A 55,782-nucleotide genomic window follows, 5' to 3' on the forward strand; every position below is an offset into this window, starting at 1 on the left:
AGCGGATCACGGTGAGCCGCCACCTGGCCACCCGGTTCTCGGACGACGACGTCGAACAGGTCCTGCTGCACGAGGTCGCGCACGCCCTCGCCGGTGCCCGGGCGGCACACGGACCGAAGTGGAAGCGCACGGCCGCGTCGATCGGGTACACCGGCTCCCGGTTGCACGACGGGCCGATCGCCAGCGAGCTCGCCCCCTGGATCGGCACCTGCCCCGCCGGCCACGAGCACTTCCGGTACCGCACGCCGACCCGTCCCCTGGCCTGCGCCCGCTGTTCCCGCCGGTTCGACGCCCGGAACGTCATCACCTGGCGGCGCCGGACCGCTGACGACGACGCGGCCACGATGGCGTCGACTACCGCATGAGGTCCCCGACGCACGGAGGCGCGCCGGTAACCCGTTAGCCTGGACGGATGCACACGGGGCAGCACATCCGCACGGACGCCGGTTCCTCCTGGTTCTTCGACGCCGGACGGATCGCGCTCGACTTCGCGCACACGGGTGGCTTCGCCGACGACCCCACCGGACGGCGTCCGCGCTCGCAGCTGGGGGAGTTGCTGGCGAGCCCGGCGGACCTGGACGAGTGGCTCAGTGAGCACACCGAGCCGATCGACGTCGGTGCGAGCGCCCGCGAGCTGCAGGACGCCCGTGCCCTGCGTGCCGCGATCGCCCGGCTCGCCGTGGCCGCCGCCCCTGCGCCGGCGAGCACCGCCGCGGAACGCACCGCCGTGGCAGCGGGCCTGCGTGCCGGAGCCGGCCGCACGCGCCCCGCGCCCGACGACATCGACACCGTCAACCTGTTCGCCGCCCTGCCGGACGTGCCCCCGAGCCTCCCGGGTGGCCGACGCCGTGCCGGAGCCAACCGGGTCCGCCTGGCGCAGGCCCTGTCGAGCGTCGCGCGCGACGCGGTCGCGCTCTTCACCGAGGTCGGCTTCGACGACGTCGAGGCCGACGGCCGACCGACGCGGCTGAGCCGGTGCTCGGCCGAGGACTGCGGCCTGGTGTTCTACGACTCGTCGCGTGGCGGGACCCGGCGCTGGTGCTCGATGCAGCGGTGCGGCAACCGGGCGAAGGTCCGGGCGCACCGCGCCCGCCGCGCCGCGGAGTGACCACGAGCTGAGCGCTGGGCGACCTCGGGCGGTCGCGACACCCCGCTCGCCTCCGCCGAGCGGTCACCAACCGTCGTCCGACGGCGTCGCAACCGTCAGGTTGCGACCACCCGACGCAACGCAAGCGACGAGTCGCGACCACCCGACCGCACAGGAGGCGCGTGGCGCCGCCGCCACGGGCCTCCCGTCCGCCATCCGCGAGCGGTCACGACACCCCGCGCACCTCCGCCGAGCGGTCACCAACCGTCTGCTGGCGGCCTCCCAGCCGACAGGTCGTGACCACCCGACACACGCACGCACGAGTGGCGATCGGCCAGCACTACAAACTGACGAAGAAAAAGATTCGGTTCGCCGAATCCTCTGGCAGGATCGGTGCATGACCGACACTGCCAGCCCCCGGCTCGACGAGCACCCATCCGGTGCCCCGCGTCGCCGCGCAGCCGGGCTCACCCTGCTCGGACCGGCCTTCGTCGCGGCCATCGCCTACGTCGACCCGGGCAACGTCGCCGCCAACCTGACCGCCGGCGCCGAGTACGGCTACCTGCTCCTCTGGGTGCTCGTGGCCGCGAACGCCAGTGCCGTGATGGTGCAGTACCTGTCCGCCAAGCTCGGGGTGGTGACCGGCAAGTCGCTGCCCGAGCACCTGGGCCTGCGGATGCGACGCACCCCGCGCCTGCTGTTCTGGGGCCAGGCCGAGATCGTCGCCGCCGCGACCGACATCGCCGAGGTCATCGGTGGCGCGCTGGCGCTCTACCTGCTCTTCGACCTGCCGCTCGTGGTCGGCGGGATCATCACCGGGCTCGTCTCGATGCTCCTGCTGACCCTGCACAGCCGCCGGGGCACGCGCCTGTTCGAGACCGTGGTCACGGCGATGCTCGCGATCCTGACGGTGGGCTTCTGCGCCGGGCTGCTGTTCGCCCGGGTCGCACCGACCGACCTGGTCGCCGGGCTCGTGCCGCGGTTCGAGGGCGCCGGGTCGGTGCTGCTCGCCGCCTCGATGCTCGGCGCGACGGTGATGCCGCACGCCGTGTACCTGCACTCGGCGCTCGCCCGGGACCGCCACGGGGACGTGCCCCCAGGTCCGGAGCGTCGCCGGGTGCTCGTCGCGACCCGGTGGGACGTCGGGCTCGCGCTGATCGTTGCGGGCGGGGTGAACATCGCGATGCTCGTCCTCGCGGCGGCGACCCTGCCCGGCGTCGAGGGCACCGACTCCATCCCCGGTGCGCAGCGCGCCATCGCCGAGAACGTCGGCCCGGTCGTCGGGGTGCTCTTCGCCGTGGGCCTGCTCGCGTCCGGCCTGGCCTCGACCTCGGTGGGCTGCATGGCCGGCGCGGAGATCATGCAGGGCCTGCTGCACGTCCGGATCCCGCTCGTGGCCCGGCGCGCGATCACCCTGGTGCCCGCGATCGTGCTGCTCGCACTGAACGCCGACGCGACGATGCTGCTCGTCGTCAGCCAGGTGGTGCTGAGCTTCGGGATCGCCTTCGCGATCGTGCCGCTGGTGGTCTACACCTCGCGTCGGAGCGTGATGGGGGCCGACGTGAACGCCGCGACCACCCGGGTGGTGGCGTGGGTGATCGCGGCGGTCATCGTGGCGCTCAACGTCGCACTGGTCGTGCTCACCCTGACCGGCTGAGGCGCAGCCGATCAGCGGACGGGCGGTCGTCAGTCGACGACCTGGACGTCCTTCCAGAACGCGACGTAGCCCGAGTAGTCCTTGCCGACGCGGTCGAACGACGACGGGATCGGCGTCGGGTACGACCACGCGCGGTCCTGCAGCGCCTGCCCGTCGACGTTCACCGTGAAGTACTGGGTGTCGCCCTTCCACGGGCAGTGGTACTGGGTGGGGCTCTCGGTGAAGAGCTCGGTCTTCACGCTCGACGGCGGGAAGTACCAGTTGCCCTCGATCTTGATGAGGTCCTCTTCGGGGGCCTCCGCGATCACCGTGTCGCCGACGACTGCCTTCATGGCGTTGCTCCTTCGCTCGCTGGTTCCGTGACGGGGCGAACGCTACGCGCGCTCCCCCGATTCCCGCAGGACGGTCAGGTCGGGGCCCGCGGCGAGCGCCGCGTGCACGTCGTCACGGCTCAGGACGGCGGCTCCCTCGGACGCGCTGACCAGGTGCCGCACTGCGCGGCGCAGCCCCGTGTACGCCGCGCAGGCCGCAGCGGCCTCGGGTGAGGTGTGGTCGATGCCGACCTCGGTGAGCGCGTCGACGACGGCTCCGGCGGCGAGCAGGTCCTCGACGGCGAAGTCGGGTGCGTCGGCGACGTCGACGGACTCGCCCGCCGCCTCGGCCGCGTCGTCGAGGGCTGCGGTGTGGTGCAGCCCGGCAGCCACGATCGCGACGACGCACCGGTCACCGCGTGCGGCCTGGAGGCCCGTCACGCGTTGCGCGATCGCCGCCGCGTTGCCGAGGTGGCCGAGCACGACGTCCGGACCCTCCGGCAGCTGGGCGGTCACGTTCCGCAGCGCGCCCCGCTGTGCTGCGGCGTCGGGGGTCGGCGGCAGGGCGTCGACCCAGACGAGCAGATGGGCGCCGTGGGCGATCCGAGCCGCACCTCCGGGACCCCACGCGAACCGGACCTGGTACTTCTCCTGGGTGCGTTCTGCCACGCCCGTCACGATAGCCGCCCCGGCGATGCTGTCCCTCTCCACAGGGTCGCCGTCCGACCGGTTTCCGCCAGGGTGGCGACCCTAGGATGCATGTCCATGGAGATCGCCCCCGTGCCCACCCTGACCGGCGACCGTGTGACCCTCGAGCCCCTCGGGCAGGAGCACGCGGAAGACCTGCGGGCGGCGGTCGCGGACGGCGACCTGTGGCGCACCTGGTACACCTCGGTGCCCGCCCCGGCACAGGTCGAGGCCGAGATCGACCGGCGGCTCGCCGAGCACGAGGCCGGCCGCATGGTGCCGTTCGCCGTGCGGGACCGTCCGACCGGCCGGGTGGTGGGTGCGACGACCTTCATGAACATCGACTCGGGCAACCGCCGTGTCGAGATCGGCAGCACGTTCCTGGCGAGGTCCGCCCAGCGATCGGGGATCAACACCGAGTCGAAGCTGCTCATGCTGTCGCACGCGTTCGAGGCGTGGCAGTGCATCGCGGTCGAGTTCCGCACCCACTGGCACAACCTGCAGTCCCGGGCGGCCATCGCGGGCCTCGGTGCGAAGCAGGACGGCGTGCTGCGGAACCACGCGATCGGCCGTGACGGCACGCTGCGCGACACCGTGGTGTTCTCGGTCATCGCGTCGGAGTGGCCGGCGGTCCGCCTCTCGCTGGCCGAGCGGCTCCGGCGGCACGACCGCGCCGAGGGGTCCCGCCGTCGGTCGGCCCGGCACGCCTGAGTCGTTGCGTTCGAGTCGGTGCCGTCGCCCACCGGGCCACGGCGCACCGTCCAGCCCGCGGGCGTAGCGTCACCGCCATGCACGTCGGCCTCCGGATCGTCCTCGATGCGCCGGTCGACGCCGTGCGCGATGCCCTGCTGTCCCCGTCCGTGATGGTGGCGGTGACGAAGCCGTTCCTGGCGTACCGCTCGCGCGACCCCCGGGGGTTCCCGGAGCGCTGGGAGCCCGGACACCCGCACCCGATCACCGCGGACGCCTTCGGGTTGGTGCCGAGCGGCGACACGCACGTCGACCTCGACCTGTACGAAGTACAGGGGGTCCCCGTGCAGCGCGACAACGGCGGCGGCACGTCCGGGTTGTTCGGGCGGATGACGATGTCGCACCGGATGGCCGTCGTCCCCGCACCGGGTGGCCGCACCCTGCTGCTCGACCGTCTGACCTACCGGATGCGACCGGCCGTCCTCGGGCTCGCCCTGTGGCCCGGCATGTGGGTCATCTGGCAGTGGCGGGCGTTCCGGATGCGCGCCCTCGCGCCCACCTGGCGGACCGACGGCGAGTGACGTGACGCGGGTCGGGCCTCCCGTCCACCGCGGAGCGGGCGTAGCCTCGACCACGTGAGCCAGACGCGCCCCCAGGAGCCGACGACCGACGACCGTGTGCGCAGCACACTGGCGACGACGGATTGGCGGCGGATGACGTTCGACCTGTACCGCCGCGTCCGCGCCACCCCGGACCCCCAGACGGCGCACGCGCTCTGGCGCGAGACCCGTGACGCGATGTTCGCGGAGCACCCGGCGTCGCCACTGCTCGACGAGGACGCACGCGACTTCGAGTCCCTGCCGGTGCCGGACTACGACCCGGCGTGGCGGTTCCAGGTCCGCATCGAGGCCACGGAGCACGCCGAGTTCGACTTCGAGACCGGCACCGACGGCGTCGTCCACTTCGACCGCCTCGGCCTCGTGCGGGTCCCCGGTGTCGGCACCCTCGACGTCTGGAAGCACGGCGGCTACGCGGGCGGGGTGTTCGTCCCCGTCAAGGACTCGAGCGCCGGCAAGGCCCGCGGCACGTACGGCGGCGGACGCTACCTGCTGGACACCATCAAGGGCTCGGACCTGGGCGGCGACGACCTCGGGTCGCTCGTGCTCGACTTCAACTTCGCCTACAACCCGTCGTGCGCGTACGACCCGGCGTGGGCGTGCCCGCTCGCGCCTCCGGGCAACACCGTGCCGGTCCCGATCCCCGTCGGCGAGCAGTACGACTTCTAGGGTGGAACACATGACAGGACTCGTCGCCCTCGATGCCGGCGGCCGTGTGCCGCCGTTCGAGCAGGTCCGATCGCAGATCGCCGCGCAGATCACCGCTGGGTACCTGGTGGACGGTGACCGGCTGCCGAGCGTCCGTGGGCTGGCGGACGAGCTCGGCCTCGCCGCCGGCACCGTCGCGAAGGCGTACCAACTGCTCGAGGAGGCCGGGCTCGTGCACACCGCGCGTGGCGCCGGCACCCGGGTGGTGCGGCCGGCGGACGTGCCGGACGCCGTGGCCGAGGCCGCTCGCGCCCTGGCTGCCGCAGCACGCTCGGCGGGGCTGTCGGCCGACCAGGCGGCGACCGCGTTGCGGGAGGCCTGGCCGGCGTAGCGGGCGCGGGGCCGGCGGCGCTCGCGGGGCGGGCGCTTCCGGGCGTACCTGGTCGTTCCGGGCGTACCTGGTCAGAAGTTCCGCCCGGGTACGCCCGATTCGACCAGGCATCGCAGGCGTTCTGGGAAGAACCGTTCCGAGCGCTCAGCAGTGCTCGTACACGTACGCGTCGTGCTTCGGGGTCACCAGGTCGCGGTCGCGCAGGATCGTCATCGCCGGACGGCTCCCCAGCCCGCACACCGAACCCCACGAGCGCTCGAGGGTGTCCGAGTACTCCACGTCGATGACCCGCCCGCCGTAGGCCTTCGTGTACGCGGCGCACTCCCGGTACTGCACGCACTCCTCGGCGACGACGAAGTCGAACCCGGTCTGCTTCCGGCCGGACGCCCCGAGCTGCGGCGTGTTCTTCTGCCCGACGGCCAGGCCGTGCCGGCGCCCCTTGGCGACGAGCGACTTCGCGAGCGCCAGGTTGCCGGCTCGGGTGAGCCGCTTGCCACTCCGGGTCCACGAGTCGAGGTTGTCGAACTCAACAGCGTCGAACCCGCGGTCACCGCAACGGGCGATGGTCTTCGCGAGCACCTTCGTGATCAGGGCACGCTTGGCCGCGGTCCGGGTGTCGAGGAGCATCTCGTCCGGCCACCCCGGGTCCGAGACCGGCTTGCCCGCACGGTCGCGGAGGATCGCCGACGGGTACGACTTCTTCCACGTCCGGGCGGCCTCAGGCTGCGTCTGGAACCCGTTGACGTAGCAGATGTTGTACTTGCCCTTCGCCGGGCGGTCGGTGCTGTCGCGCTCGACGATCGTCACGCCGGAGGGCGGGGTGTACCCGCCGCCGAGCTGGTAGTCCACCCGACCCGAGGTCGGCAGGTTGCGGTAGTTCGCGGCCGCGCCGGTCGTCGCGGCCTCGGCGCAGCCGGCCGTGCCGAGGACGGCCACCAGGGCCATCGCGGTGGTCAGCAGGATGGATCGGATGCGCACCCCGGAATCCTCGCACGCGCAGGGCGAACGACCCCGCCCTCGCCGTTCCGGGGATGTGCACGCTATGCTGGTCGTACTCGAGGCGCCGATCGCCTCGTGCGTCGTACGGACGCCCCGAACTCCCGACCGCCTGTCTCCAGACTCCGGTCGATGATCGAGCACCTCACGAAGGTGCCCAGGCTTCTCTGCTGCGGCGACTGCGCCAGCCACATCCGTTGGCGCGCATCCCGCCCGCGCGCTGCCTCGCAAGCGCGCCCACAGCCGGACTGCTCCGGCTCGAAAGGTCACCATGACCACCGAAGACATCCGTTTCTCCGACCTCGGCGTCCCCGCGCCGATGGTCTCCGTCCTCGCCGACCAGGGCAAGGACATGGCGTTCCCCATCCAGGCGGACACGCTCCCGGACTCCCTGCAGGGCAAGGACGTCCTCGGCCGCGGCCGCACCGGCTCCGGCAAGACCATCGCCTTCGCGATCCCGCTCGTCGCCCGCCTCGCCGCCAGCGGCCGCAAGCGCCGCGCCGGCCGCCCCCGCGCCCTGGTGCTCGCCCCGACCCGTGAGCTCGCGACGCAGATCGACGTCGCCCTCGCCCCGCTCGCCAAGGCCATGGGCCTGAACACCACGACCATCTTCGGTGGCGTCGGTCAGGGTCGTCAGGTCGACGCCCTGCGCGGCGGCGTCGACGTCGTGGTCGCCTGCCCGGGTCGCCTCGCCGACCTCATGCAGCAGGGCCACGTGAACCTCGGCGACATCGAGGTCACCGTCCTCGACGAGGCCGACCACATGGCCGACATGGGCTTCCTGCCCGGCGTCACAAAGATCATGCAGGCGACGCCCGAGAACGGGCAGCGACTGCTGTTCTCCGCGACGCTCGACAACGGCGTGGACAAGCTCGTCAAGAAGTTCCTGCACAACCCGGTGATGCACTCCGTCGACGAGGCGAACAGCCCCGTCGAGGCGATGACCCACCACCTGTTCGAGGTCGCCGACGCCGACGCGAAGAAGCACCTCGTGAGCGCTCTCGCCTCGGGCAACGGTCGTCGCATCCTCTTCATGCGCACGAAGCACCACGCCAAGCGCCTCGCCAAGCAGCTCAGCAGCCAGGGGATCCCGGCCGTCGACCTGCAGGGCAACCTGTCGCAGGGTGCCCGTGAGCGCAACCTCGCGAAGTTCTCCTCCGGCGAGGCTCTGGTGCTCGTCGCCACCGACGTCGCCGCCCGCGGAGTGCACGTCGACAACGTCGAGCTCGTCGTGCACGTCGACCCGCCCACCGAGCACAAGGCGTACCTGCACCGCTCGGGTCGCACCGCCCGTGCCGGTTCGTCCGGTGACGTCGTCACGGTGACGATGCCCGCCGAGCGTCGCGACGTCGCGCAGATGATGCGTGCAGCCGCGATCAAGGTCACCCCGCAGCACGTCACGGCGACCTCCCCGGCCGTCACCGCGCTCGTCGGCGAGGTCGCTCCGATCCGCCACGTGGCCGAGGAGCAGCCCACCCAGCAGCGTCAGCCCAAGCAGCGCTCGGCCGAGCCCGCCGGTGACGGCGGCGCTCGTCGCCGTGGTCGCGGCGGTCGTTCGGGAGGCGCGGCGCAGCCCGCGCGCTCCGGCGCGGCTGGCGAGTCCGCCGGTTCGACCGGGGGCCGTCAGGGTCAGGGCCGTCCGGCCCGTGGCGCACGTTCCGAAGGCGCCGGGCGCTCCGGTGCCGCGGCCGCCGGTTCGACCGGTGGTCGCCGCAGCGGCGGCAACCGTCGCTCGGGCAGCAGCGACGTCGTGCGCGGCGGCTCGTCGGCCGTCTGGTCGTCCGAGGGCGGCTACGCCGCGGGTCGGTCCGGCAACGAGTCGGGCGGCAACCGTCGCGGTGGCTCGCGCCGCGCCTCCCGGCCGGCTGGCGCTGCCGACCGCCACTGACCTGCGCGGCCTGACCCGCTCGACCTGAGCCCGTCGGCGCCCGTCGGTGCTCGTCGGTGCTCGCAAAACACCGGTGTTCACCTTTCGAACCCCCGCATCCCACAGCGTGTTCCGTGAACACCGGTGTTTTGCGTCGGGGCGCGGGTGAACCTTGACGGGGGCTGGGGGCGGGGCACTCCGTCGCGCGTACGGTCTGCTTCACCGGATGCCGCGCAAGCGGCTGACGGGGAACACGTCCGCTTCTGGAAGGAGTGCCTATGGCTGGCATCGATGACATCAAGAACGCCGCTGAGAAGGCGGCAGGCAAGGTCAAGGAAGCCACCGGCAACGCGTCCGGTAACGACCGGCTCAAGGCCGAAGGCCAGACCGACCAGGGCAAGGCCTCGGCGAAGCAGGGCGTCACCGACGTCAAGGACGCTGCGCACGGCGTCGCCGACAGCTTCAAGGACGACAAGCACTAAGCCGGTTCGCGACCGCGCTGCGAAGCCCCCGGATCCGATCGGACCCGGGGGCTTCGTCGTGCGCAGGGCTAGTGCAGGGCGCCGACCGAGGCCAGGCCGGCACGGAGCAGTGTGCCGCGCCCGCCTTCCATCTCGTCGGCGACGGCGTCGGACGCGGCTTCCATCGGGCTCATCCAGGTGAGCTCGAGGGCGTCCTGCCGGGGCTCGCACGTCCCCGTGACCGGGACGACGTACGCCAGCGAGATCGCGTGCTGCCGCTCGTCGGTGTACACCGAGGCGCCCGGCAGCGGGAAGTACTCGGCCACCGTGAACGGAGCCGGGCTCGACGGCAGCTGCGGGAACGCCATCGGCCCGAGGTCCTTCTCCAGGTGGCGGAACAGTGCGGTGCGGATCGACTCGCCGAACATCACGCGACCGGACACCAGGGTGCGGGCGATCGAACCGCTCGGGGAGACCCGCAACAGCACGCCGACCTCGGTCACGACGCCGAGGCCGTCGGTGCGGACGGGGACCGCCTCGACGTAGCAGATCGGCAGACGACGGCGGACGTTCGCGAGCTCCTCGTCGGACAGCCAGCCGGAGTCGGGGTCGGGGGTGCGCAGCGAGGACATGCACCGTGTCTACCAGGGACGGCGGCGAGTTCGGCGGAAGGCGCGGGAGTTGGGGATGGTTAGCGTTGTCCACATGATCGATGCGGACTTGGTGCAGTGGACTCGGAGTGCGTCAGACCGGACGGGCACACCGTTGCTCGTGGCGATGCACGGGGTGGGGTCGAACGAGCACGACCTGCTCGGACTCGCCCCCGCGCTGCCGCCCGCGTGGACCGTCGCGTCACTCCGAGCACCCACTCCGTGGGGGCCCGGCTTCAGCTGGTACCCGCTCGGCACACCCGGCTCCCCTGCGCCGGAGGCGGTCGACGCCGTGGCCGCCGAGGTGCTCGACTGGATCGACTCCGTCGCCGCCGACCACCCGCGGATCGGGCTGCTCGGGTTCTCGCAGGGCGGTTCGATGGCGCTCCAGCTCCTGCGCACTCGGCCCGCCGGCTTCGCGTTCGCGGTGTCACTGTCGGGGTTCGTGGTGCCGGGCGTGACCGACTCGCGCGACGACGCCGTGTCGGCGGTACGGCCGCGGGTGTTCCTCGGGCACGGCGACCTCGACCCGGTGATCCCGCCCGAGGCCACCGCCCGGACGCAGGCGTGGGCCGCAGCGCACACCGACGTCACCGACCGCACCTACGCGGGCCTGCCGCACGCCGTGTCGACGGCGGAACTGGCGGACGTGGCGGCGTTCGTCGAGGCGGGGTAGCGCTGCGGAGCGCGCTTCGTGAGCACGAATGGTCGGGTCCGACGTGCGGGCCCGACCATTGCTGCTCACGATGTGCGGGAGGGACGGGAGGCCCGGTGCCAGCTGGCACCGGGCCTCCTGTCCGTCAGTCGGCGAGGATCTGGAGCAGGTCCTTGCGGAGCTGGTCCACCTTGGCCGTGGCGGCCTTGGCCTGCTCCTCGGTCGCGGTGCTGCGGTACATGTGCAGGACGCCCATGGTCTTCCGGAGCGCCTCGAAGAACTCGCGCTGGGCGTCCGGGATGCCCGGTGCGCCGTCGAGTGCCGCGGCGATCTCGTCGGCCTTGGCCTCGGTCTCGGCCTTGCCGGCGTCGGTGAGTTCGAAGAGGGTCTTGCGGCCGTCGCCCGACGAAACCACGAGGTCTTCGTCGACGAGCTGCTGGAGCGTCGGGTAGACCGAGCCGGGGCTCGGCTTCCAGGCGCCCCCGGTGCGCTCGGCGATGGTCTTGATCACGGCGTACCCGTTCTGCGGACCCTCGGCCAGCAGGCCGAGGATCGCGAGACGGACGTCACCGCGGCGACGGCGTTCGCGGCCGAAGCCGGGCCCGCCGAAACCGGGGCCGAAGCCCGTGCCCGGGCCGAAGCCGGGGCCGAACCCGCGACCACCGAAGCCGCGGCCGTGGTCGTGGTCGCCGCGATCACGGCCGGGGAAGCCGGCGCCGTGGTGCTGCCGCGCGCCGCCGAAGCGGGGGCCGCGCGGGCCGAACCCGCGCTGGTCGCGGGGGGACGTGTTGCTGAGGTCGTCATACGAGGGGCGCATGAGGACTCCTTCCTGTGCTGAGTCGGCTCGCGACCGGTCTGACCTGATCGTCTTCGTCGTATCGCGATGTGTTCACGATAGATCGGTAACTATCGCTCTGTCAAGGGGTACGTGCGCTCGGCCTGCTGTCGGTGGTGGCGGGCAGGATGGGACGGACCATGACGGACGTCTTCGAGCGCTTCTCCCCCGCGACCACCGAGTGGTTCCGCGGCGCCTTCGACGCACCGACGCCGGCGCAGGCCGGGGCGTGGGACGCCATCTCGACCGGGCAGCACGCACTCGTGATCGCCCCGACCGGCTCCGGCAAGACCCTGGCGTCGTTCCTGTGGTCGATCGACCGGCTCATCAGCGCGACGGACCGCCCACCGGCCAAGCAGCGCACCCGGGTGCTCTACGTCTCGCCGCTCAAGGCCCTCGGGGTCGACGTCGAGCGCAACCTGCGGAGCCCGCTCGTCGGGATCACCCAGACCGCACGACGCCTCGGCACCGAACCGCCGGACGTCACGGTCGGTGTGCGGAGCGGTGACACCCCGTCGTCCGATCGGCAGAAGCTCCTGCGTCAGCCGCCGGACATCCTCATCACCACGCCCGAGTCGCTCTACCTGATGCTCACCTCGCAGGCGCGCGAGACCCTGGTGAACGTCGACACCGTCATCGTGGACGAGGTCCACGCGGTCGCCTCGACCAAGCGCGGCGCACACCTGGCCGTGTCCCTCGAGCGCCTCGACGACCTCCTCGACAAGCCCGTGCAGCGCATTGGGCTGTCCGCGACCGTCCGCCCACCGGAAGAGGTCGCGCGGTTCCTGGGCGGCCGTGCACCGGTGACGATCATCGCGCCGCCCGCGCAGAAGACCTTCGACCTGCGGGTCGTCGTGCCCGTCGACGACATGACCGAACTCGGGGCGCCGCCGGTCGGCGCGGACGCATCCGAGTCGCCGACGAACGGGTCGATCTGGCCGCACGTCGAAGAACGTGTCGTCGACCTGATCGAGGAACACCGCTCGACCATCGTGTTCGCGAACTCGCGACGACTGGCCGAACGACTGACGGCGCGGCTCAACGAGATCCACGAGGAACGCGTGCTCGCCGCCGCCGGCGACGGCGTGCTGGTGCCGGCGGGGGCGTCACCGGACGACGACGGCCTCCCCGTGCCGCGGGGCCGCCCGCAGTCACCGGCCCGCACCTCGGCGCACGCCGTCGCACCCCAGGGGGCCAAGCGCCCGCCGGCGCAGCTGATCGGCGGGTCCGGGCAGACGGATGGCGGGGGCTCGGACGCCTCGGTCCCGGTGCTCGCCCGCGCCCACCACGGCTCGGTGTCGAAGGACCAGCGCGCGGTCATCGAGGACGACCTGAAGTCCGGTCGACTGCGGTGCGTCGTCGCGACGAGCTCGCTCGAGCTCGGCATCGACATGGGCGAGGTCGACCTGGTCGTCCAGGTCGAGGCGCCGCCCTCGGTCGCGAGCGGCCTGCAGCGCGTCGGTCGTGCCGGCCACCAGGTGGGCGAGATCTCCCGCGGCGTGCTGTTCCCGAAGCACCGGGCCGACCTGGTCAACAGCGCGGTCACGGTCGAGCGGATGGTCACGGGTCAGATCGAGTCGATCTCGGTGCCGGCGAACCCGCTCGACGTCCTGGCGCAGCACACCGTGGCCGCCGGGGCGATCGACACCCTCGACGTCGAGCACTGGTTCGAGCTCGTGCGACGGAGCGCTCCGTTCAGCGGCCTGCCCCGATCGGCGTTCGAGGCGACGCTCGACCTGGTCACGGGCCGGTACCCGAGCGACGAGTTCGCCGAGCTCCGGCCACGGCTGGTCTGGGACCGCGTGCACGGCACCCTGACCGGGCGCCCGGGCGCGCAGCGACTCGCGGTGACGAGCGGCGGGACGATCCCCGACCGCGGCATGTTCGGCGTCTTCATGGTCGGCGAGAAGGCGTCCCGCGTCGGCGAACTCGACGAGGAGATGGTCTACGAGTCGCGCGTGGGCGACGTGTTCGCCCTCGGTGCGACGAGCTGGCGGATCGAGGAGATCACCCACGACCGCGTCGTCGTGAGCCCGGCGTTCGGGCAGCCCGGACGCGTGCCGTTCTGGAAGGGCGACGGCATCGGCCGGCCCGCCGAACTCGGCCGTGCCACCGGTGCGTTCGTGCGCGAGGTCGAGGGCGCGTCGGACGACGACGCACGCGCCCGCGTCGCCGCCGGTGGACTGGACGAGCGAGCGATCACCAACCTGCTGACCTTCCTGCGCGACCAGCGCGCGGCCACCGGTCACGTGCCGAACGACACCACGCTCGTCATCGAGCGGTTCCGCGACGAGCTCGGGGACTGGCGGCTCATCCTGCACTCGCCCTACGGCATGCAGGTGCACGCGCCGTGGGCCCTGGCCGTCGCCGCACGGCTGCGCGAACGGCACGGCATCGACGGCGACGCGATGGCCGCCGACGACGGCATCGTCGTCCGCATCCCGGAAACCGACGCCGAGCCGCCGGGTGCCGACCTGTTCGTGTTCGAGCGCGACGACCTCGAGGCACTGGTCACCGACGAGGTCGGCGGCTCGGCACTGTTCGCCGCGCGGTTCCGCGAGTGCGCGGCGCGCGCCTTGCTGCTGCCCCGACGGAACCCCGGGCAGCGGTCGCCACTCTGGCAGCAGCGGCAGCGGGCCTCGCAGCTGCTCGAGGTCGCGCAGAAGTACCCGACGTTCCCGATCGTGCTCGAGACCGTGCGCGAGGTACTGCAGGACGTCTACGACGTGCCGGCGCTGCTCGGGATCGCCGACGACATCGCCGGGCGCCGGATCCGCTTGGTCGAGACGGAGACCGAGCAGCCGTCACCGTTCGCCCGCTCCATCCTGTTCGGGTACGTCGCGGCCTTCATGTACGAAGGTGACACCCCGCTCGCCGAACGCCGGGCAGCGGCCCTGTCGCTCGACTCGACGCTGCTCGGCGAGCTGCTCGGTCGGGCCGAGCTCCGCGAACTGCTCGACCCGGCGGTCATCGCCTCGGTCGAACGCGACCTGCAGCGGCTCTCGCCGGATCGTCGCGCGCGTGACGCCGAGGGTCTCGTCGACGTCCTGCGGCTCGTCGGCGCACTCGACCTGGACGAAGCCGTCGACCGGAGCTGGCTCGCCGACACGACCGACCGCGCTGCTGCCACCGCCGAACTGCGCACCACCCTCGAGGTGCTCGAGCGGGACCGCCGGGTGCTCTCGTTCTCGCACGCCGGCGCGACGCGCTGGGCCGTGATCGAGGACGCCGCACGCCTGCGCGACGCCCTCGGCGTCCCGCTGCCGATCGGTGTGCCCACGGCCTTCGTCGAGCCCGTGGCGGACCCCCTCGGCGACCTGATCGGCCGCTACGCCCGGTCGCACGGGCCGTTCTCCGCGCAGGAGGCCGCCGGTCGCCTCGGACTGGGCATCGCCGTCGTGCAGGACACCCTGCGTCGACTCGTCGCCGATCGCCGTGTGGTCGAGGGTGAGTTCCGCCCGGACCGCCAGGGTGCCGAGTGGTGCGACGCCGAGGTCCTGCGGCGGATCCGCACGAAGTCCCTCGCAGCCCTGCGGCACGAGGTCGAACCGGTCTCGCCGGACACCCTCGCCCGGTTCCTGCCCGCGTGGCAGCACGTGCAGACCCCCGGTACCCGCGGTGGGCTGCGTGGCGTCGACGGGGTCCTGCAGGTCATCGACCAGCTCGCCGGGGTCGCCCTGCCCGCCAGCGCCTGGGAGACCCTGGTGCTGCCGTCGCGCGTCACCGACTACTCGACGAGCATGCTCGACGAACTGACCGCCACGGGAGAGGTCCTGTGGTCCGGCGGGGGAACCCTGCCCGGCAACGACGGCTGGGTGCGCCTGCACCTGGCCGACACCGCGGCGACGACGCTCGCCGAACCCTCGGGCGACGAGACGACCGAGCTGCAGCGTGACGTGCTCGGGGCCCTGGCCGGCGGCGGCGCGTACTTCTTCCGCCAGCTGGGCCAGGCCGTGGGCAGCAGTGACGACCAGGCGCTCACCACCGCACTGTGGGACCTCGTGTGGGCCGGGCAGATCACGAACGACACGTTCGCGCCGCTGCGGTCGATGCTCGGTGGCAAGGCGAAGAGTTCGAGTGCTCCGCGTGCCCGCGCCTACCGCGGCCGTCGGCGCCCGACGATGCCGACGCAGTCCGGGCCGCCGTCCGTCGGGGGGCGCTGGTCGCTCCTGCCGCTGGCCGAGTCGGACTCGACCGTCCGGGCTGCCGCGACCGCCGAACAGCTGCTCGAGCGGTACGGCGTGGTCACCCGCGGCGCCGTGCAGGTCGAGGGCGTCCGCGGCGGCTTCGCCGGGGTGTACCGGGTGCTCTCGCGGTTCGAGGAGTCCGGGCGGGCTCGTCGCGGGTACTTCGTCGAGGGGCTCGGTGCCGCCCAGTTCGCCACCGGCCCGACCGTCGACCGGCTGCGCACCTACGCCCGCGAACTCGGTGACGACGAGCGCGACGACCCGGACCGGAAGCGCGAGGCGCTCACGCTCGCTGCGACCGACCCGGCGAACCCGTTCGGAGCCTCGCTGCCGTGGCCGACGGGAGACGCCGATCCAGGCGTCGTGGCCGACGATGCCGCCGGAGCCGAGAGCACCCTCGGCAGCGGGACAGCGAGCGGCGCGAAGACCACTCGGGGCCACCGGCCGGGGCGCAAGGCGGGCGCCCTCGTGACGACCGTCGACGGCAAGCTCATCGTGTACGTCGAGCGCGGCGGCAAGTCGGTGCTCACCTTCACCGACGACGCCGCCGACCTCGCTGCCGCCGCCGCCTCCATCGCCGGCATCGTCCGGACCGGGCTGCGGAAGCTCTCGGTCGAGCGGGTCGACGGGGACTTCGTGCTCGAGACGCCGCTCGGCGGCGCACTCCGGGCCGCGGGGTTCACGGCGACCCCGCAGGGGCTGCGGCTCCGTGTGTGAGGCGAGCCGTGCCTCCCGGCAGTGCAGCGACCACGTGCCGGACGTGCCCCGTGCCGTCCGGACGGGGCGCGCGCACCCGTCGGAGGTGACCCGTGCCATCCGGACGGCACGCGCGCACCCGTCGGAGGTGACCCGTGCCTGAGGGCGACACCGTCTACCGGGCTGCCCGCCGCCTGCACGCCGCGCTCGCGGGCAAGGTCCTGACGAAGAGCGACTTCCGGGTCCCCGCGTTCGCGACGCTCGACCTGGTCGGCCGCACCGTCGACGAGGTCGTCCCCCGCGGCAAGCACCTGCTGCACCGCATCGGCGACCTGACCGTGCACTCGCACCTGAAGATGGAGGGTCGGTGGGACGTCTACGCGCCCGGTGACCGCTGGCGACGTCCGGCACACCAGGCACGGGCGATCCTGGACGCCGAAGGGGTCTCCACCGTCGGCTTCGCCCTCGGGGTGCTCGAGGTCGTGCCGCGCGACCAGGAGTCCGAGGTCGTCGGACACCTGGGGCCCGATCTGCTCGGCCCGGACTGGGACGCCGACCTGGCGCTCGCCAACCTGACCGAGGACCCCGAGCGCCCGGTCGGGCTGGCACTGCTCGACCAGCGGGTGCTCGCCGGGCTCGGCAACGTGTACCGGAACGAACTCTGCTTCCTGCGCGGCGTGCTGCCCACGCGTCCGGTCGGGCAGGTACCGGACCCGGCGCGGACGATCACGCTCGCCAGCCGATTGATCCTGGCGAACCGTGACCGCAGTGCCCGCGTCATCACCGGCGTCGACCGCCCGGGGCGACGCTTCTGGGTCTACGGTCGCGCCGGCAAGCCGTGCCTGCGGTGCGGAACGCCGATCCGCCACGGCGAACTCGGCGACTCGGAACTCACCCTGCGCGACACGTACTGGTGTCCGCGCTGTCAGACCTGACCCGCCCGGAGGACGTCAGCGGTCGCCGACCGGTGTCAGGCGGCGGCGCGGGTCGACGCCGGACGGCGACGGAGGGTGGCGTCGAGGACGGCCGGCGGGTTGTACTGCTGGTCGAGCCGACCGACGTCGGAGCCCGGCGGCACGATCTGGTCGATCCTGTCGAGCACCTCGTCCGAGAGCGCGACGTCGACGCCCGCGAGGAGGTCGTCGAGCTGCTCCATCGAACGGGGGCCGATCAGGGCGCTCGTCACACCGGGGTGGGCGATCGCGAACGCCAGGGCGAGGTGGGTCATCCGGACACCGGTCTCCTCGGACAGGGCGACGACCTGCTCCACCGCGTCGATGCGGCGCTCGTCCTGGTTGTGGCGGAACATGCCGACGCGGGCCAGGTCGCTGTCCTGCCCCTTCCGGAACCGGCCGGTGAGCAAGCCACCGGCGAGGGGACTCCAGACCAGGGCGCCCATGCCGTACCGCTGGACGACCGGCAGGACCTCGCGCTCGATGCCCCGGTTGAGGATCGAGTAGGTGGGCTGCTCCGTCCGGAAGCGTTCCAGACCCCGGCGTTCGGACGTCCACTGTGCCTCGACCTGCATCGACGCGGGGAAGTCCGAGCTGCCGATGGCCCGCACCTTGCCGCTGCGGACCAGGTCGGTGAGGGCCGAGAGCGTCTCCTCGAGGTCGACGGTGTCATCGGGACGGTGTGCCTGGTACAGGTCGATGTGGTCGGTCTGCAGGCGGCGGAGCGAGTCCTCGACGGCGGTCGTGATCCAGCGGCGGGAGTTGCCGCGGCGGTTCGGGTCGTCGCCCATCGGGCCGTTGAACTTGGTGGCGAGGACGACGTCGTCCCGACGGCCCTTGAGTGCCTTGCCGAGCAGGGTCTCGGACCCGCCCTGCGAGTAGCGGTCAGCGGTGTCGATGAGGTTGATGCCGGCGTCGAGGGCGCGGTGGACGATGCGGATCGAGTCCTGTTCGTCGCCGTTGCCGATGCTGCCGTCCGTGCCGAGCATCATGGCGCCGAGGGCGAGCGGGCTGACCTGGATGCCGGTCCGGCCGAGGGTGCGGTAGTGCATGGGAATGCCTCCTGTCGATGGCGTCCTGGTCCGCGATGTCGTATCGTGGTCCGAAGTGGAACGCTCTTCCGGAACTATACGGAACGCTTTTCCGTTTCCGCAACCCCAGATGTGCGGCAACGCCGTCCCGACCCTGGAGGCCCCGTGCGCGCCGACGCCCGACGCAACCTCGACGCCCTGACCGACGCCGCGAAGGCGGTCTTCGCCGACGACGGCGTCGACGCCCCCGCGAAGGTCATCGCCGACCGAGCCGGGGTCGGCGTCGGCACGCTGTACCGGCACTTCCCGCAGCGGTCCGACCTGGTGGTCGCGGTCTTCCGGAACGCTGTCGAGGCCTGCGCCGACGCCGCCGACGACCTCGCCGCCGCCCACGCCCCCGACGAGGCACTCGCGCGGTGGCTGCAGCGGTTCACCGAGTTCGTCGCGACGAAGCGGGGGCTGGCCGCGGCACTGCACTCCGGGGACCCGGCGTTCGAAGCACTGCCCGACTACTTCATCGGTCGGCTCGGCGACGCGCTCGGGGGACTGCTCGCCGCCGCTGCGGCAGCGGGCACGATCCGGCCCGACGTCGATGCCCCACAGCTCCTGCGTGCCGTCGCCGACCTGTGCCACGGAGCACCCACGGCGGAGCAGAGCCAGCTCATGGTCGGGCTGCTCGTCGACGGGTTGCGGTACCGGGCGACGGCCTGACCGGCCTGGCGGTCGACCGGCCGTGCGGTCGACCGGCCGTGCGGTCGCCCGGCGCGCCGCCGGCCTCTGGTGTTCAGGGCGCCGGGTGGAGCCGCTCCGCCGCGATCGCGCGCACGGCGTCGGTGACCCGCTCGAGCAGCGGTGAGGCGAGGTTCCACCGCTGCCACCAGAGCGCGACGTCCGCTCGCCGCCCCGGCGTGAGCTCGACGAGGGTGCCGTGTCCGAGCGCTCCGAGGCACTGCGCCTCCGGCAGCATGCCCCACCCGAAGCCGAGCGAGACCGCACGCGCGAAGTCGGCCGAGGTCGGGACGAAGTGCCGCGGACCGGACGGTGCGTGTCCCAGCACCCGGCGGAGGTAGCCCTGCTGCAGGTCGTCGGCGCGGTCGTAGTCCACGAGCGGGACCTCGTCGAGCCGCCGGAGCATCCTCCGCTCGGAGCCGGTGTCACCGAGGTACCGTGCGACGAACTCCGGCGACGCCACGGCCCGGTACCGGTCGATGCCGAGCGGCACCGACGAGCAGCCCTGCACCGGGTCCGCCTCGGCCGTCACCGCACCCATGACCGTGCCGGCGCGGAGCAGCTCGGCGGTGCGGTCCTGGTCTTCGCGGTGCAGGTCGAACACCACCTCGGTGTCGGCCCGGACGAGGGCCAGGGCATCGAGGAACCAGGTGCCGAGTGAGTCGGCGTTCACCGCGAGCGGGATCGACGGCACCACCGAGTCCCCACCGCCGAGCGCCCGGGAGGTCTCCTCGTCGAGCAGGCGGACCTGCCGTGCATGCCGGAGCACCACCTCGCCGTCGGCCGTCGGCCGCACCGGGGTGGTGCGCTGGAGCAGGACCCGGCCGACCTGTTGCTCCATCGACTTGATCCGCTGCGAGACCGCCGACGGGGTGATCGCCAGCGCACGCGCCGCGGCGTCGAGCGTGCCGTGGTCGACGGCTGCGACCAGGGTCTCGAGGTGCTCACGGTGGAACCGGGTCATGCAGCTGAGCTTACGGCGGTGCAGGAACGTGAGCTGTACTGCACCGGCTTCGGGCTCTAGCGTCGGACCGTGACCACGCTCCTCCCGCTGCTCTCCGGCCTCGGCACCGGACTCGCGCTGATCGTCGCGATCGGTGTGCAGAACACGTACCTGCTCCGCCTCGCCGTGAGCGCCGGACTCCGGGTGGTGGCCGCGGCGGTCGTGGTGTGCGCCGTCTCGGACGCGCTGCTCATCGTCGCCGGAGTGCTCGGGGTGGGGGCCGTGGTCGAGCGGTTCCCCGTGGCGCTCCTGGTGATCCGGTTCATCGGTGCCGCGTTCCTGCTCACCTACGGGGTACTCGCGGCGCGGCGTGCACTGCGGCCCTCCGGGGACGCGCTGCGGGTGACCGACGAGGCGGCCGACGACGGTGTGGTGGTCACCGGCGCGGACGCGGGGGTCGACGCGACCACCCGCACGACGGTGGCGGTGGGGCGGACGCGGACCGCGCCTCCCGGCCAGGTGGTGACCATGCGGACGGCCGTGCTGACCATGCTCGTCTTCACGTGGGCGAACCCGCACGTCTACCTGGACACGCTGGTGTTCCTCGGGTCGGTAGCGAACCAGCAGGGCGCGGACGACCGGTGGCTGTGGACGATCGGTGCCGTCGCGGCGAGCTGCCTGTGGTTCGGCGCGCTCGGGTTCGGCGGACGGCTGCTGCGACCGCTGTTCGAGAAGCCGCTGACGTGGCGGGTGTTCGACGGCCTGGTCGCCGTCGTGATGCTCGCCTTCGGCGTGCTGCTGCTCGTCGGCGCGTAGCGGCGCGGCCGCGAGTCGGGCGGCGAATGCAGAACACCGGTGTTCACAGGTCGAACCGCGGGATGCGGGTGTGCAACGTGCGAACACCGGTGTTCAGCGGGGATGAGCCCTACTGCATGCGCTGGCCGACGCGGCTGTGGCGGCGGCTGTAGCCGAAGTAGATGACGAAACCGATGACCAGCCAGACGACGAACCGCAGCCAGGTCTCGACCTCGAGGTTCAGCATCAGCCAGAAGCACAGCACCGCCGAGATGATCGGCAGCACCGGCGACCACGGCACCCGGAAGGCGCGCGGGGCATCGGGCCGCGAACGACGCAGCACGACGATGCCGATCGACACCAGGACGAACGCGGACAGCGTGCCGATGTTGATCATGCCCTCGAGCTTGTCGACCGCGGTGAACCCGGCCAGCAGCGCCACGACGACACCGGCGACGACCTGCACGCGCACCGGGGTCTGCGTCTTCGGGTTGGTCTTCGAGAACCAGCGGGGCAGCAGGCCGTCACGGCTCATCGAGAAGACGATGCGGGACAGGCCGAGCAGCAGCACCATGACGACGGTGGTCAGACCGATCAGGGAGCCGATGGCGATGATGCCTGCGGCCCACGGCAGCCCGACGATGTCGAACGCCGATGCCAGGGACGGCGCCTTCTCCTCCGCCAGGCGCTGGTACGAGACCATGCCGGTGATGACGATGCTGACGCCGACGTACAGCAGCGTCACGATGCCGAGGCCGATGAAGATGCCGCGCGGCAGGGTCTTCTGGGGGTTCTCGGTCTCCTCCGCGCTCGTGGCGACGACGTCGAAGCCGATGAAGGCGAAGAACACCAGCGACGCCGCGGCGAGCAGGCCGAAGACGCCGTACTGGGCGGGCTCGGCCCCGGTGAACCAGGACACGAGCGACTGGGTCCAGACGCTGCCCTCGGCACCCTTGGCCGGCTGGGCCGGCGGGATGAACGGTGTGAAGTTCGCCGCCTTCACGAAGAACGCACCGGCGACGATGACGAACACGACGATGGCGACCTTGATGACCGTGATGACCGCCGACACCCGCGACGACAGGCGGGTGCCGAAGGCGAGGAGCACCGTGAAGATCCCGACGATGAGCACCGGACCCCAGGTGAAGGGGATCGGGCCGAGCTGGATCGTGCTCGGCAGGGTGATGCCGAAGACGTCGAACGCGGTGCTGAGGTAGATGCCCCAGTACTTCGCGATCACGGCGCTGGCGGTGAGGGTCTCGAGGATGAGGTCCCAGCCCACGATCCAGGCGAGCAACTCGCCCATCGTGGCGTAGGTGAACGTGTACGCGGAGCCGGCGACCGGGATCGTCGACGCGAACTCGGCGTAGCACATGATCGCCAGGCCGCAGGTGACGGCGGCGAGCAGGAAGGAGATGATGACGCCGGGCCCTGCGAAGTTCGCGGCGGCGTTCGCGCCGACCGAGAAGATGCCCGCGCCGACGGCGACCGCGATCCCCATCGCGGCGATGTCGAACGTCTTCAGGGAGCGTTTCAGGGACCTGCCCTGCTCCTCGGAGTCGGCCAGGGAGGCCTCGATCGACTTGATGCGGAGCTTCGTTGCCATGGGGTGGATCCCGTCATCGGCTGGCGGCGGACCTCGGAAGGGTACTGGTGTACCACTGTGTCACGCAAAGCGTCCGCCCGGACGGTGGCTCGGTCCGGCGATGGACGGGAGGCCCGGCGCCGGTCCGGCACGCACCGTTCGGTCGGCCGACGGGTGCGTCCAGTGCCGCGGTCGCGTCAGCGGGGCGCGGTTGCGGCCGCGTCAGCGGGATGCGGTCGTGCTCGCGTCAGCGGCCGGCGCGCCAGTCCGCTAGGAACCGGGCGCCGGCCTCGTCGTGGATCACGCCGTCGGGCGCGGTGAGCACCGGGTACGGCGTGGCCGGCACCCCGTCGGCGGGACGGACGTCGACGTGTGCGACCTCGTGGCCGTGGGCGTGCAGCCAGTCCGCCATGGCGTAGTCGCTGCGGGAGTCCCCCACGGTGCGCCAGGTGACCGGGAGCTCGCCGTCCTGCCCGAGGAGCTCGAGCGAGCGTTCGGCACCCAGGTCCTTGCCACTGCGGTCGGACTCGACGTCGGTCGAGATGATCGTGGGGTCGATGCGCCACTGCACGGCGCCGTCGGCATCGGGCCGGACGTCGTCGAGGCGGCGGACCCCGAGCCCGCGACGCTCGAGCGCGGCCATGGCCTTCGCGTCGAACTCCGGCTGGCGGGCCAGGTAGGTGGCGTTCGGCACCTCGACGCGCTGCTCGATCGACACCATGGCGCGCTTCGTCTCGTCGAAGAACACCAGGTCGGCGTACTCGTCGCGGACCAGCTCGCGCATCTCGTCGGCGTAGTCCCGCGGCAGCGCGAGGTCCTCGGCGACCGCCAGTTCGCCCATGCCGCCCTCGTACTGCGGACCGATCGAGCACCACACCGCGCCCTTCTCGCAGACCGCGTGGACCCGCCCGCCCTCGGCGAGGCCACCGGCGAGCAGCGGGCCGACGACCTCGGAGCGGATGAACGCGTCGCTGCGCCCGGTGTTGAAGACGATCGGGACGCCCTCGGCGGCGAGCGCGACGAGGTCCGCGACGATGCTCGGGATCGCGATGGTGCGGGAGACCGGGCTGGCGATGGGCCCGTCGACGTCGAGCAGGAGACCGAGGCGGGGTGCGTTCACCCGCCCATCCTCTCGCAGTCAGCTGCTGGGCGAGACGATCCGGCTCCGGACGCGGTCGATCAGGGCCCCGAGGGCCGCCGGGGCGGGGACGTGTCCCTGCCCGGACACCTCGGTGTACTCCGAACCGGGCACGGCGTCGACGAGGGCGCGGGCCGCACGACGCATCCACTCGAGTCCGTCGCCACCGGCGCCGACGAGCACCGGCACCCCCACGGCGGCAGCGACGCGCTCGGGCACGGCGAGGCCGTTCAGCACGCGGACCTCGCGGCTGAGCACGTGGGCGTCGACGACCAGGGAGCGCCAGAGCGACCCCTTGAGCCGCAGAGCCGTGACCTGGCCCATCGGGACCCCGAGCACCTGGGTCAGGAACCCGCGGACGGCCTGGGCCCGGCGGCCGGCACCGACGTGTTCGTCGAGCAGGTCGGCGAACACGACGTCGTCGGCGTGGGGGTCGACCGAGGCGCGGTACGGCGGTTCCCACAGGACTGCACCGTCGACGGGCAGTCCTGTGGCGAGCCCGTGCAGGACGACACCGGCGCCGACGCAGATGCCGACGGCGGTGGTCGGTGCGCCGATGCTCTCGACGACGGCACGCAGGTCGTCGACCTCGCGCTCGATCGCCCACGTTGCGGAGTCACCGCTGGCACCACGGCCACGGCGGTCGTAGGTCACCACGCGGTGGGTCGAGCCGAGCTCGGCGACCACGCGGTCGAGGTACGGGGTCCCCCGGTGGTCGAAGGCACCGCCCACGACGACGACCGCCGGCCCGTCCCCTGCCTCGGAGACGGCGATGGTGGTGCCGTCGGAGGAGACGACCGTTCGGTCGACTGGAGGGAGCATGGGGTCCTTTGCGAGCTGTCGACGGCGATGCGTCGGGCCTCGGAGGGGACCGTGCGGATTACCGGTCCTCCGAGTGTCGCAGGCGTGGGAGCCCGTGTCTCCCCCCGCTTCCAGGGGCAGAACACCGCCGCTCGCCGGTCCGGACCGGTCACCGATCCCGGTAGACCTCGCGCCGATGCCCGGCGTCGACGACCACCACGATGAGCTTCCCGTCGTCGATCCGGTAGATCAGCCGGTGGCCCCCCGAACGGACTCGCCACCCGGGTCGGTTCACGAGCTTGCGGGCGGCGGGCGGGCGGGGGTGCTCGGCGAGGATTGCGAGGAGCCCCTCGATCCGGCGCCGTCCGTCGAGCGGGAGCTTGCGGATGACGCGTTGCGCGGCCGGGATGACCTCGACCGAGTACGTCACCCGAGGCCGAGTTCGCGCTTGAGGTCGTCCCACTTGACATTCTCGCCACCGATGCGGGCACTCTCGGCGACGGCTTCGTCGTAGGCGACCAGGTCGTCCAGGTCCTCCGCCGCCTCGAGCAACCGGTCGAGGACGGCCGCGTCGACCACGGCCGCGACGCGCTTGTTCCGCCGCGTCAGGTAGACGGGTTCGTGTCGGGCGTCGTCGATGATCGACGCCAGACGGCCACGGGCTTCGGAGATCGACACTTCGCTCACCTGTACATTCTAGGGCGTTTTGTACAACTCAGACGAGTGCCGTGGTGCCGACCGACTCCCGTTCGAGCAGCGACCGCTTGACGTCGAGGCCCCAGGCGAAGCCCCCGAGCGTGCCGTCCGAGCGCAGCACCCGGTGGCACGGGACGAACAGCGCCGGGGCGTTCCGAGCGCACACGCTCGCCGCCGCCCGCACGGCGTCGGGTCGGCCCATCGCCGCCGCGAACCCGGTGTAGGTCAGGGTGCCACCGGCGGGGATCCGGCGGAGCTGGCGCCACCCTTCGGTGAAGAGCTCGGTGCCGAACTGCCGGACCGGTACCTGCATGGCGTGCTCGACCTCGCCCGAGTAGAAGGCGTCGACGGCCTCGGCCGAGGCGACCACGCCGTCGAGCACGAGGTCGGGGCGGTGGCGGTCGGCCAGGCGGGCGAGGATCCGCTCGACGGAGTCGGTCCACCCGGAGGCGAGGACCCTGCCCTCGGCGTCTTCGAGCACGGTGAACGGCCCGTCGGGGGTGTCCAGGGTCTGGATGGTTGCGTCGGTCATCGGTCGTCCTTCCGGGGGTCCTCGGGGGCACGGGCTGCACGGGCGCCGGCGGTCGCGGTCATCGCGCGGTCGATGATCGGTCGCCAGCAGTGCATCGTGAGGTAGCTCCGCCAGGGGGCCACCTGCTCCGACCATAGGGAGAGCTCGCGCGCCGTTCCGGGCAGCCCGAGTTCCTGTGCACCGTTCCGCACGGCGAGGTCGCTGTGGAGGAAGATGTCGGGGTGGTGCCGGACCCGCAGCGCGACGTAGTCAGCCGTCCACGGCCCGATGCCCTTCACCGCGAGGAGTCCGTCGCGCAGCTCACCGAGCGACTGCCCACCGTCCACCACCAGGGACCCGTCGGCGAGCGCCGCAGCCACCCGCAGGATCGTGTCGACGCGGGCGGCGGGGCCGCGCAGCACCTCGTGCCCGCGTTCGGCGATCGCCACCGCGGACGGGAACAGCAGCCCGCCGGGCCGGATCGTGTCCGGCACCGTCGCGCCGAGCGCGGCCACGAGTCGCGTCTGCGCGGTCCGCGCCGCGGCCACCGAGACCTGCTGACCGATGAGGGTGCGGAAGACGATCTCGTGGGCGTCCACCGCGCCGGGGAGCCGGAGACCGGGCACCCGTGCAACGGGGCCGGCGAGCTCGGGCACGGCTCGGAGGACGGCGTCGACGGCGACCGGGTCGGCGTCGAGGTCGAACAGCGCACGCACCCGCGCCACGAGCGCCGGCAGGTCGGACAGGTCGGTGACGCGCACGCCCAGGTCGATCCCGGTGCCCCGCCCGACCGCGTCGGGGGCTGCGGCCGACGCGCTGAACCAGGACGGGCCTCCAGGCAGGTCGACCAGCCGCCCGTACGACGTGACCCGGCCGGCGGGGTCGGTGTCCACCTGCTCGGTGCCGGGCAGGGCGTGCAGCGCGTGCCAGTCGAGCAGCCCCTGCGCGTCGAAGGGCGCGCGCGCCGGCAGGTGGACGTGCAGTGCGCCGTCGTCGCCGTGGTCGTCGTCGCCTCGCCCGACCCGGCGTGCGCGGAGTTCGCTCGGGGTGACGGCGAAGACCTCGCGCACGGTGTCGTTGAACTGTCGGACGCTGGCGAAGCCCGCGGCGAACGCGACGTCGGCGACCGGCAGGTCGGACGAGGTCAGCAGGGTCCGCGCGGTCTGCGCCCGGTGCGCCCTGCTGAGTGCTTTGGGCCCCGCGCCCAGCTCGGTGGTCATGATGCGGTTCAGCTGCCGCTCCGAGTAGCCCACGCGCGCGGCGAGTCCAGGGACGCCCTCGCGCTCGACGACCCCGTCGAGGACGAGTCGCATCGCCCGGCCCGCGACGTCCTCGCGCAGGTCCCACTCGGGGCTGCCGGGGGTCGCCTCGGGCAGGCAGCGCTTGCAGGCGCGGAAGCCGGCCAGGTGCGCTGCGGCGCTCGTGCGGTAGAAGGTGACGCCCGAGACCTTCGGCGTGCGGGCCGGGCAGCTCGGCCGGCAGTAGATGCCGGTGGAGTGCACGGCGGTGACGAACTGGCCGTCGAAGCGCGCGTCGCGCGAGGCGACGGCGCGGTGCCGTTCGGCGTGCAGGGCGTCCGGCTGCGCGTCGGTGTCCGGGCTGGTCATGGGCTCAGCCTGGCACGCGCCGCCGACGTCGACTGGCGGGAATCGGACGGAGCAGCGCGGGGCCGGGTGGCCACGTCGGCGGCGTCTCGTCGAGACGCCGCCGACCGCGCGAGACGCCGCCGGATTCCGCGGCGTCTCGCCGGGAACGCGGCGTCCCAGCGAGACGACGGCGTGTCACCCCAGGTGGGCGGAGCAGTGCACGGCCGGGAGGCCCGGCTAGCGTTGGCCGGGTGACTCCCGCAGACGACGTGGCCGGTCCCGACGACCTGCCGTTCCGGACCGAGGTCGAGGTCGCGCTGCTGCTCGTCTCGCCGCGGCACCGGTACGAGGGGCGCCCGGCCGACGGCGCGCTGCCGGCCCTGCCGACGGAGCCGGACGAACGGCGCGACCGGATCGAGCTGCGGGCCGGGCTGGGCATCGTCGGCGACCGGTACTTCGCGGCCCGGGCGCACGTGCACGCCTCGGTCACGGTGATCGGGATGGAGGGGCTCGAGGCCGTCGGCACGGCGATCGGGGCAACCGTCAACCCCGCTGCGACCCGGCGGAACGTGTTCCTGCGGGGTGCCGACGTCGAGGCGCTGCGGGGTGAGCCGTTCTCGCTGGAGAGCGTGACTCCCGGCGGCAGCGAAGGTCCCGTGCGCTTCCGTGGCTACCGACCGGCGAACCCCTGCGCCTGGATGGACCACGAGGTGGCCCCCGGGGCGTTCCGGGCAATGCGGGGCCGGGGCGGGGTGCGGTGCGATCCGGAGTCCGACGGTGTGCTCACCCTCGGACCGGCGGTGCTGCGCACGGCCCGCCCCGTGCCGCTCGGCTGACGCGGTCGCCGGCGGAGCGACCGTCCTGCGCCGGCCGAGACTCGGCTCGGCGGACACATCGTCGGCGTCCGGGGACACATCGTGTCCGGCAGGCCGAGATCCGGCCGGGCGGCGAGACGCTCGGCGGCGCAGTACTCAGGCGGTGAGGGCGCTCTCGATCGCGTCGACGAACGCCGGCAGGTCGTCCGGGGTGCGGGACGTGATGAAGCCGCCGTCGACCTGGACCTCCTGGTCGACCCACTCGGCACCGGCGTTGCGCAGGTCGGTCTGCAGCGACGGGAACGAGGTGACGGTCTTGCCGGACAGCACGCCCGCCTCGACGAGGGTCCACGGGCCGTGGCAGATCGCCGCAACCGGCTTGCTCGCCTCGGCGAAGGCCTGTACAAGCGTGGCCGCGCGGGACTCCTGGCGGAGCGTGTCGGCGTTGATCGTGCCGCCGGGGATCACGAGGGCGTCGAAGTCCTTCGCGTCGACACCGGCGATGGTGGTGTCGGGCTCGAGCGTCTGCCCCGGGTCCTTGTCGCCGACCAGGGTCTGGATCGTGCCGGTCTCCTTCGCCGCCACGGTCACCGAGGCGCCCCGCTCGCGCAGCTGCTCGGTGGGGACGACGATCTCGTCCTGCTCCACGCCGTAGTTCGTCGTGATGACGAGGACCTTCTTGCCGTCGAGGGTTGCCATGATCGCTCCTTCCGCGGCCCGGTCGTTCCGGCCGCACACCCGAGGGTCGTCGGGGTCGGCTGGGCAGGCCTCCAGGGGCGACTGGGGCACCGGACGGGCTCGTCGTGACACACCACTGACGTCCGCCGGGTGGTCGCGACGTGTTGCCTGGCGACTGGTCACGACCCCCCGCTCAGGTCCGCCGGGTGGTCGCGAAGCGTCGGCTGGCGGCGGCGCAGCCGACGGTTCCCGACCACTCGGCACCGGCCGGGCGGGGTGTCCTGACCGACCGGCGAGGCGCCGTGGACGCGCCCACACTCGGCCTGGAGGCACGGTGCGGGCCCGCCACGGGCCTCCAGGCCGCCACCCGGCCGGTCGCAACTCCCCGCTCACGTCCGCCGGGCGGTCGCGAAGCGTCGGCTGGCGGCGGCGCAGCCGACGGTTCCCGACCACTCGGCGCGGGCCAAGCGGGGTGTCCTGACCGGCCGCAGACCCGCAGCCGGGCGGGCCGGGCGCCGCGCTCAGCCCCGGATGCGGAAGGCGTCGCCGTCGCGCTCGACGGTGAGGCCCTCGTACCCGTTCACGCGGTGCAGACCGGCCGTCACCGGGTGCTCGAGGGGACCGACGACGACCGTGGTCGCGCCGGAGGCGATGGCGGACTCGAGCCCGGCAGGGGCGTCCTCGAACGCCACGCACTCGGCAGGGTCGACGCCGAGCAGAGCGGCACCGCGCAGGTAGCCGTCGGGGTGGGGCTTGCCGTGCTCGACGTCCTCCGAGGGCACGAAGGCCGCGGGCACGGCGAACCCGGCGGCCGCCATCCGACCCGCGGCGAGGTCGCGCGGCGCGCTGGTGACGAGCGCCACCGGGACGTCGAGCTCGACGAGTCGCTGCACGAAGGCGACGGCGCCGGGGATCTCGAGGATGCCCTCGGTGCTCGCGGTCTCCTCGGCGACGAGCTCCGCCGCGATCCGCTGCTGCTCGGCGAGGGGCAGGTCGGGCAGGAAGCGCCGCAGGGTGTCGATGGCCTGCCGCCCGTGCGAGAACGCGAGGATCTCGTCGGGGTCGATGCCGTTCGCGTGCCCGAACCGGGTCCAGGTGCCCTCGACCACCGCGGTCGAGTCGACGAGGGTCCCGTCCATGTCGAAGAGGACTCCGGACGTCACGATGTCGATCACGCGCCCGACCCTAGCCCACGGGCCCGACCGTCCCGCGGTCCGCGCGCGAGCGGTGTCAGCGCACCAGCGGCGCCAGCGCAGGCTGTGTCAGCGCGGGCGGGGTAAGCGCGCCCGGACGTACCGGGTGAGCAGCACGCCGCCGGCGCCGAGCAGCACGTGGGTCGGCCGCATCCGCCGGAGTTCGGGGGACTCACCCCGAGCGATGCGCGGACCGGAACCGCCCTCGAGCGACGGGTCGATCGTCAGCGTGAGTTCGTCGACGGCGTCCGCGGCGATGAGCGCCCCGAGGAACGACGGCCCGCCCTCGCAGTGGATCGTGCCGAGGCCACGGTCGGCCAACAGACCACGGATCCGTCCGGCGTCCACGGAGTCCGGTTCGTCGTCCGCGCTGCAGGGCACGACGTCCGCGACCTCGGCGAGCGCCTGGGCCTTCGACGAGGCAGCCGCCGTCGCCGAGGTCAGGACGATGGGTCGCGACGGCGCCTCGGTGAAGACCCGCGACGTCGGGTCGAGCGACAGTGACCCGGTGACGATCGCGAACACGGGGTGGTCCGGCTTGCCGTGCGCCCGACGCCATGCGACGTCGGTGTCGTGCAGGACCATCGGCCCGTAGCCCTCGTCGCGGACGGTGCCGGCGGCGACGAGCACGACGTCGGCCACCCGCCGGAGCAGGTCGAAGACCCGCAGGTCGTCGTCGCCGCCGAGCGACCCGGACACCCCGGCAGCCGAGGCCGAACCGTCCAGCGTCGCGACGAAGTTCACCCGGAGCCAGGGGTCCCCGGCGTCGGCGGTGTAGAGGTCGAGCAGGTCGTCGTCGGACAGGTCCGCGATGGACGGGGGCAAGACGTTCACGTGTTGTGCCTCGATTCCACGGGGGTGCGCCATCCGAGCGTGGCCTCGACCATGCGCATCGCGTCGACGCTCTCGGCGACGTCGTGCATGCGGACGATCCGGGCGCCGAGCATCGCGCTCACGGTCGCCACGGCGAGCGATCCGGAGAGCCGCTCACCGCGAGGGCGTCCGAGCGACTCCCCCACGAAGTCCTTGTTCGACACCGCGGCGAGCACCGGGTAGCCGAGCGCGACGACCTCGGGCAGCCGCCGGGTGAGTTCGAGTGTGTGCACGGTGTTCTTGTGCAGGTCGTGGCCCGGGTCGACGACGATCCGCGACTCCGGGATGCCCGCGGCGAGTGCCCGGTCGACCCGTTCGCGCAGGAACGCGACGACCTCGCCGGCGATGTCGCCGTACTGCGGCGGCGCGGGCAGCGGACTACGGGGTTCGGCGAGCGAGTGCGTGATAACGACGGTGGCGTCCGAGTCGGCGACCACGGCGGCCATCCGCGGGTCGGACAGGCCGGTGGTGTCGTTGACGACCCTCGCCCCGGCGGCGATCGCAGCCGCCGCGACCTCGGGTCGGAAGGTGTCGACGCTGATGACGACGTCGGACTGCTGCGCGAGCTGCTCGACGACCGGCACGACCCGGTCGATCTCGTCGGAGGCGGGCAGCTCCGGGCCGGGGGCGAACTTCACGCCGCCGATGTCGACCCAGTCGGCACCTTGCTCGGCGGCGCGGACCGAGGCGGCGACGGCCCGGTCGAGCTCGAACGTGGCGCCGCGGTCGTGGAACGAGTCGGGGGTGCGGTTGACGATCGCCATCACGGCGATGCGGTGGTCGAAGTCGATGGTGCGGCGGCCGAACGTCCGGACCGGGTGGCGCAGGTCCGGCACGACCCAGCCGGGTCCGTCCGACTGGAGGCCCGTCATGCGTCCGCCCCGGCACTCGCGTCGTGCCCGGCGTCGGTCGCACGCCCCGCGCCGATGAGCGCGATCGCCTCGGCCCGTCCCGCGGCGTCGGCCAGCGAACCGGTCGCCGCCACCGTCACGGTCGTCGAACCGGTCTGACGCTCCCCGCGCGTCGTGACGCACTGGTGCTGTGCGTCGAGGACCACCAGGACGCCCTCGGCACCGAGCCCCTCGGCGATGGTCGCGGCGACCTGCTCGCCGAGCCGTTCCTGCAGCTGCGGGCGGGAGGCCACCGCGTCGAGCACCCGTGCCAGCGTGCCGAGCCCGATGAGCCGGTCGCCCGGCGCGTACGCCAGGTGCGCGACCCCGAGGAACGGCAGCAGGTGGTGCTCGCACACGGAGCGGAACTTCACGTCGCGGACGATGACGAGCCGGCCGCGCTCGCCGTCCTCGGCGTGCACGGTGCCGTCGCGGGCGATGGCGACCGCGTCGGTGCCGATCCCGGCGAAGAACTCGGCGTACGAGTCGGCGACCCGGGCGGGGGTGCGGGTGAGTTCCGGGCGGTCGGGATCCTCGCCGATGGCGAGCAGCAGCTCGCGGACGGCGGCCTCCACACGGGCACGGTCCATGTGTGACGTCACCCGCTCATCCAACACCAGCCCTGGCCGGAGAACGCGGGCGGACGCCCAGCGCGAGGTGCGAGACCCGCGTGGATCGGGCCTCCCGGCGGTGACAACCTGTGAGACCGGTGTGACACGCCCGAAACCCAGCGTCCTTTAAACTCTCGTGGTGAGCGCCCCGCAGACCGACACCACGCCCCGGAACCGCTTCGCGACCGGCCTCGATCGATTCTTCTCCATCACGCAACGCGGATCGTCGATCCCCCGCGAGGTCCGCGGTGGCCTCGTCTCGTTCGTGACGATGGCGTACATCGTGATCCTGAACCCCCTCATCCTCGGTGGGTTCAGCGCCGACCAGGCCGCCAAGGACGTCTCGGGCGGATGGCTCGAGAACGCTCAGGTGGCCGCGGCGACCGGCCTCGTCGCCGGCGTCATGACCATCGCGATGGGCATCATCGCGAACCTGCCGTTCGGCATCGCCGCGGGGCTCGGGATCAACTCGTTCCTCGCCGTCAGTGTCGTGCAGCAGGTCACATGGGCCGAGGCGATGGGCCTGGTCGTCATCAACGGTGTGATCATCGTGATCCTCGCGTTGACCGGCATCCGGACGATGATCTTCACCGCCGTCCCGGCCCAGCTCAAGGCGGCCATCACCGTCGGCATCGGCCTGTTCATCGCGTTCATCGGGCTCGTCGACTCCGGCTTCGTGCGGTCCTCCGGACTCGCGTCGCCGCCGCTGCAGCTCGGCGAGGACGGCTCCGTCGGCGCCCTGCCGACCATCGTGTTCCTGATCGGCCTGATCATCATCGGCACGCTCATGGCCCGGCGGGTCAAGGGTGCGCTGCTCATCGGCATCGTCGCGACCACGATCATCGCGATCATCCTGCAGGCGATCTTCCAGGTGCCGACCTCGGTCGACTCGAAGACCGGCTGGAACCTCAACGCCCCCGGCCTGCCGAGTGCACTGTTCGCCGTGCCGGACCTGTCGCTCGTCGGTCACGCCGACGTCTTCGGCGCCTTCACCCGCATCGGCCCCCTCGCCGCGTCGATGCTCGTCTTCACCCTCGTCTTCACGAACTTCTTCGACGCCATGGGCACCATGACCGGTCTGGCCAAGGCCGCCGGTGTCGCGAAGCCGGACGGCACGTTCCCCCGCCTGAAGTCGGCGCTCGTCGTCGAGGGCGTCGGCGCGATCGCCGGTGGTGGCGCGTCGGTGTCGTCGAACACCGTCTTCATCGACTCGGCCTCCGGCATCGGCGAGGGCGCCCGCACGGGCATGGCCTCGGTCGTCACCGGCCTGCTGTTCCTGGCGTCGATGTTCCTCACGCCGCTCACCCAGGTCGTCCCGCTCGAGGTCGCAGCCGCCGGGCTCGTCGTCGTCGGCGCGCTCATGGTCGCGCAGGTCGCGGACATCTCGTGGTCGGACTTCGGCTCGGCCCTGCCGGCGTTCCTGACGATCGTCGTCATGCCGCTGACCTACTCGATCGCGAACGGCATCGGCGCCGGCTTCATCAGCTGGGTGCTCATCAAGCTGCTGTCCGGCCGTGGCCGTGAGGTCTCGTGGCTGCTCTACGTCGTCGCCGCGGGCTTCCTGCTGTACTTCGCGCGGGGGCCGCTGGAGGCGCTGCTCGGCGTCGGCTGAGCCATTCGATCGGGCCTTGCTGGGCCGGATCGCTCGGGCCTGGCGCACGACGCCGTCGTGTCATCGAGACGCCGCCGAATCCGGCGGCGTCTCGACGTTTCCGGGGCGTCTTCCGCAGGACGCCGGCGTCTTCGCCGGCTGGCGTCGACCGCGTCGGCCGCGTCAGCCGCGTCGGCCTGGAGGCCCGTGGTCAGTCCGGCAGGTCGCTCGGCGTGGCCTCGTGGTGGCGCTGGTCCTGGGTGCGACGGTCTTCCTTCATGCCCGCCTCGAACAGGTGACGGCGGCCCTGCACGAGCTCGTCGCGCGCGGTGCGCTCGAGCTCCTTGGCGAGGGCGTAGTAGCCGTCGTCGTAGTCCTCGACGATCTGGAACGTCCAGCGGCCCGCGATGACGTTGCGGCCCACGAGTTCGGTGTCGATGCGCTCGGCGAGTTCGGTGTGCCCGGCCTTCCGCAGCTGTTCGACCGCCTCGCCGAGGTTCAGATCAGCGGTGCCGGTCAGGCGGTGGAACCCGTAGAGCAGGCCGCGCGCGTGCTCGATGACCTCGACCGCGGCGGACAGGCTGCCGAGCGCCTCGACCGTGGCCTCGGACACCCCCTCGGGAACCTGGTGCTGCGCGTCGGGGCCCTGTGCGTCGTTCGTCATGGGTCCCGTCTACACGACGGCTGCTGCGTCGTTCGAGGGTTCGTCCGCGACCCGCCGTGGTCGACCACCGGCGGTTGCGACGTCGGAGGTCGACACCTACCATTCGAACACACGTTCGAACGAGGAGACCCGATGATGATCACCGACACGGCAGCCACGGTGTGGTGGTCCGGAGGCACACCGACCCGCCTGGTGTGGGCCGGACGGCGCTGGCGGGTGAGCGACACCCCCACCCGGCTGACCGTGACGCGCGCCGAGCTACCCACCGCGATCACCCATGCGCCCGAGCGCACCGTGGGCTGGCGCTTCCAGGCGACCAGCGACGACGACGGTGAGGCCCTGGTGGTCGACATCGTGCCGCAGGGCTCCGGCTGGGGCGTGGCCCGGACGTGGACGTGATCGCCGCGGACCGCTACCGTCCGGACATGGACAGGTGGGTCGCGCTGCTGCGCGGGGTCAACGTGAACGGCATCACGATCAGGAGCGCGGACCTCGCGGAGCTCTTCCGGGACCTCGGGTTCGACGATGTCCGGACCGTGCTCGCCTCGGGCAACGTCGTGTTCTCCGCCCACGTGCCCGCCGAGCAGCTCAAGACGTCGATCGAGCAGGGGCTGCGCGACCGGTTCGGGTACGACGCCTGGATCGTGCTCGTCCGGCACGACGCCCTCGCGGCCGTGGTCGACGGGTTCCCCTTCGAATGTGCCGACGAACGGCACGACTACGTCGTGTTCGGGTCCGACGACGGTGCGCTCGACGCCTTGGTCGCGGACCTCGAACTCGACGACGCGGTCGAGCAGGTCGCCCGCGGCGAGGGGGTCGTCTACTGGTCGTGTCCGAAGGGGTCGAGTACCGACACCGTGTTCGCGAAACGGGCGGGCGCCGCACGCTTTAAGCGCACGACGACGACCCGCAACACGAACACCCTGCGGAAGCTCCTGTGACGCTCGTGCACTCGAAGCGAGCCGAGACTCGCTCCCGCGGACGATCCGGACGTTCCTGACCGCCCGAAGTGTCCGCCGGGCAGAGTCTCCGCCGACGCTGCGGCGGCTCAGGCCTGCGGCGGCTGCCCGTTGCTCGCCATGGTGCCGCCGTCCACGGGCAGGACCGCACCCGTGATGAACGAGGCCGCGTCGCTTGCCAGGAACAGGATCGCCTCGGCGACCTCGGCAGAGCGACCCCCGCGGCCGAGGGCGATGCGCTCGGTGAACTTCGACTGCAGGGCCTCGTCCTCCGCCTGCTCCTGGGTCAGGTCGGTCCAGATGAGCCCCGGAGCGACGGCGTTCACGCGCACGCCGAACTGCCCGTTGTCGAGTGCAGCGGCCTTGGTGAAGTTCGTCACGCCACCCTTCGCCGCGTTGTAGGGGCTCATCCGCCAGTCGGCGTCCTCGCCGGAGACCGACGAGGTGTTGACGATCGAGCCCTTCGTCTCGCGGAGGAACGGCAGGGCCGCCCGGGTGCCGTAGAACACGCCGGACAGGTCGGTCTCGATGACCCGGCGCCACTCGTCCGTGCTGATGTCGGTGATGTCGCCCGAGCTGAAGGTGCCGGCGTTGTTCACCAGGACGTCGACCCGGTCGAACCGGTCGATCGCCGCGTCGACGACGGTCTGCCAGTCGTCGGGGCTGGCCACGTCGGCGTGCAGCGCCACCACGCGGTGGGTCGGCAGCGAGTCCCCGACCGCACGCACCTTCTCGTCGACGCTGTCGGTGAGCACCACCGACGCGCCCTCGTCGATGAACGCCCGCACCGTCGCCTCACCGATGCCGGATCCCGCCCCTGTGACGATCGCGACCTTGCCCTCGAACCGGTTGCCCATGATGTCTCCTCTCGTTGCACGAACCGTGCCCGGGGAGACGCCATCGACCCGAGGGGCACGGCAGACCACGGTGCCCGGGGCCGACTGGACGCGTTCGGAGGCGCCGGGAACGCACGTGAGCGCACTCCGCCCCGGTGCCGTGCGGCGGATCCGGGGCGGCGTGCGATCGCAGCGAAGCGCGCGGCGCGTCAGGCCGTCGTCTCGTCGAGGTCCAGGTCGCGCTCGAGCGAGATCGTCGGGATCGACGCGGTGATGACCGAGCCGTCCGCCCGCAGCGTGCCCTGGATGTCGCTCGTGGTCGGGGCGTGCCCGGACATCCGCGGCCCGTGGTGCGGCAGCGGCACCACGGTGGGCTCCCCCGCCTCGATGTCCCACTGCTGGTTGTGCACCCACACCGTGAAGCCCGAACCGGTCTCGACCGTGAGCGTCATGGCTTCCTGCTCCAGGTCCACCCGGACCCGCGATCCGCGCACCGTCAGCCGGTAGGACAGACGGTCCCAGTGCTTCGGCAGCCGCGGGTTGAAGGTCATCCGACCACCGTGGTCGCGCATCCCACCGAAGCCGTTGACGAGTGCGCCCCAGATGCCACCGGTCGACGCGATGTGCACGCCGTCCGAGGTGTTGCCGTGCAGGTCCGCCAGGTCGACGTAGAGCGCGGTCTGGAAGTACTGGTCGGCGAGGTCGTGGTACCCGACCTCGGCCGCCATGATCGACTGCACGACCGCGGACAGCGTCGAGTCACCGGTGGTGAGTGCGTCGTAGTAGTCGAAGTCGCGACGCTTCTCGGCCGCCGTGAACTCGTGCCCCTGCAGGAACAGCGCGAGCACGACGTCGGCCTGCTTGAGCACCTGGAACCGGTAGATCACCAGCGGGTGGTAGTGGAGCAGCAGCGGGCGCTTGGACTCGGGGGTGTTCTCGAGGTCCCAGAGTTCCTTGTCGAGGAACTGGGCGTCCTGCGGGTGGATGCCGCGGTGCGGGTCGAAGGGGATCTCCATCGACTCGGCGGCGTGCTCCCACTCGACGAGCTCGTCGGGCTGCAGCCCCGTCCGGCGCACCATGCGGTCGTACTCTTCGGCGTCGTCGGCGGCGAGCTCACGGCAGGCGTTGACGGCGAACCACAGGTTCGCCCGCGCCATCACGTTCGTGTAGAGGTTGTCGTCGACGACGGTCGTGTACTCGTCCGGCCCGGTGACGCCGTCGATGTGGAACTTCTTGTCGCCGTTCGACCGCCAGAACCCGAGGTCGGCCCAGAGCCGGGCGGTCTCGACGAGCACGTCGATGGCTCCGCGCTTCAGGAACTCGCGGTCGCCCGAGGCCCGCACGTACTGCATGAGTGCATGCGAGATGTCGGCGTCGATGTGGTACTGCGCGGTGCCGGCGGCGTAGTACGCGCTGGACTCTTCGCCGTTGATCGTCCGCCACGGGAACAGGGCGCCGCGCTGGTTCAGCTCGCGGGCCCGAGCCCGTGCCGCGTCGAGCATGTTGTAGCGGAAGCGCAGGGCGTTCCGGGCGACGATCGGCGCCGTGTACGACAGGAACGGCAGGACGTAGATCTCCATGTCCCAGAAGTAGTGGCCGCCGTAGCCGGACCCGGTGACGCCCTTCGCGGCGATGCCGTGGCCGTCGGTGCGGGCGGTGGCCTGCGCGAGCTGGAACAGGTTCCAGCGGACGGCCTGCTGGATCGCGGGCTGGCCGGCGATCTCGACGTCGCTGCGGGCCCAGTAGTCGTCGAGCCACTCACGCTGCTTCGCGAAGGTCTCGTCGACGTTCTCGGCGTGCGCGCGGTCGAGCGTGCGGTCACAGCGGTCGGCGAGCTCGCGCACGGGCACCCCGCGGGAGGTGTGGTAGACCACGTGCTTCACGAGCCGGATGGGCTGACCCGCGCGAGCCTGCACCCGGTAGACGTGCTTCGCCAGGTCGTCCTCGATCGACGACGACTCGTCCCAGCTGTTCTCGGTCTCGATGTGGTGCTCGACGCCGACGCAGATCGTCATGCCGGAGCTGGACGCCTGGTACCCGAGGACCGAACGGCCGCCGGTGCTGCGCTTGAGCTTCGGCTCGAGCACCCGCTCGGTGAACGCCTCGGCCTTGCGGGGGTCGAAGGCGTTCGCCGCGGCCCGCATGCCGGCGTGGTACTCGTCCTGCACGTCCTGGCGGTTGAGGATCTGACTGGAGAGCAGGATCGAGGCGTCCGCGTCGAGCACGGTGACCTCGTAGTCGATGACGGCGAGGTGCCGGTCGGTGAACGACACGAGCCGGCGCGCCCGGATGAGCACCCGCTTGCCGGACGGCGTCGACCACTCGGTCTCGCGGAACAGGTAGCCGCCGCGGAACTCCAGCCGGCGCGTGTGCCGGAGGATGTCGGCCTCGGCCAGCACGAGCGGCTCGTCGTCGACGTAGAGGCGGATGACCTTGGCGTCGGGCGCGTTGATGATCGTCTGCCCGGTCTTCGCGAAGCCGAAGGCGTCTTCCGCGTGCCGGATCGGCCAGGTCTCGTGGAACCCGTTGATGTACGTGCCGTACTGCACGCCGCCACGGCCTTCGTCGAGGTTGCCGCGCAGGCCGAGGTACCCGTTGCCGACGGCGAAGTTCGTCTCGGCGACGCCCTGCTCGTCGGGGGTGTACTCGGTCTCGACGAGTGCCCACTCGTCGATCGGGTAGCGGACGCGGTCGAGGGGGTCCGAGGTGATGGGGTTCATGCTGCTCCGTGGGGAGGGAGGGAGGTGGGTGCGTCGGTGCGACCGGCAGGCGGTGAACGGCTCCGGCCGGTGCGTGTCTAGTCCGTGCTGGCGGCCGGTGCGGGCAGGTCGTCGATGAGTTCGGCGAGGTCGGACACGACGACGTCGGCACCGTGCTCGCGCAGGGCATCCGCCCCGGCACCACGGTCGACCCCGACGACGAGACCGAACGAACCGTTGCGGCCGGCTTCGACCCCGCTCGTGGCGTCCTCGACCACGACGCACTCGGCGGCGGTGAGTCCGAACCGGGTGGCGGCGTCGAGGTAGGTGTCGGGCGCGGGCTTGCCGGTCAGGCCGTCCTGGCGCGCGACGAGCCCGTCGACGACGACCGGGAACCGGTCGAGGATGCCCGCGGTCCGGAGCACCGAGGTGGCGTTCGCCGAGCTCGAGACGACGGCGACGGACATGCCGGCGGCGATCGCGGCGGTCAGGAACCGCAGCGACCCCGGGTAGGGCTCGACGCCGTGCTCGTCGAGTTCCGCGGTGAACTCCGCGTTCTTCCGGTTGCCGAGCCCGCACACGGTGTCGGTGTCGGGTGCGTCGTCGGGGGTGCCCTGCGGCAGGTCGATGCCGCGCGACTCGAGCAGCGAGCGCACCCCGTCGTAGCGGGGCTTGCCGTCGATGTAGGTGAAGTAGTCCTGCTCGGTGTACGGCGCGACACCGTGTGCGGCCAGGTACGGCGTGAACAGCCGGCTCCAGGCGCGCATGTGGACGTCGGCGGTCGGGGTGAGCACGCCGTCGAGGTCGAATAGGAGCGCGCGCTGATCACCGAGTCGCGCGGGCGTGCGCTGGTCCTGCGTCGTCATCTGCGGTCCTCCGGGGACTGGTGGTGGACGAATGGCTCCCGCCGAGTCTAGGACCGCTCCAGTTGCCACGTTCAGACGCGCCGCGCGCTGTGGAGCGAGTTCACCCCGGGTCGGTCGTGCAGGAAGATCGCCGCCCACGGCGCACCTGTGAAGCCTCTGAGACACACCCCGGCACGCTGACCCGGACGAAAGGCACCACCATGACCAGCGACACCACGGCCGCACCCCACGGCACGCAGTCGAAGCTCCGCCAGGCGATCACCGGCCCGCTGCTGTTCCTCTTCATCCTCGGCGACGTGCTCGGCGCCGGCATCTACGCCCTGATGGGGACGCTGGCGAAGGACGTCGGGGGCGCACTCTGGGCACCGCTGGTGCTCGCGCTCCTGCTGGCCCTGCTCACCGCGGGCTCCTACGCCGAACTCGTGACGAAGTACCCGAAGGCGGGCGGTGCCGCGGTCTTCGCCGAGCGGGCCTACAAGGCGCCGATCGTCTCGTTCCTGGTCGGCTTCAGCATGCTCGCCGCCGGCGTCACGAGCGCCGCCGGCCTGTCGCTCGCCTTCGCCGGCGACTACCTCGGCACGTTCGTCGACCTGCCGCCCGTGCCCACCGCGATCGTCTTCCTCGCCCTGATCGCCTGCCTGAACGCCCGCGGCATCTCCGACTCGCTCAAGAGCAACGTCGTGATGACGATCATCGAGGTCTCCGGCCTGGTCATCGTGATCGTCGTCGTGGCCGTGATGCTCGGCGGTGGCGGCGGTGACGTCTCCCGGATCGGCGCGTTCCCGTCCGAGGCGAACCCCGCGCTCGCGACCCTCAGCGCCGCGATCGTCGCCTACTACTCGTTCGTCGGCTTCGAGACCTCCGCCAACATCGCGGAGGAGGTCCGCGAACCCAGCCGCGTCTACCCGAAGGCCCTGTTCGGCGCCCTCGCCACGGCCGGTGTCGTCTACGTCCTCGTCGCCCTCGCCAGCGCGATCGCCCTGCCGGCGTCGGAGCTGTCCGACTCGAGCGGTCCGCTGCTCGCCGTCGTCTCCGCCACCGGCGTCCCGATCCCCGACTGGGTCTTCAGCCTCATCGCCCTGGTCGCCGTCGCGAACGGCGCGCTCCTCACGATGATCATGTCGAGCCGCGTGACCTACGGGATGGCCGAGCAGCGGCTCCTGCCCGCTGTCCTCGCGAAGGTGCTGCCGAACCGGAAGACCCCGTGGGCCGCGATCATCGCCACCACCGTCGTCGCGATGCTCCTGACCCTGGTCGGTGACGTGGGCGTCCTGGCCGAGACCGTCGTGCTCCTGCTGCTCTTCGTGTTCATCAGCACGAACGTCGCCGTCCTGGTGCTCCGCCGCGACCGCGTCGAGCACGACCACTTCAAGGTCTGGACCTTCGTCCCGGTGCTCGGGGTGCTGTCGTGCATCCTGCTGCTGACGCAGCAGAGCGGTCAGGTCTGGCTCTACGCCGCGATCCTGCTCGCCGTCGGCGTGGTCCTGTACTTCGTCGCCCGGTTCACCGGGCGCCGTTCCGGACGCGACCACGAGGCGGGCGTGATCCACTGACGTCACGTCCCACGGGCCTCCAGGCAGACCGTCTGGAGGCCGGTGGTGCGTCCGCCGGTCAGCCGGCGTGATCAGCGCAGGTCGCGCACCCAGGCCTCGACCGCGTCCGAGATCTGCTGGCGGGCATCAGCACGGCTGATGGTCGCCGTGCGGTCGCCCGGCTGGTCGCCGTAGGCACCGAAGTCGGCGTGGTTCGACCCCTGGATCTCGGTCATGGTGGCGGTCGACGGCAGCTTGTCCCGCGCGGCGTCGACCTTCGCCGGGGTCGACAGGCCGTCACGCGAACCGGAGACGCTCAGCACGTCGATGTACGAGCGGCTGATGTCGTTCGCGCAGTAGCTGCCGAGCAGCAGCAGGCCGTCGGCGTCCTGGGCCAGCTGGCACGCGCGGACGCCGCCGAGGGAGTGTCCGCCGACCGCCCAGCGTGTGACCAAGGGGGCGTGGGCCTCGAACGTGGCCAGCGGTCGCGTGTCGAAGAACGCGAGGTTCAGCGTCGGCTTCGTGATGACCACCGTCGTGCCGTCGGCGACCACCTGCCGGAACGCGGCCATGTAGGCGTACGGATCGACCTTCGCCCCGGGGATGAAGACGATCCCGACGCCGTCGGCCTGGCCGGTCGGCGTCATCACCACGGAGTCACCGGCGTCCCGGACCGCGATCCGGTCGTCCCGCCAGACCTGCAGCGCAGCGCTGCGGGTGCCCTGCATGACGATGTGCGCCCAGACCAGGAACACCACCGCGATCAGCACGACGACGGCGACGATCCAGGTGGTCCAGCGCAGCGCTCGGTTCATGTGGCCACCGTACGGCGCATCAGGACCGGCGTCGTTCGCTTCGTGAGCAGGAACGGTCGGGTGCGACGTGCACACCCGACCGTTCCTGCTCACGATGTCGCCCGGGAAGGGCGACCGTGACCCGCTACTTGATGGCGGCGCGGATCTCGGCGGCCGCTGCGCCGACGTCCGAGGCGCTGTAGATCGCGCTGCCGGCGACGGCGATGCGGGCGCCGGCCTCCTGCACCGAGGCGACGGACGACGCGTTCACGCCACCCGCGATCGAGAACGGGACGCCCGAGTCCTTGCCGGCGTCGAGCAGCGTCGAGAAGGTGAAGCCCTCTTCCGCCTGCTCGTCGAGCCCGGCGTGGACCTCGACGAACTCGGCGCCGAGCGCGACGACCTCGCGGGCTCGGGCGGCCTTGTCGGAGACGCCGATCAGGTCGACGACGATGCCCTTGCCGTGCTTCTTCGCGGCCTTGACGGCACCGACGATCGTCGAGTCGCCGGCGACACCGAGGACGGTGACCAGGTCGGCACCGGCCGAGAACGCGATGTCGGCCTCGAGCTCACCGGCGTCCATGGTCTTGAGGTCGGCGAACACGATCTTGTCGGGGTGTGCCTCCTTGATCGCGGTGACGGCGGACAGACCGGCGCTCTTGATCAGCGGCGTGCCGAGCTCGAGGACGTCGACGTGCGGTGCGGCCGCGGCGGCGAGCTCGAGGGCGGCTTCGGTGGTCAGGGTGTCCATGGCGAACTGGAGCTGCATGGGTGTGCCTTTCATTCGAGGTTGGCGTGACGGGGCCAGAGGTCGTCGGCGGACTGCCCGCCTCGGGTCCACAGGGCGTGGAACACGGCGTCGCCCACCAGGGCGACCGCCTGTTCGAAGAGGCCGCCGGCGTACTGGGCCGAGGCGGTGCCGGAGCGGTCGGTCTTCGTCGCGGCGGGCAGCACGATCGTGACGTCCGCCAGCTCGGAGAGCGGGGAGTCGTCGGTGGTCGAGAGCGCCACGACGGATGCGCCAACCTCGTGCGCGGTGCGTGCGGCCTGGACGATGCCGGTGGTCGTGCCGGAGCCGCTCGCGACGAGGAGCAGGTCACCCTGACGGATGGCCGGGGTGGTGACCTCGCCGACGACGTGCGCGTCGAGCCCGAGGTGCATGAGGCGCATCGCGGTCATGCGGAGGGCGAGGCCGGAGCGCCCGGCGCCGTGGACGAACACCCGGTCGGCGCCCTCGATCAGGGCGAGTGCGCGCTGTGTCGGAGCGTCGTCGAGGCGGGCCGCCAGGTCGCCGACCTCGCGGACGACCAGGTCGAGCGCTGCGGAGACGGTGGTTGCTGCCATGCCCTCGATCCTTCCGTCGCGCGTCCCGGCACGCCGCTACCCGCCCCGGCAGGGGTCCCGTCCCATCGGGTGGGCCCGTCCGCTCGGGTGGGACGGGTACGGTCGCGTCCATGGACGCATCGGTCGACACCCTGGAGGCCCGGGGCGGCTCCGCCATCCGGCTCGCGGCCGCCGAGCACGCCCGCACGGTCGCCGAGCAGGCGGACCGGCACGCGCTCACCCTCGAATCCGTCCTCGCGGTGCTCCGGTCGTCGCGGGTCACGGACGCGGCTGCCCGGGCCGAGGCCGTCGAGATCGCCTCGGCCGCCCTCGTCGACCTGCGCACCGTCACCGATCAGCAGCGGAGCACCCTGCTCGAACCCGTCACCGGCGCGTTCTCGCGGTTGCGCGCCGACCTGCGGCCGCTCGTGCGCTTCGGGGACCTCGACGTGCAGTTCGTCGAACCACCGGCCACCGGTCGCGCGTTGCCGGGTGACGTCGCCCACGCGGCCCGGGCGATCGTCCGTACCGCGGTGCTCGCCCTGGTCGACGACGGTGCGGCGAAACGGGTGCGCATCCAGTGGGACTGCGACGGCAGGAACCTGCTCATGCAGCTCCGCGACGACGGCTCCGGCACGCTCGACGTGCACGACGACGCGATGCGGCCGATCGCCGAGCGGGTCGTAACGCTCGACGGCCGGGTGCAGGTCGCGAGCACCCCGGGGTGGGGGTCGGTGCTCGACATCTCGCTGCCGCTCGACCCGCGGCCGACCGAGGTGGACGCGGTCGACGACGGTGACCTGACCCCGCGGGAGCGCGACGTACTGCGGCTCGTGGCGACCGGTGTCGGCAACCGTGAGATCGCCGAGGGACTCGGCATCAGCGTCAACACCGTGAAGTACCACGTGGCGAACCTGCTCCGGAAGCACGGCGCCCGGACCCGGGCCGAGCTCGCGGCGTTCAGCTCCCGGGCGTGAACCGACGGGACCGCGACGAGGCGTCCCGACGAGACCGCGACAGCGGGTACCGACGACGTCATCGGAGTTCACCGATCCGCATCTCGTTCACGCCCCGACAGCGGCGGTCCCCTACGCTCCGGGGGCGAAGCGGTACCCCATGCCGGACTCCGTCACCAGGTAGCGCGGGTGCGCGGGGTCGGGCTCGAGCTTCCGCCGCAGCTGCGCCATGTACAGCCGCAGGTACCCGGAGTCGTTGCCGTGCGTCGGCCCCCAGACCTCGGTCAACAGCATCTCGCGGGTCATCAGGCGGTCGGGGTTCGTGACCAGGACCTCGAGCAGGCGCCACTCGGTGGGGGTCAGGCGGATCGCGGGACCCTCGGCCGGGGTGACCTGCTTCGCCACGAGGTCCACGAGCAGCGGTCCGATCGCGATCGTCGGGGTCTCCTCCGACGCCACCACCCGTCGCCGTCCGAGTGCCCGCAGCCGGGCGAGGAGCTCGTCCATCTGGAACGGCTTCGTCACGTAGTCGTCGGCACCGGCGTCGAGTGCGTCGACCTTGTCCGACGAGTCGGTGCGCCCGGAGAGCACGAGGACCGGAACCTGTGACCAGGCCCGGACGCCCTCGAGCACCCCGATGCCGTCGAGCCGGGGCATGCCGAGGTCGAGCAGCACCAGGTCGGGGCGCTCGGTGATGACGGCGTCGATCGCTTCGCGCCCGTCCCGCGCCGTCACGACGTCGTACCCACGCGCAGAGAGCGTCACCGACAGCGCGCGGACGAGCTGCGCGTCGTCGTCAGCGATCAGGACCTTCATCGGATCTCCACTCCCACGTGCCCGGCGATCGGCAGCCGCACCACCACGGTGAGCCCACCGCCCGGGGTGTCGTCGACCTCGATCGTGCCGCCCATGCCCTCGGTGAACCCGCGAGCGAGCGCCAGGCCGAGCCCGAGGCCGGTCTCGTTGTCGGTGTCGCCCAGGCGCTGGAACGGCTGGAACACCTCGTCGCGTCGGTCCTCGGGGATGCCGGGGCCGTGGTCGGCGACGCGGAGTTCGACGCCGCCGGCGAACGCGCTCGCCGCGACCCGGACGTGGGTGCTCTCGGGCGCGTACCGGACGGCGTTCGCGAGCAGGTTCACGACGACGCGCTGCAGCAGGACCGGATCGGCGAGCACCGGCGGCAGGTCGGCAGGCAGGTCGAGGTCGACGTCGTCAGGGCCGAGCTCCAGCTCGTCGAGTGCCGGGGCGACCACCGTCTCGAGCGCGATCGCCGCCGGGGTGACCGCGAGGACACCGGCCTGCACCCGGCTGACGTCCAACAGGTCTGCCAACAGCACCGCCAGCTGACCGAGGCTCTCGTCGGCGGTCGCGAGCAGCGCCTCCCGGTCGGCCCGTGACAGGTCGATGTCGGGCGCACGCAGGGTCTGCACGGCGGCGGAGGCCGCGGCGATGGGTCGGCGCACGTCGTGGCCGACGGCCGCGAGCAGCACGCTGCGGACCCGGTCGGCCGCGGCGATGCGTTCCGCGTCGACCGCCGTCCGCGTGAGCGAACGGTGCTCCACCGCGGCGTCGAGCTGCTGCTCGACGACGCGGAGCAGGCGGCGCTGCGTGGGGTCGTCCTGTGCGCCGGAGAACTCGAGGACGGCACCGGACGGGAGGCTCGTGGCCGCGTCCGGCACGTCCCCGAAGGTCCCGGACGTGGCCGGCACCTCGTCGCCCTGGCGGATCCGGACGCCGGCGAAGCCGAAGGCCTCACGGGTGCGGTCGAGCAGTGCCTGCAGGGCGTCGTCACCGCGGAGCACACTGCCGGCGATGCCCATCAGGAGCCCGGACTCGGCCGAGGCCCGACGGGCGGCACGCGACCGCCGAGCGGACCGGTCGACCACGAAGCTGACCAGCACCGCGCTGATCACGTACATGACCAGGGCGAACAGGTGCCACGGCTGCTGGACGGTGACCATGTAGAGGGGTTGCACGAAGAAGTAGTCGAGGCTCAGCCCGGACAGCACGGCCGTGAACACCGCCGGCCACATCCCGCCCACCAGCGCCACGACCAGGACGAGCAGCTGGTACGCCAGCACGTCCACCGTGATGGCGTCCGGGTCGCTGCCGATCGACAGCACCCAGGTGAGCAGCGGCCCGACCAGGACCGACAGCACGAACGCGGCGACCACCCGGCCGCGGGACAGACTGCCGCCGAGCTTCGGCAGGGTGATCCCGCCACCGGCGCGCTCGTGCGTGACGACGTGCACGTCGATGTCGCCGGACTCGCGGATCACGGTGTTGCCGATCCCCGGACCGGTCATGGCGGCCGCGAGCCGGCTGCGGCGACTGACGCCGATCACGATCTGGGTGGCGTCGATCGACCGCGCGAACCGCACCAGCGTGCTCGGCACGTCGTCGCCGACGACCTGGTGGTACGTCCCACCGAGCTGCTCGAGCAGGGTCCGCTGCGTGCCGAGCGCACCGGGGTGCCGCACCCGCAGACCGTCGTTTGTCGTGACGTGCACGGCGGCGAGTTCACCACCGGCACTGCGGGCGGCGATCCGGGCGCCGCGGCGCAGCAGGGTCTCGCCCTCGGGGCCGCCGGTCAGGGCGACGAGCACGCGCTCCCGGGTCTCCCACCGGTGCTCGATGCCGTGCTCGGCGCGGTAGGCCTTGAGTGCGTCGTCGACCTCGTCGGCGAGCCAGAGCAGGGCGATCTCGCGCAGTGCGGTGAGGTTGCCGAGCCGGAAGTAGTTCGACAGGGCGGCGTCGATCCGGGCTGCCGGGTAGACGAGCCCGTCGGAGAGCCGTTCGCGCAGCGCTGCCGGGGCCAGGTCGACGACCTCGATCTGGTCGGCCGCACGCACCACGGCGTCCGGGACGGTCTCGCGCTGCACGGTGCCGGTGATCTCGCGCACGACGTCACCGAGGGACTGCATGTGCTGCACGTTGACGGTCGAGATGACGTCGATGCCGGCGTCCCGCAGTGCTTCGACGTCCTGCCAGCGCTTCTCGTTCGGGCTCCCCGGGGCGTTGGTGTGGGCGAGCTCGTCGACCAGCGCGACCTCGGGTGCCCGGGCGATGACGGCGTCGAGGTCGAGGTCGTCGAGGTCGACACCCCGGTGCGAGACGGTGCGGCGGGGCACGACCTCGAGCCCGGTGACGAGGGCAGCGGTCGCGGCGCGCTCGTGCGTCTCGACGACGGCGACGACCACGTCGCGACCCTCGTCGAGCAGCCGACGCCCCTCTTCGAGCATCGTGTAGGTCTTGCCGACACCGGGCGCCGCACCGAGCAGGACCCGCAGCTTCCCGCGCTTCACGTGCTCATCCTCTCGCGTGCGGGGGTCGGTCTCCGCAAAACACCGGTGTTCACCTGTCGCACCGCGGTCTGCGGGTGTTCGACGCGCGAGCACCGGTGTTTTGCGGAGGTGTCACCCACGCTCAGGACGCCTTCGCCAGCGCCAGGTTCAGCGCGAGCACGTTGACCACGGGTTCACCGAGGAACCCGAGTTGACGCGACTCGGTGTGCGACGCCACCAGCTGCCGCACGGTGTCCGCGGACAGGCCGCGCGCCGAGGCCACACGGGCCACCTGCTGCGACGCGTACTCAGGGCTGATGTCCGGGTCGAGCCCCGAACCGGATGCGGTCACGGCGTCGGCAGGCACCTGCGCGGCGGAGACCCCGTCGGCCTTCGCCAGCGCCGAACGACGCTCCTCGACGGCCGTGAGCAGGTCGGCGTTGTTCGGGCCGAGGTTCGAGCCGGAGGAGCCCTGCGCGTCGTAGCCGTCCCCGGCGGCGGACGGCCGCGACTGGAACCAGCGGTCGGCCTGCTTGCCCGTGAACGACTGCCCGATCAACGAGGAACCGACGACGGTGCCGGACGAGTCCGTCACCATCGAGCCGTTGGCCTGGTCGTGGAACGCCGCCTGGCCGACACCCCAGACGGCGAGCGGGTAGCCGACGCCCAGGACGACGGTGGCGACGAGGGTGAGGCGGATCGCCACACCGGCGGAACGGAAGGTGGAACGTGCAGATGCCATGACTAGAACCCCGGGATGAGACCGACCACGAGGTCGATCAGTTTGATGCCGATGAAGGGGACGACCACGCCGCCCAGCCCGTAGACGAGCAGGTTGCGGCCGAGGATCGACGACGCTGCGGCCGCGCGGTACTTGACGCCACGCAGGGACAGCGGGATGAGCGCCACGATGACGAGCGCGTTGAAGACGACGGCCGACAGGATCGCGGACGACGGGCTGTGCAGCCCCATGATGTTGAGCGCCGCGAGCCCGGGGAACGCTGCCTGGAACATCGCCGGGATGATCGCGAAGTACTTCGCGACGTCGTTGGCGATGGAGAACGTGGTCAGGGCACCGCGGGTGATGAGCAGCTGCTTGCCGATGCGGACGACGTCGATGAGCTTGGTCGGGTCGGAGTCGAGGTCGACCATGTTGCCCGCCTCCTTCGCCGCCGTCGTACCGGTGTTCATCGCGACGCCGACGTCCGCCTGCGCCAGGGCCGGGGCGTCGTTGGTGCCGTCACCGGTCATCGCGACGAGGTTGCCGCCCTCCTGTTCCCGCTTGATGTAGGCGAGCTTGTCCTCCGGGGTGGCCTCGGCGAGGAAGTCGTCGACGCCGGCCTCGTGGGCGATGGCGGCCGCGGTGCGGGGGTTGTCGCCGGTGATCATCACCGTGCGGATGCCCATCGACCGGAGTTCGGCGAACCGCGACGCCATGCCGTCCTTCACGACGTCCTTCAGGTGCACGACGCCGAGCAGCGTGACCGCGCCGGTCGAGGAGCGGCGCCCGACGACGAGCGGCGTGCCGCCCTGGTCGGAGATCTCCGCGACGGTCGCGTCGATGGCCGCGACCAAACCAGCGTCGGGGGTGTTCGCCCAGGCGAGGACTGCGGCAGCGGCACCCTTCCGGATCTGCGAGCCGTCCGGCAGGTCGAGACCGGACATGCGCGTCTGGGCCGTGAACGGCACCTCGACGGCGCCGTCCGGCAGTGCCGGCGTCACCCCTGCGTCAGCAGCGAGCGACACGATCGAGCGTCCTTCCGGAGTGCTGTCGGCAGCACTCGACAGCGCGGCGGCCTCCATGAGCGAGGCTTCCGACACCCCCGGCACCGGCACCACCCGGGATGCCCGACGGTTGCCGTACGTGATCGTCCCGGTCTTGTCGAGCAGCAGCGTCGTGATGTCCCCGGCGGCCTCGACCGCGCGGCCCGACATCGCCAACACGTTGTGCTGCACCAGGCGGTCCATGCCGGCGATGCCGATCGCGGAGAGCAGGGCTCCGATGGTGGTCGGGATGAGGCAGACGAGCAGGGCGATGAGCACCGGCACGCTGACCGTGGCACCGACCATCCCCGCGATGGGCTGCATCGTCAGGCAGACGATCACGAACACGATCGACAGCGAGGCGAGCAGGATGTTCAGCGCGATCTCGTTCGGCGTCTTCTGCCGTGCCGCACCCTCGACCAGGCGGATCATCCGGTCGATGAAGGTCTCGCCCGGCGTCGAGGTGATGCGCACGACGATCCGGTCCGACAGCACCCGAGTGCCGCCGGTGACGGCACTGCGGTCACCGCCGGACTCGCGGATGACCGGCGCGGACTCACCCGTGACGGCCGACTCGTCGACCGACGCGATGCCGTCGATGACGTCGCCGTCGCCCGGGATGACCTCGCCGGCGACGACCACGACCACGTCGCCCTTGGCCAGGTCGACGGACGCGACCTCCTCGGTCTCGTTGCCGGTCGCGGCCGCGTCGGTCGTCGCGTACCCGAGCACCCGGCGGGCGCTCGTGGTCGAGCGGGTCTTCCGCAGGGTGTCGGCCTGCGCCTTGCCGCGGCCCTCGGCCACCGACTCCGCCAGGTTGGCGAAGACGACGGTGAGCCAGAGCCAGACGGCGATGGCGATCGTGAACGCGGACGGCTCGACGACGGCGGCCGCCGTCGTCAGCGCTGCGCCGACCGCGACGATGAACATGACGGGGTTCCGCCACATGAGTCGCGGATCGAGTTTCCGCAGGGCGCCCGGGAGGCCCGCCACCAGTTGGCGGGGTCCGAATGCGGACGAGCGGGTGGACGGTTCCACGGCGGTGCGCGGTTCCGACTCCGTGGTCACGGGGGTGGTCATGACAGTCCTTCTGCGAGCGGACCCAGTGCGAGCACCGGGAAGTAGGTGAGTGCGGTGACGATGACGGCGACGCCGCCGAGCAGCCCGATGAACAGCGGGCGGTGGGTGGGCAGCGTGCCGGCGGTCTCCGGCACCCGGTCCTGCGCGGCGAGGGACCCGGCGAGCGCCAGGACGAACACCATCGGCACGAAGCGGCCGAGCAGCATCACGACGCCGAGCGCGGAGTTCATCCACGTGGTGTTCGCGGTGAGCCCGCCGAAGGCCGAGCCGTTGTTGTTCGCGCCCGACGTGAAGGCGTAGAGCAGCTCGGTCAGCCCGTGGTTGCCGGGGTTGAAGACCGACGTCCCGAGCACCTGTTCGCGGACCCCGGGGATCACGAGCGAGAGACCGGTTGCCAGGAGCACGAGCGTCGGCGTGACGAGGATGTACAGCGCCGCGAAGGTCATCTCCTTGGCGCGGATCTTCTTGCCGAGGTACTCCGGGGTGCGACCGACGAGCAGGCCACCGATGAACACCGTGATGACGGCGAGCACGAGCATGCCGTACAGGCCGGAGCCGACGCCGCCGGGGGTGACCTCGCCGAGCATCATGTTGACGAGCGCCATCATCCCGCCGATCGGGGTGTAACTGTCGTGCATCGCGTTGACGGCGCCGGTGGACGTCGAGGTGGTCGCGGTCGAGAAGAGCGTCGAACCGAGGATCCCGAAGCGGCTCTCCTTGCCCTCCATCGCGGCCCCGGCCGCCTGCGTGGCGACACCACCGCCCCCGAGCTCGGCGATCGACATGACCGAGAGCGACACGAGGAAGATCGCGCCCATCACGGCGAGGATCGCGTAGCCCTGGCGGTCGTCCCCGACGAGACGTCCGAAGGTGCGGGGCAGCGAGAACGGGATGACGAGCATCAGGAAGACCTCGACGAGGTTCGTCCACGCCTGCGGGTTCTCGAACGGGTGCGCCGAGTTCGCGTTGAAGTAGCCGCCGCCGTTCGTGCCGAGTTCCTTGATGGCCTCCTGCGAGGCGACGAACCCGTCCGGGATGTGCTGGGTGCCACCGATCAGCGTGGTGACGTCGGTGCCGCTCCCCCAGGACTGGACGACCCCGCCGGCGACGAGCACGATCGCGAAGACGAACGCCCCGGGCAGGAGCAGTCGGCCGAGACCACGGACGATGTCCACCCACACGTTGCCGAGCGTGCCGGACTTGCGACGGGCGAACCCACGCACCAGGGCCACGGCGACCGAGAGACCGACCGCCGCCGACAGGAAGTTCTGCACCGCCAGGCCGGCCATCTGCACCGTGTAGCCGACGGTGACCTCGGGCGAGTAGGACTGCCAGTTCGTGTTCGCGACGAACGACGCCGCGGTGTTGAACGCGAGCGAGGGGCCGACGGCGGGCAGCCCGAGGTCGCCGGGCAGGACGACCTGGATGCGCTGCAGCAGGTAGACGAGCAGCAGCCCGGCGACGCTGAACAGCAGCACGCCGCGCAGGTACACGGGCCAGGACTGCTCGGCGTCCGGGTCGACCCCGATCAGCCGGTAGACCCCGCGCTCGACCCGGTTGTGGCGGACGGGCGTGAAGACCTTCGCCATCCAGTCACCGAGTGGGCGGTACGCGACGACGAGCAGCAGGACGAGGGTGGCGACCTGGGCGATGCCAGCCCAGACGTCCGCGGCACCCACTAGAACCGCTCCGGACGCACGAGCGCCCAGACGAGGTACACGACTGCGGCGGTGCCGAGGACGGCGGCCGCGATGGTGATGCCGATCACAGCCGTTCCACCCCCTTGGCGATCAGTGCCACCACGCCGAACACGGCGAGGACACCGGCGACGACGAACACGTCGAACACGAGGGACTCCAGAAGGTCTGCGGTGTCCGCGCCGGGTGACGCGGACCGGCACCACTTGTGGTGCCGAACCGATGCTGGATCCTGCGCCGGGCCTCCAGTCCACTCCTAACGGATCCCTGACGCCGCCCTGGCGGACGCATGCACGCTCCTAACGCACACGGCTGACGCAGTTCAGACAGCGGCTGCCGCGAGTCGTCGCGACAGGTCCCGGACCGCACCAAGCAGCTCGTCGGGCCCCGAGACGAGCACCGGAACGGCCAGCCCGGCGACCACGCCAGCGAGCCCGCCCCACGACCACGATCCGAGGGTGATCCGGGCCCGCTCGTCCTCGAGCTGCTCGACCACGGCGTCCTCGGGCAGGTACGGCGTGATCCGCCGCGCATCGTCCGCCGTCGTGGTCACCGAACCGGTGCACGGCCACACGTCGTCGACCGCCGACCCCTTGAACCGCGCGGACACGAACGCGGCCGCATCGCCACCGGGGATCGGTCGCGGCGTGAAGGAGACGCGAGTCCGCATCCGGGGCGTGATCCGGTCGATGCGGTGCGTGCGCCAGTCGTCACGGTCGGCATCCCAGTCGAGCAGGTACCAGCGACCGTTCCGGGCGACGACGGCGTGCGGTTCCACCCGGTGCGGAGCCTCGTCGTCGCCGTACCCGAAACGGAAGACCTCCTGCAGGTGGACCGCCTCGCTCACCGCCACCAGGACCTCCGGGTCGGTGGTGGTCCGGCTCGTCGCGGTCACGGCCTGCACCGCGTCGACCCGGGACCGCAGCCGCGCGGGCATCACCTGCCGGACCGTCGCGAGGGCACGGGCTGCCGACTCAGCGACGTCCGCCCCCGAGGCCGGCGCCACGGCGAGCGCCAGGGCGATCGCCACCGCCTGGTCGTCGTCGAAGAGCAGCGGGGGCAGGTCGGAGCCCGCCTCGAGCCGGTAGCCCCCGGTCGGCCCACGGAGCGCCTCGACCCGGTACCCGAGGCCGCGCAGCCGATCCACGTCGCGACGGACGGTGCGGGGACTGACCTCGAGCCGTCCGGCCAGCTCGTCGCCCGGCCAGTCGCGGTGCACCTGGAGCAGGGAGAGCAGCGCGAGCATCCGTGCGGAGGGTCCGGCCATGGCGTCCATCTTCGTTGGAGAAGCGGACACGATCTGACCGCATTGCCCGACATCCTCGTCCCATGAGCATCGAAACGACAACCCACCTCAACTTCGACGGCGACGCCCGCGCGGCGCTCGACTTCTACGCATCGGTCTTCGGCGGCGAGGTCACCGCCGCCACCTACGGCCAGATGGGCGCCCTGGACGACCCGGCCTGGGCGGACCGGATCGTGTTCGGTCAGGTCTCCACGGCCGCCGGCTTCCGGGTCATGGCCTTCGACGTCTGGCCCGGGCAGCCCTACGACCAGGGATCGAACGCCTTCTACGTGTTCGTGCACGGTGACGACACGGCCGAGATCGAGCGGTACTGGGCCGCACTGTCCGAGGGCGCCGAGATCCGGCAGCCCCTGGAGCCCTCGGCCTGGGCACCGTTGGCCGGGCAGCTGCGTGACCGCTTCGGCGTGGTCTGGCAGCTCGACGTCGCTCCCGCTGGCGACTGATCCGTCCTGAGGGTCGCGGTCAGCGCGTCGGCGTCCACGTCGACACGGTGACCGCGGCCGTCACCGTCGCTGGCTCGAACACGGTGTCCGCCGCGACGTGGTGGTGACTCGGCCCCATGTGCACGACGTCGTGGACGTCCTCGGCCGACAGGTCCATCGTCCACGTCAGGTCCTCGGAGGACCGCAGCTCGAACGACGGCGTCAGGGAGTCGTGCAGCCGCCGTTCCTTCTCCGGGTCCACGCTGATCGTCGCCTCGGCGAGTTCCGCCAGGTGGCCGGCCCGCGGGGTCACCACCGCGAGCACGCCGTCGGCGTGCAGCACGCGGGCGTACTCGCTCTGGTTGCGGGGTGCGAAGACGTCGAGCACGACGGCGGCAGCATCGTCGACGACCGGGAGGCGCTCGGTCACGTCCCCGACGACGGCCCCCGCGCGCTCGTGGGCGCGTGCCGCACGCCGGATCGCGACGGCCGACAGGTCCAAGGCGACCCCGAGGCGTGGACCCGGCCGACTGCCGGCCGGAGCAGACGCGTCCGGCGCGACCACGGGCCTCCAGTCCGGAACGTGCGCTGCGTCCAGCGCATGCGCCAGGTAGGTCCCCGGGCCCGAACCGACGTCCAGCACGATGCCGGGCGCGGTGGCGTCCGCGACGATCGCGGCGAGCGCCCGCTCGACGGGCGCGTAGTGCCCGCGCCCCAGGAACCGCAGCCGCGCGTCGACCATCGCCGGGGTGTCCGCGGTGAGCGCGCGCCGCTTCGCGGGCAGGAGGGTCAGGTGGCCCTGCTTCGCCTCGTCGAACCGGTGACCGTTCGGGCAGCCGACCTGGCCGCCGTCGACACGGCCGAGCGGCTCGGCGCACACGGGGCAGGCGAGCATCGGCAGCAGGTCGTCACGCACCGGCCCAGCGTACGGGCCTCGGTAACCTGACCGGATGTCGCTGCAGCAGCTCTTCGGCCTGGACGGACGCACCGCACTCGTGACGGGAGGCAGCTCCGGCATCGGCCGAGCGATCGCCACCGCACTCGCCGACGCAGGTGCCCACGTCCTCGTCGCCGCCCGGACGTCCGCGACCATCGACGCCACCGTCGCCGGCATCCGCCAGGCGGGCCGCTCGGCCGACGGCATCGTCGCGGACCTGTCCTCCCGCGCTGGTGCACACGCACTCGCAGACACCGCCGGAGACGTCGACGTCCTGGTGAACTCCGCCGGGATCAACCTGCGGCCGCCGATGCCGGAACTCGACGAGGCCACCTGGGACGCCACGATGGCCGTCAACCTCGACGCGCCGTTCGTGCTCGGGCAGCGGCTCGCACCCGGCATGGCGGCCCGTGGGTACGGGCGGATCGTGTCGATCAGTTCGCAGCAGGCCCACCGCCCCTTCGCCGCCAGCGGCGCGTACGGGGTCTCCAAGGCCGGTCTGGAGGCGCTGGCCCGGTCCCAGGCAGAGGCCTGGTCCGCGCAGGGGGTCACCTCCAACGTCCTCGTCCCCGGTTTCGTGCGCACCCCGCTCAACGAGCGGCTCGGCTCCGACCCCGCCACGGTGGCGGCCCTCGCCGCGCGGACGCTGGTCGGCCGGAACGGACTCGCGTCGGACTTCGCCGCGGCGGCGGTGTTCCTCGCCGGGCCCGGTTCGGCCTACGTCACCGGGCAGTCGATCGCGGTGGACGGCGGGTTCTCGGTCCACTGAGCGACGTGGCACTGGCAGGGCCTGCCTGCGCCGGGGCTCG

Annotated in this window: 56 protein-coding genes; 22 read left to right on the plus strand and 34 right to left on the minus strand. The window is 72.1% G+C overall.

The window, feature by feature from the left end; translation table 11 throughout:
• From DEJ17_RS07600 to DEJ17_RS07610, 3 genes are all read left to right on the plus strand, one after another.
• Window positions 1-365: SprT-like domain-containing protein (locus DEJ17_RS07600; RefSeq protein ID WP_110892819.1), on the plus strand; the 365-nt coding region annotated here is incomplete at its 5' end.
• Between the two features lie 47 nt (window positions 366-412).
• Window positions 413-1,108: a CGNR zinc finger domain-containing protein gene (locus DEJ17_RS07605; RefSeq protein WP_027466753.1), complete on the plus strand. Its 696-nt coding sequence runs from the start codon at window positions 413-415 to the stop codon at window positions 1,106-1,108.
• Between the two features lie 376 nt (window positions 1,109-1,484).
• A complete protein-coding gene (locus tag DEJ17_RS07610; protein ID WP_110892820.1) occupies window positions 1,485-2,744 on the plus strand; it encodes an Nramp family divalent metal transporter in 1,260 nt (419 codons plus the stop codon).
• A gap of 29 nt (window positions 2,745-2,773) precedes the next feature.
• Here the strand turns inward: DEJ17_RS07610 and DEJ17_RS07615 are convergent, their stop codons facing one another.
• Entirely contained in the window at window positions 2,774-3,076 is a 303-nt protein-coding gene (locus DEJ17_RS07615; protein ID WP_110859472.1) for a DUF427 domain-containing protein, read from the minus strand.
• 42 nt (window positions 3,077-3,118) lie between these two features.
• A complete protein-coding gene (locus tag DEJ17_RS07620; protein WP_258366710.1) occupies window positions 3,119-3,724 on the minus strand; it encodes a hypothetical protein in 606 nt (201 codons plus the stop codon).
• Window positions 3,725-3,814: 90 nt separating this feature from the next.
• On the opposite strand from DEJ17_RS07620, the gene DEJ17_RS07625 reads away from it, so the two are divergent.
• The 4 genes from DEJ17_RS07625 (at window position 3,815) to DEJ17_RS07640 (ending at window position 6,088) form a co-directional block, all read left to right on the plus strand.
• Window positions 3,815-4,453 (plus strand): GNAT family N-acetyltransferase, encoded by a 639-nt coding sequence (locus DEJ17_RS07625; protein WP_110892821.1) that lies wholly within the window; start codon window positions 3,815-3,817, stop codon window positions 4,451-4,453.
• Between the two features lie 77 nt (window positions 4,454-4,530).
• A complete protein-coding gene (locus DEJ17_RS07630; protein WP_110859471.1) occupies window positions 4,531-5,013 on the plus strand; it encodes a hypothetical protein in 483 nt (160 codons plus the stop codon).
• Between the two features lie 132 nt (window positions 5,014-5,145).
• Window positions 5,146-5,718 (plus strand): DUF1684 domain-containing protein, encoded by a 573-nt coding sequence (locus tag DEJ17_RS07635; RefSeq protein ID WP_110892822.1) that lies wholly within the window; start codon window positions 5,146-5,148, stop codon window positions 5,716-5,718.
• A gap of 10 nt (window positions 5,719-5,728) precedes the next feature.
• Window positions 5,729-6,088 (plus strand): GntR family transcriptional regulator, encoded by a 360-nt coding sequence (locus tag DEJ17_RS07640; RefSeq protein WP_258366711.1) that lies wholly within the window; start codon window positions 5,729-5,731, stop codon window positions 6,086-6,088.
• A gap of 144 nt (window positions 6,089-6,232) precedes the next feature.
• On the opposite strand, the gene DEJ17_RS07645 is transcribed toward DEJ17_RS07640, so the two are convergent.
• On the minus strand, window positions 6,233-7,066 hold the full coding sequence (locus DEJ17_RS07645) for an endo alpha-1,4 polygalactosaminidase (protein WP_110892824.1): 834 nt from the start codon (window positions 7,064-7,066) through the stop codon (window positions 6,233-6,235).
• A gap of 289 nt (window positions 7,067-7,355) precedes the next feature.
• Here DEJ17_RS07645 and DEJ17_RS07650 point away from each other — a divergent pair, with 289 nt between their 5' ends.
• Window positions 7,356-8,972, plus strand: a complete 1,617-nt coding sequence (locus tag DEJ17_RS07650; protein WP_110892825.1) for a DEAD/DEAH box helicase — start codon at window positions 7,356-7,358, stop codon at window positions 8,970-8,972.
• A gap of 257 nt (window positions 8,973-9,229) precedes the next feature.
• The gene (locus DEJ17_RS07655; RefSeq protein WP_110892826.1) at window positions 9,230-9,433 is read left to right on the plus strand and encodes a CsbD family protein; all 204 of its coding nucleotides are present in this window, start codon (window positions 9,230-9,232) and stop codon (window positions 9,431-9,433) included.
• 68 nt (window positions 9,434-9,501) lie between these two features.
• Here the strand turns inward: DEJ17_RS07655 and DEJ17_RS07660 are convergent, their stop codons facing one another.
• On the minus strand, window positions 9,502-10,044 hold the full coding sequence (locus DEJ17_RS07660; RefSeq protein WP_110892827.1) for an NUDIX hydrolase family protein: 543 nt from the start codon (window positions 10,042-10,044) through the stop codon (window positions 9,502-9,504).
• A 73-nt stretch (window positions 10,045-10,117) separates the two neighbouring features.
• Between DEJ17_RS07660 and DEJ17_RS07665 the strand changes: the two genes are divergently transcribed.
• Window positions 10,118-10,738, plus strand: coding sequence for an alpha/beta hydrolase (locus DEJ17_RS07665; RefSeq protein ID WP_110892828.1), 621 nt, complete (start codon window positions 10,118-10,120; stop codon window positions 10,736-10,738).
• Between the two features lie 124 nt (window positions 10,739-10,862).
• Here the strand turns inward: DEJ17_RS07665 and DEJ17_RS07670 are convergent, their stop codons facing one another.
• Window positions 10,863-11,534, minus strand: a complete 672-nt coding sequence (locus DEJ17_RS07670; protein WP_110892829.1) for a PadR family transcriptional regulator — start codon at window positions 11,532-11,534, stop codon at window positions 10,863-10,865.
• A 158-nt stretch (window positions 11,535-11,692) separates the two neighbouring features.
• Between DEJ17_RS07670 and DEJ17_RS07675 the strand changes: the two genes are divergently transcribed.
• A complete protein-coding gene (locus DEJ17_RS07675) occupies window positions 11,693-16,456 on the plus strand; it encodes a DEAD/DEAH box helicase (RefSeq protein ID WP_110892830.1) in 4,764 nt (1,587 codons plus the stop codon).
• A gap of 134 nt (window positions 16,457-16,590) precedes the next feature.
• Window positions 16,591-17,370, plus strand: coding sequence for a DNA-formamidopyrimidine glycosylase family protein (locus DEJ17_RS07680; protein WP_110892831.1), 780 nt, complete (start codon window positions 16,591-16,593; stop codon window positions 17,368-17,370).
• A 35-nt stretch (window positions 17,371-17,405) separates the two neighbouring features.
• Here DEJ17_RS07680 and DEJ17_RS07685 read toward each other — a convergent pair whose 3' ends face one another.
• The gene (locus DEJ17_RS07685; protein WP_110892832.1) at window positions 17,406-18,440 is read right to left on the minus strand and encodes an aldo/keto reductase; all 1,035 of its coding nucleotides are present in this window, start codon (window positions 18,438-18,440) and stop codon (window positions 17,406-17,408) included.
• A 144-nt stretch (window positions 18,441-18,584) separates the two neighbouring features.
• Here DEJ17_RS07685 and DEJ17_RS07690 point away from each other — a divergent pair, with 144 nt between their 5' ends.
• Entirely contained in the window at window positions 18,585-19,130 is a 546-nt protein-coding gene (locus DEJ17_RS07690; protein WP_110892833.1) for a TetR/AcrR family transcriptional regulator, read from the plus strand.
• 73 nt (window positions 19,131-19,203) lie between these two features.
• Here DEJ17_RS07690 and DEJ17_RS07695 read toward each other — a convergent pair whose 3' ends face one another.
• Window positions 19,204-20,112: a LysR family transcriptional regulator ArgP gene (locus tag DEJ17_RS07695; protein WP_110892834.1), complete on the minus strand. Its 909-nt coding sequence runs from the start codon at window positions 20,110-20,112 to the stop codon at window positions 19,204-19,206.
• Window positions 20,113-20,181: 69 nt separating this feature from the next.
• On the opposite strand from DEJ17_RS07695, the gene DEJ17_RS07700 reads away from it, so the two are divergent.
• Window positions 20,182-20,907, plus strand: coding sequence for a LysE/ArgO family amino acid transporter (locus DEJ17_RS07700; RefSeq protein ID WP_110892835.1), 726 nt, complete (start codon window positions 20,182-20,184; stop codon window positions 20,905-20,907).
• Window positions 20,908-21,016: 109 nt separating this feature from the next.
• On the opposite strand, the gene DEJ17_RS07705 is transcribed toward DEJ17_RS07700, so the two are convergent.
• The 7 genes from DEJ17_RS07705 to DEJ17_RS07735 all read right to left on the minus strand — a co-directional run bounded on the left by DEJ17_RS07705 (window position 21,017) and on the right by DEJ17_RS07735 (window position 27,224).
• Complete coding sequence (locus DEJ17_RS07705) at window positions 21,017-22,492, minus strand: APC family permease (RefSeq protein WP_110892836.1); 1,476 nt, start codon at window positions 22,490-22,492, stop codon at window positions 21,017-21,019.
• A gap of 226 nt (window positions 22,493-22,718) precedes the next feature.
• Window positions 22,719-23,591 carry a hypothetical protein gene (locus DEJ17_RS07710; protein ID WP_110892837.1) on the minus strand — a complete coding sequence of 291 codons (873 nt, stop codon included), beginning with the start codon at window positions 23,589-23,591 and terminating at the stop codon, window positions 22,719-22,721.
• A gap of 18 nt (window positions 23,592-23,609) precedes the next feature.
• The gene (locus DEJ17_RS07715; protein ID WP_110892838.1) at window positions 23,610-24,431 is read right to left on the minus strand and encodes an alpha/beta fold hydrolase; all 822 of its coding nucleotides are present in this window, start codon (window positions 24,429-24,431) and stop codon (window positions 23,610-23,612) included.
• A gap of 148 nt (window positions 24,432-24,579) precedes the next feature.
• The gene (locus tag DEJ17_RS07720; protein ID WP_110892839.1) at window positions 24,580-24,840 is read right to left on the minus strand and encodes a type II toxin-antitoxin system RelE/ParE family toxin; all 261 of its coding nucleotides are present in this window, start codon (window positions 24,838-24,840) and stop codon (window positions 24,580-24,582) included.
• Window positions 24,837-25,097: a type II toxin-antitoxin system Phd/YefM family antitoxin gene (locus DEJ17_RS07725; RefSeq protein ID WP_027466775.1), complete on the minus strand. Its 261-nt coding sequence runs from the start codon at window positions 25,095-25,097 to the stop codon at window positions 24,837-24,839. Before DEJ17_RS07725 ends, DEJ17_RS07720 begins: the two co-directional genes overlap by 4 nt.
• Window positions 25,098-25,125: 28 nt before the next feature.
• Window positions 25,126-25,638 (minus strand): methylated-DNA--[protein]-cysteine S-methyltransferase, encoded by a 513-nt coding sequence (locus DEJ17_RS07730; RefSeq protein WP_110892840.1) that lies wholly within the window; start codon window positions 25,636-25,638, stop codon window positions 25,126-25,128.
• On the minus strand, window positions 25,635-27,224 hold the full coding sequence (locus DEJ17_RS07735) for a DNA-3-methyladenine glycosylase 2 family protein (RefSeq protein WP_110892841.1): 1,590 nt from the start codon (window positions 27,222-27,224) through the stop codon (window positions 25,635-25,637). Before DEJ17_RS07735 ends, DEJ17_RS07730 begins: the two co-directional genes overlap by 4 nt.
• Window positions 27,225-27,454: 230 nt before the next feature.
• On the opposite strand from DEJ17_RS07735, the gene DEJ17_RS07740 reads away from it, so the two are divergent.
• Window positions 27,455-28,039: a molybdenum cofactor biosysynthesis protein gene (locus DEJ17_RS07740; RefSeq protein WP_375342564.1), complete on the plus strand. Its 585-nt coding sequence runs from the start codon at window positions 27,455-27,457 to the stop codon at window positions 28,037-28,039.
• A gap of 135 nt (window positions 28,040-28,174) precedes the next feature.
• Here DEJ17_RS07740 and DEJ17_RS07745 read toward each other — a convergent pair whose 3' ends face one another.
• From DEJ17_RS07745 to folE, 5 genes are all read right to left on the minus strand, one after another.
• On the minus strand, window positions 28,175-28,717 hold the full coding sequence (locus tag DEJ17_RS07745) for a type 1 glutamine amidotransferase domain-containing protein (protein ID WP_027466778.1): 543 nt from the start codon (window positions 28,715-28,717) through the stop codon (window positions 28,175-28,177).
• Between the two features lie 500 nt (window positions 28,718-29,217).
• A complete protein-coding gene (locus DEJ17_RS07750) occupies window positions 29,218-29,871 on the minus strand; it encodes an HAD-IA family hydrolase (protein ID WP_110892843.1) in 654 nt (217 codons plus the stop codon).
• Between the two features lie 87 nt (window positions 29,872-29,958).
• Entirely contained in the window at window positions 29,959-30,723 is a 765-nt protein-coding gene (locus DEJ17_RS07755; RefSeq protein ID WP_258366713.1) for a pyrimidine reductase family protein, read from the minus strand.
• A complete protein-coding gene (folP, locus tag DEJ17_RS07760) occupies window positions 30,720-31,634 on the minus strand; it encodes a dihydropteroate synthase (protein ID WP_110892845.1) in 915 nt (304 codons plus the stop codon). The genes DEJ17_RS07755 and folP overlap by 4 nt, the downstream gene beginning before the upstream one ends.
• Window positions 31,631-32,242: a GTP cyclohydrolase I gene (gene folE, locus DEJ17_RS07765; protein ID WP_110892846.1), complete on the minus strand. Its 612-nt coding sequence runs from the start codon at window positions 32,240-32,242 to the stop codon at window positions 31,631-31,633. Before folE ends, folP begins: the two co-directional genes overlap by 4 nt.
• 157 nt (window positions 32,243-32,399) lie before the next feature.
• On the opposite strand from folE, the gene DEJ17_RS07770 reads away from it, so the two are divergent.
• On the plus strand, window positions 32,400-33,875 hold the full coding sequence (locus DEJ17_RS07770; RefSeq protein WP_110892847.1) for an NCS2 family permease: 1,476 nt from the start codon (window positions 32,400-32,402) through the stop codon (window positions 33,873-33,875).
• A gap of 190 nt (window positions 33,876-34,065) precedes the next feature.
• Here DEJ17_RS07770 and DEJ17_RS07775 read toward each other — a convergent pair whose 3' ends face one another.
• Entirely contained in the window at window positions 34,066-34,518 is a 453-nt protein-coding gene (locus DEJ17_RS07775; protein WP_017887957.1) for a hypothetical protein, read from the minus strand.
• Window positions 34,519-34,650: 132 nt separating this feature from the next.
• Here DEJ17_RS07775 and DEJ17_RS07780 point away from each other — a divergent pair, with 132 nt between their 5' ends.
• Window positions 34,651-34,917, plus strand: coding sequence for a hypothetical protein (locus tag DEJ17_RS07780; RefSeq protein WP_110892848.1), 267 nt, complete (start codon window positions 34,651-34,653; stop codon window positions 34,915-34,917).
• A 26-nt stretch (window positions 34,918-34,943) separates the two neighbouring features.
• Window positions 34,944-35,459, plus strand: a complete 516-nt coding sequence (locus DEJ17_RS07785; protein ID WP_110892944.1) for a DUF1697 domain-containing protein — start codon at window positions 34,944-34,946, stop codon at window positions 35,457-35,459.
• Window positions 35,460-35,566: 107 nt separating this feature from the next.
• Here the strand turns inward: DEJ17_RS07785 and DEJ17_RS07790 are convergent, their stop codons facing one another.
• From DEJ17_RS07790 to DEJ17_RS07800, 3 genes are all read right to left on the minus strand, one after another.
• Window positions 35,567-36,334, minus strand: coding sequence for an SDR family NAD(P)-dependent oxidoreductase (locus DEJ17_RS07790; protein WP_110892849.1), 768 nt, complete (start codon window positions 36,332-36,334; stop codon window positions 35,567-35,569).
• A gap of 188 nt (window positions 36,335-36,522) precedes the next feature.
• Window positions 36,523-39,033 (minus strand): glycoside hydrolase family 65 protein, encoded by a 2,511-nt coding sequence (locus DEJ17_RS07795; RefSeq protein ID WP_110892850.1) that lies wholly within the window; start codon window positions 39,031-39,033, stop codon window positions 36,523-36,525.
• Between the two features lie 77 nt (window positions 39,034-39,110).
• Window positions 39,111-39,878 carry an HAD family phosphatase gene (locus tag DEJ17_RS07800; protein ID WP_110892851.1) on the minus strand — a complete coding sequence of 256 codons (768 nt, stop codon included), beginning with the start codon at window positions 39,876-39,878 and terminating at the stop codon, window positions 39,111-39,113.
• Between the two features lie 200 nt (window positions 39,879-40,078).
• Here DEJ17_RS07800 and DEJ17_RS07805 point away from each other — a divergent pair, with 200 nt between their 5' ends.
• Window positions 40,079-41,431, plus strand: a complete 1,353-nt coding sequence (locus DEJ17_RS07805; RefSeq protein ID WP_110892852.1) for an APC family permease — start codon at window positions 40,079-40,081, stop codon at window positions 41,429-41,431.
• Window positions 41,432-41,502: 71 nt separating this feature from the next.
• On the opposite strand, the gene DEJ17_RS07810 is transcribed toward DEJ17_RS07805, so the two are convergent.
• The 3 genes from DEJ17_RS07810 to hxlB form a co-directional block, all read right to left on the minus strand.
• Window positions 41,503-42,225 carry an alpha/beta hydrolase gene (locus DEJ17_RS07810; RefSeq protein ID WP_110892853.1) on the minus strand — a complete coding sequence of 241 codons (723 nt, stop codon included), beginning with the start codon at window positions 42,223-42,225 and terminating at the stop codon, window positions 41,503-41,505.
• 124 nt (window positions 42,226-42,349) lie between these two features.
• Window positions 42,350-42,973 carry a 3-hexulose-6-phosphate synthase gene (hxlA, locus tag DEJ17_RS07815; RefSeq protein WP_071406215.1) on the minus strand — a complete coding sequence of 208 codons (624 nt, stop codon included), beginning with the start codon at window positions 42,971-42,973 and terminating at the stop codon, window positions 42,350-42,352.
• 11 nt (window positions 42,974-42,984) lie between these two features.
• A complete protein-coding gene (gene hxlB / locus DEJ17_RS07820; protein ID WP_110892854.1) occupies window positions 42,985-43,548 on the minus strand; it encodes a 6-phospho-3-hexuloisomerase in 564 nt (187 codons plus the stop codon).
• Between the two features lie 110 nt (window positions 43,549-43,658).
• Here hxlB and DEJ17_RS07825 point away from each other — a divergent pair, with 110 nt between their 5' ends.
• A complete protein-coding gene (locus tag DEJ17_RS07825; RefSeq protein ID WP_071406217.1) occupies window positions 43,659-44,504 on the plus strand; it encodes a LuxR C-terminal-related transcriptional regulator in 846 nt (281 codons plus the stop codon).
• 111 nt (window positions 44,505-44,615) lie between these two features.
• Here the strand turns inward: DEJ17_RS07825 and DEJ17_RS07830 are convergent, their stop codons facing one another.
• The 7 genes from DEJ17_RS07830 to DEJ17_RS07860 form a co-directional block, all read right to left on the minus strand.
• Window positions 44,616-45,299 (minus strand): response regulator, encoded by a 684-nt coding sequence (locus DEJ17_RS07830; protein WP_027466795.1) that lies wholly within the window; start codon window positions 45,297-45,299, stop codon window positions 44,616-44,618.
• Window positions 45,296-47,788, minus strand: a complete 2,493-nt coding sequence (locus DEJ17_RS07835; RefSeq protein ID WP_110892855.1) for an ATP-binding protein — start codon at window positions 47,786-47,788, stop codon at window positions 45,296-45,298. The genes DEJ17_RS07830 and DEJ17_RS07835 overlap by 4 nt, the downstream gene beginning before the upstream one ends.
• Before the next feature lie 121 nt (window positions 47,789-47,909).
• Window positions 47,910-48,509, minus strand: a complete 600-nt coding sequence (gene kdpC / locus DEJ17_RS07840) for a K(+)-transporting ATPase subunit C (RefSeq protein ID WP_110892856.1) — start codon at window positions 48,507-48,509, stop codon at window positions 47,910-47,912.
• Window positions 48,510-48,511: 2 nt separating this feature from the next.
• Window positions 48,512-50,611 carry a potassium-transporting ATPase subunit KdpB gene (gene kdpB / locus DEJ17_RS07845; RefSeq protein WP_110892857.1) on the minus strand — a complete coding sequence of 700 codons (2,100 nt, stop codon included), beginning with the start codon at window positions 50,609-50,611 and terminating at the stop codon, window positions 48,512-48,514.
• Complete coding sequence (gene kdpA, locus DEJ17_RS07850) at window positions 50,608-52,290, minus strand: potassium-transporting ATPase subunit KdpA (RefSeq protein WP_110892858.1); 1,683 nt, start codon at window positions 52,288-52,290, stop codon at window positions 50,608-50,610. The genes kdpB and kdpA overlap by 4 nt, the downstream gene beginning before the upstream one ends.
• Window positions 52,290-52,379 (minus strand): potassium-transporting ATPase subunit F, encoded by a 90-nt coding sequence (locus DEJ17_RS07855; RefSeq protein WP_110892859.1) that lies wholly within the window; start codon window positions 52,377-52,379, stop codon window positions 52,290-52,292. Before DEJ17_RS07855 ends, kdpA begins: the two co-directional genes overlap by 1 nt.
• Before the next feature lie 251 nt (window positions 52,380-52,630).
• The gene (locus DEJ17_RS07860) at window positions 52,631-53,575 is read right to left on the minus strand and encodes a YafY family protein (protein WP_110892947.1); all 945 of its coding nucleotides are present in this window, start codon (window positions 53,573-53,575) and stop codon (window positions 52,631-52,633) included.
• Between the two features lie 62 nt (window positions 53,576-53,637).
• Here DEJ17_RS07860 and DEJ17_RS07865 point away from each other — a divergent pair, with 62 nt between their 5' ends.
• Window positions 53,638-54,057, plus strand: a complete 420-nt coding sequence (locus DEJ17_RS07865) for a VOC family protein (RefSeq protein ID WP_110859433.1) — start codon at window positions 53,638-53,640, stop codon at window positions 54,055-54,057.
• A 19-nt stretch (window positions 54,058-54,076) separates the two neighbouring features.
• Here DEJ17_RS07865 and DEJ17_RS07870 read toward each other — a convergent pair whose 3' ends face one another.
• The gene (locus DEJ17_RS07870) at window positions 54,077-54,952 is read right to left on the minus strand and encodes a putative RNA methyltransferase (RefSeq protein WP_110892860.1); all 876 of its coding nucleotides are present in this window, start codon (window positions 54,950-54,952) and stop codon (window positions 54,077-54,079) included.
• 34 nt (window positions 54,953-54,986) lie between these two features.
• Between DEJ17_RS07870 and DEJ17_RS07875 the strand changes: the two genes are divergently transcribed.
• Window positions 54,987-55,742, plus strand: coding sequence for an SDR family NAD(P)-dependent oxidoreductase (locus DEJ17_RS07875; RefSeq protein WP_110892861.1), 756 nt, complete (start codon window positions 54,987-54,989; stop codon window positions 55,740-55,742).
• Window positions 55,743-55,782 lie beyond the last annotated feature (40 nt).

This window comes from Curtobacterium sp. MCSS17_011 (assembly GCF_003224275.1).
In the GTDB taxonomy this organism is placed as follows: Bacteria; Actinomycetota; Actinomycetes; order Actinomycetales; family Microbacteriaceae; genus Curtobacterium.

Coding starts and splice junctions, on each gene's coding strand:
- DEJ17_RS07605 (WP_027466753.1), top strand. CDS start 413: ATGCACACGGGGCAGCACATCCGCACGGACGCCGGTTCCTCCTGGTTC.
- DEJ17_RS07610 (WP_110892820.1), top strand. CDS start 1,485: ATGACCGACACTGCCAGCCCCCGGCTCGACGAGCACCCATCCGGTGCC.
- DEJ17_RS07615 (WP_110859472.1), bottom strand. CDS start 3,076: ATGAAGGCAGTCGTCGGCGACACGGTGATCGCGGAGGCCCCCGAAGAG.
- DEJ17_RS07625 (WP_110892821.1), top strand. CDS start 3,815: ATGTCCATGGAGATCGCCCCCGTGCCCACCCTGACCGGCGACCGTGTG.
- DEJ17_RS07630 (WP_110859471.1), top strand. CDS start 4,531: ATGCACGTCGGCCTCCGGATCGTCCTCGATGCGCCGGTCGACGCCGTG.
- DEJ17_RS07635 (WP_110892822.1), top strand. CDS start 5,146: ATGACGTTCGACCTGTACCGCCGCGTCCGCGCCACCCCGGACCCCCAG.
- DEJ17_RS07640 (WP_258366711.1), top strand. CDS start 5,729: ATGACAGGACTCGTCGCCCTCGATGCCGGCGGCCGTGTGCCGCCGTTC.
- DEJ17_RS07650 (WP_110892825.1), top strand. CDS start 7,356: ATGACCACCGAAGACATCCGTTTCTCCGACCTCGGCGTCCCCGCGCCG.
- DEJ17_RS07655 (WP_110892826.1), top strand. CDS start 9,230: ATGGCTGGCATCGATGACATCAAGAACGCCGCTGAGAAGGCGGCAGGC.
- DEJ17_RS07660 (WP_110892827.1), bottom strand. CDS start 10,044: ATGTCCTCGCTGCGCACCCCCGACCCCGACTCCGGCTGGCTGTCCGAC.
- DEJ17_RS07665 (WP_110892828.1), top strand. CDS start 10,118: ATGATCGATGCGGACTTGGTGCAGTGGACTCGGAGTGCGTCAGACCGG.
- DEJ17_RS07670 (WP_110892829.1), bottom strand. CDS start 11,534: ATGCGCCCCTCGTATGACGACCTCAGCAACACGTCCCCCCGCGACCAG.
- DEJ17_RS07675 (WP_110892830.1), top strand. CDS start 11,693: ATGACGGACGTCTTCGAGCGCTTCTCCCCCGCGACCACCGAGTGGTTC.
- DEJ17_RS07685 (WP_110892832.1), bottom strand. CDS start 18,440: ATGCACTACCGCACCCTCGGCCGGACCGGCATCCAGGTCAGCCCGCTC.
- DEJ17_RS07695 (WP_110892834.1), bottom strand. CDS start 20,112: ATGACCCGGTTCCACCGTGAGCACCTCGAGACCCTGGTCGCAGCCGTC.
- DEJ17_RS07705 (WP_110892836.1), bottom strand. CDS start 22,492: ATGGCAACGAAGCTCCGCATCAAGTCGATCGAGGCCTCCCTGGCCGAC.
- DEJ17_RS07715 (WP_110892838.1), bottom strand. CDS start 24,431: ATGCTCCCTCCAGTCGACCGAACGGTCGTCTCCTCCGACGGCACCACC.
- DEJ17_RS07730 (WP_110892840.1), bottom strand. CDS start 25,638: ATGACCGACGCAACCATCCAGACCCTGGACACCCCCGACGGGCCGTTC.
- DEJ17_RS07735 (WP_110892841.1), bottom strand. CDS start 27,224: ATGACCAGCCCGGACACCGACGCGCAGCCGGACGCCCTGCACGCCGAA.
- DEJ17_RS07745 (WP_027466778.1), bottom strand. CDS start 28,717: ATGGCAACCCTCGACGGCAAGAAGGTCCTCGTCATCACGACGAACTAC.
- folP (WP_110892845.1), bottom strand. CDS start 31,634: ATGACGGGCCTCCAGTCGGACGGACCCGGCTGGGTCGTGCCGGACCTG.
- folE (WP_110892846.1), bottom strand. CDS start 32,242: ATGGACCGTGCCCGTGTGGAGGCCGCCGTCCGCGAGCTGCTGCTCGCC.
- DEJ17_RS07775 (WP_017887957.1), bottom strand. CDS start 34,518: ATGACGAACGACGCACAGGGCCCCGACGCGCAGCACCAGGTTCCCGAG.
- DEJ17_RS07780 (WP_110892848.1), top strand. CDS start 34,651: ATGATGATCACCGACACGGCAGCCACGGTGTGGTGGTCCGGAGGCACA.
- DEJ17_RS07785 (WP_110892944.1), top strand. CDS start 34,944: ATGGACAGGTGGGTCGCGCTGCTGCGCGGGGTCAACGTGAACGGCATC.
- DEJ17_RS07790 (WP_110892849.1), bottom strand. CDS start 36,334: ATGGGCAACCGGTTCGAGGGCAAGGTCGCGATCGTCACAGGGGCGGGA.
- DEJ17_RS07795 (WP_110892850.1), bottom strand. CDS start 39,033: ATGAACCCCATCACCTCGGACCCCCTCGACCGCGTCCGCTACCCGATC.
- DEJ17_RS07800 (WP_110892851.1), bottom strand. CDS start 39,878: ATGACGACGCAGGACCAGCGCACGCCCGCGCGACTCGGTGATCAGCGC.
- DEJ17_RS07805 (WP_110892852.1), top strand. CDS start 40,079: ATGACCAGCGACACCACGGCCGCACCCCACGGCACGCAGTCGAAGCTC.
- DEJ17_RS07810 (WP_110892853.1), bottom strand. CDS start 42,225: ATGAACCGAGCGCTGCGCTGGACCACCTGGATCGTCGCCGTCGTCGTG.
- hxlA (WP_071406215.1), bottom strand. CDS start 42,973: ATGCAGCTCCAGTTCGCCATGGACACCCTGACCACCGAAGCCGCCCTC.
- hxlB (WP_110892854.1), bottom strand. CDS start 43,548: ATGGCAGCAACCACCGTCTCCGCAGCGCTCGACCTGGTCGTCCGCGAG.
- DEJ17_RS07825 (WP_071406217.1), top strand. CDS start 43,659: ATGGACGCATCGGTCGACACCCTGGAGGCCCGGGGCGGCTCCGCCATC.
- DEJ17_RS07830 (WP_027466795.1), bottom strand. CDS start 45,299: ATGAAGGTCCTGATCGCTGACGACGACGCGCAGCTCGTCCGCGCGCTG.
- kdpC (WP_110892856.1), bottom strand. CDS start 48,509: ATGGCATCTGCACGTTCCACCTTCCGTTCCGCCGGTGTGGCGATCCGC.
- kdpB (WP_110892857.1), bottom strand. CDS start 50,611: ATGACCACCCCCGTGACCACGGAGTCGGAACCGCGCACCGCCGTGGAA.
- DEJ17_RS07860 (WP_110892947.1), bottom strand. CDS start 53,575: ATGGCCGGACCCTCCGCACGGATGCTCGCGCTGCTCTCCCTGCTCCAG.
- DEJ17_RS07865 (WP_110859433.1), top strand. CDS start 53,638: ATGAGCATCGAAACGACAACCCACCTCAACTTCGACGGCGACGCCCGC.
- DEJ17_RS07875 (WP_110892861.1), top strand. CDS start 54,987: ATGTCGCTGCAGCAGCTCTTCGGCCTGGACGGACGCACCGCACTCGTG.